Origin of the sequence: Enterobacter cloacae complex sp. 2015409 (assembly GCF_041365315.1) — a bacterium.
Classification (GTDB): Bacteria; Pseudomonadota; Gammaproteobacteria; order Enterobacterales; family Enterobacteriaceae; genus Enterobacter; species Enterobacter pseudoroggenkampii.
This window is the reverse complement of record NZ_JBFTVM010000006.1, coordinates 1-57149: the sequence shown is the minus strand read 5'-3', so window position 1 is coordinate 57149 and position 57149 is coordinate 1. Positions and strand designations below refer to the sequence as shown.

Below are 57149 nucleotides of genomic sequence, written 5' to 3'. Positions count from 1 at the left end.
AAGTTAATCACATGGCTGCCGTCGGCAACGGTGATGTCCGCCTGCTGGGCAGACGTGATAATACGCTCTTCCTTGAACAACCCTTCCGCACGTGCGGTGTCGAGGTCGCTGTTTAACTGTTTGTAAAAATCACCACGCATTGCAATTCTCCAGACTCGGCAAATTTCGGGACATATTACCCAAACCTATAGTTCATGACGAGATGACACGTCATCTCTTATCGTTTTTGCAGCATAAATCACGCGTACCCCTGCGCTGTGAAGGTGAATGGCTGAAGGGCAGCCATACTAATGATATGATAGAGACATTAGCGTCCGGGATTGTCCCCGGGCTCCACACTTCAAAGGTTACAGTTATGATCATCGTTACCGGCGGCGCAGGCTTTATCGGCAGTAATATTGTTAAGGCTCTCAATGACAAAGGCATCACCGACATCCTGGTGGTTGACAACCTGAAAGATGGCACTAAGTTCGTCAACCTGGTGGATCTGAACATCGCTGACTACATGGATAAAGAAGACTTCCTTATCCAGATTATGGCAGGCGAAGAGTTCGGTGAGATCGAAGCCATCTTCCACGAAGGTGCGTGTTCTTCCACCACCGAGTGGGATGGTAAGTACATGATGGACAACAACTATCAGTACTCTAAAGAGATCCTGCACTACTGCCTGGAGCGTGAGATTCCGTTCCTGTACGCCTCCTCCGCGGCAACCTACGGCGGCCGCACCTCGGACTTCATCGAATCCCGCGAATATGAGCAGCCGCTGAACGTCTACGGTTATTCTAAATTCCTGTTCGACGAGTACGTACGTCAGGTTCTGCCGGAAGCGAACTCGCAGATCGTTGGTTTCCGTTACTTCAACGTCTACGGACCGCGTGAAGGCCACAAAGGCAGCATGGCAAGCGTGGCGTTCCACCTGAACACCCAACTGAATAACGGTGAAAGTCCAAAACTGTTCGAAGGCAGCGACGGCTTTAAGCGCGACTTCGTTTACGTGGGCGACGTGGCGGCCGTAAACCTGTGGTTCTGGGAAAACGGCGTGTCCGGCATCTTCAACCTCGGTACTGGCCGTGCGGAATCCTTCCAGGCAGTGGCTGACGCCACGCTGGCGTATCACAAAAAAGGCAGCATCGAGTACATTCCGTTCCCGGAAAAACTGAAAGGCCGTTATCAGGCGTTCACGCAGGCCGATCTGACCAACCTGCGCGCCGCAGGCTACGACAAGCCGTTCAAGACCGTTGCCGAAGGCGTAACGGAATATATGGCCTGGCTGAACCGCGACGCGTAAGTATGAGAATTCTGGTGATCGGCCCGTCATGGGTGGGCGACATGATGATGTCGCAAAGTCTCTATCGCACGCTCAAGGCGCGTTATCCCCAGGCGATAATCGACGTGATGGCACCCGCATGGTGCCGTCCGCTGTTATCGCGTATGCCGGAAGTGAATGAAGCCATCCCGATGCCACTCGGTCACGGAGCGCTGGAAATCGGCGAACGCCGCAAGCTCGGTCATAGCCTGCGCGAGAAGCGCTACGATCGCGCGTATGTCCTGCCAAACTCCTTTAAATCCGCCCTGGTACCCTTCTTTGCGGGCATCCCACATCGCACCGGCTGGCGCGGTGAAATGCGCTACGGTCTGCTGAACGATGCGCGGGTGCTGGATAAAGAAGCCTGGCCGCTGATGGTGGAGCGCTATGTGGCGCTGGCCTATGACAAAGGCGTGATGCGCAGCGCGAAAGATCTGCCGCAGCCGCTGCTCTGGCCACAGCTTCAGGTTAACGACGGTGAAAAATCCCAGACCTGTAACGCGTTTGGTCTTTCGTCTGAACGCCCGATGATTGGCTTCTGCCCAGGCGCCGAGTTCGGCCCGGCAAAACGCTGGCCGCACTATCACTATGCGGAGCTGGCGAAACAGCTGATTGACGAAGGCTACCAGATTGTCCTGTTCGGTTCGGCAAAAGATCACGAGGCTGGCAACGAAATTCTCGCCACGCTGAGCAACGAGCAGCAGGCCTGGTGCCGCAATCTGGCAGGAGAAACGCAGCTTGAACAGGCTGTTATCCTGATTGCCGCCTGTAAAGCGGTGGTCACTAACGACTCTGGCCTGATGCACGTCGCCGCTGCGCTCAACCGCCCACTGGTGGCGCTGTATGGCCCAAGTAGCCCGGACTTCACGCCCCCGCTTTCTCATAAAGCGCGCGTCATCCGCCTGATCACCGGCTACCACAAAGTGCGCAAAGGCGATGCCGCAGAAGGCTACCATCAGAGCCTGATCGACATTACGCCAGCGCGCGTTCTCGAAGAGCTTAACGAGCTGCTGTTGAGCGAAGAAGGATAACGAATGCGGGTACTGATCGTTAAAACTTCTTCGATGGGCGATGTTCTGCATACGCTGCCGTCACTGACGGACGCCATGCGGGCCATTCCCGGTATTCGTTTTGACTGGGTGGTGGAGGAAGGCTTCGCGCAGATCCCCACCTGGCATGAAGCGGTTGACCGCGTGATCCCGGTGGCGATTCGCCGCTGGCGCAAAGCGTGGTTCTCCGCGCCGATTAAAGCCGAACGCAAAGCCTTCCGTGAGGCGGTGCAGGCACAGCGTTACGACGCCATCATCGACGCCCAGGGGCTGGTGAAAAGCGCCGCGCTGGTAACGCGTCTGGCACACGGCGTAAAGCACGGGATGGACTGGCACAGCGCCCGCGAACCGCTGGCGAGCCTATTTTATAACCGTCGTCATCACATCGCAAAGCAACAGCATGCGGTGGAACGTACCCGCGAGCTGTTTGCCAAAAGCCTGGGGTATGCGAAACCGGAAACCCAGGGCGACTATGCAATTTCCCGGCATTTCCTGCACGCCTCATCGCAGAAAAGCGACCCTTATTTGATTTTCCTTCACGCGACAACCCGCGATGACAAGCACTGGCCGGAAGCGTACTGGCGCGAACTGATCGGCCTGCTGGCAAGCGCGGGGCTGCGTATTAAACTCCCGTGGGGCGCACCGCACGAAGAGGCACGGGCCAAACGTCTGGCAGAAGGGTTTGATTACGTGGACGTTCTGCCACGCATGAAACTTGACGGCGTCGCTCAGGCGCTGGCAGGCGCTACGGCTGTGGTCTCCGTGGATACGGGCCTCAGCCACCTGACGGCGGCGCTGGACCGTCCTAACATCACGCTTTACGGCCCAACGGACCCGGGCCTGATCGGCGGCTATGGAAAAAATCAGTATATCTGCCGCCCGGAACACTCATCGCAGTTGAGCGATCTCAGCGCCGCTGCGGTATTTGCGCAATTAGAGCCTTTGCTGGCAGCAGAGAGAGCCTATGTCTGATTTTTTCTCAGCGGAGCGCCCGCCAAAGCGCGTGCTGATTATTAAGCTGCGTCACCACGGTGACGTTCTGCTTACCTCGCCGGTTTTTACCGTGCTGAAAAAGAACTGGCCGAACGTGGAGGTCGACGCGCTGGTCTATGACGACACGCAGGCGATGCTGACCAGCCACCCGCATATCGACCAGGTCCATACTATTGGGCGCAACTGGCGCAAAAAGGGGTGGTTTGAACAATTCCGCCTCTACCGCGCGCTGCTCAATACCCTGAAAGACCGTCAGTACGACGTGCTCATTAACCTGACCGAACACTGGCACGGCGCGCGTCTGGCGCGTCGCCTGAAACCGCGCGTCTCCGTCGGCTTTAAGCCGGATAAACGCGGGGGCCTGGCACGTCGTCGCTGGGTGAAGTCGTTCACCACGCTCTACCCGGCGATTCAGGACAACAGCCGCCATATGGTGGAAGTCAATCTGGATGCCCTGCGCCGAATCGGTATTCATCCCCAGTCCGACGAAGACAAGCATACGCTTTTTGTGCCTGGTGACGCGGCAGAAGCCTCTGTGGCCGAAAAACTGGCCGGGTTTGGGCTCAAGAGTAAATCCTATATCCTGGTTCACCCGACCTCGCGCTGGATGTTTAAGGCCTGGGATATCAAAAAGCTGGCAGCGACCATTGATAACCTGGCGGCGCGCGGCTTGCCAATTATCCTTTCCGCCGCACCGTCAAAAGAAGAGAAGGCCTACATGGACGAGCTGCGCGCTGCGCTCACCCAGCCGGTCTTTGATTTGAGCGGTCAGTTGAACCTGAAAGAACTGGGCGCGCTCATGAAGCACGCGCGGGTCTATTTCGGTGTGGACTCCATGCCGATGCACCTTGCAAGCGCCGTCGGTACCCCGACCGTCGCCATCTTTGGCCCTACCGGCGCCATCAAGTGGGCACCGTGGGGGGTGAACTATCGCGTAATCGTTGCCGGGTTTACCTGCCAGCCGTGCGGTAAAGCGGGCTGCGGAGACAGCGGTGTCTCAGACTGCATCACAGCCATCACCCCACAGCAGGTGCTGAGCGCCATCGACACGATGCTCCTGGAAAATCCTGCATGAAGCTGGCGATAGTCCGACAAACCTACAACCCCAACGGTGGTGCAGAGCGTTTCGTCTCGCGCGCGCTTAACGTGCTGTCGCAGGACACGTCCCTGGACGTGACGCTGATTGCCCGCCAGTGGGAAGACGCCACCGGCTGGAAAACGCTGACGGTCAATCCGCCGTTCCGTAACCGTATCGCCCGTGAATCCGGCTTTGCCACCGAAGCCGCTTCGCATTTTGCGCAGTTTGATATTGTGCAAAGTCACGAGCGCATACCGGGAGCGACCATTTTCCGGGCCGGGGACGGGGTTCACGCCGCCTGGCTTGAGCAATATGGCCGCATCCTCTCGCCACTGGCGCGCTGGGCGCAATCTCTGAGCCGCTATCACCGCTACATTCTGCAGGCTGAGACGCAGATGTTTACCCATCCGCAGCTGCGCAAGGTGATCTGTAATTCGAAGATGGTGCGCGATGATATTGCCCGTCGCTTCGGGCTGTCGGAAGACAAGCTGACGGTGATCTACAACGGCGTAGACACCGTTCAGTTTAGCCCTGAGGTCCGCGCCCTTTCGCAGCGTGATGCACTGGGCATTCCCCGTAACGCACCGGTACTGGCGTATGTTGGGTCAGGTTTCAGTCGTAAAGGTGTTGCCACCGCGCTACGCGCCATTGTGCCGCATTCTGACGTCTGGCTGCTAATTGCCGGACGCGATAAACATGCGCGGAAGTTTGAAAAACTGGCACAGGCTCTGGGGGTTTCCTCACGCGTGAAGTTCCTGGGACCCGTTGCCAACGTGCGCGAAGTCTATGGGACGGCTGATGCTCTGATCCTGCCGACGCTTTACGATCCCTTCCCGAACGTCTGCGTGGAAGCGCTGGCCTGCGGTCTGCCGCTGCTTACCAGCCACGGCTGCGGTGCGGCGGAGTGGATAAACGAGGGTAAAAACGGCTGGGTGCGTGATGCGCTGGACAGCGAAGGCTACCAGCAGGCCATATCTCAATGGCTGAAAGGCCGTGAACAGGGTGTCGATTACTCCGCTGCTGCGCGTGCAACTGCAGAGCCCTTCACCCTGGACAGAATGGCGAAAGAGCTGCAGGCACTTTATCGCGATCTGCTGCGCTGAGCCGCATCGGAGAAGACCTTCTCCATCGCGTCCAGCATACATTCGCGGGTAAAATGTGTACTCAGATAGTCATACCCCTGTTGCGCGAGCGTCTCGCGAAGGGCTGAGTCGTCAAAGAGTTTCATTATGGCATCGTGCAGTGCGTTTTCGTCGCGCTGCGCGATTAAAATGCCCGTCTGCCCGTTAATCACCGCATCTCCCGTTCCACCGGCGTCCGTCGCAATAGTTGCAATACGGGTGGCTAATGATTGCAGTACGCCCTGTGGAACACCTTCCATATCGTGCGAAGGACTCAGGGCAATATCAAAGGCCGGAAACCAGCGTTCCGGATCGGGTTGATGTCCCGCCATGACCACGCGCTGCTGTAATCCCAGCGCGGCGATTTCCTGTTCCAGCGTCGCCTTGTGCGGGCCTTCGCCGACAATCGCCAGCTTGATGTGTGGATTGTCAATTTTCGCCAGGGCGCGCAACAGTACGCTATGGCCTTTGTTCGGACGCAAATGCGACACCACGCCCAGCCAGAAATCGTCTCCGGACAGGCCACAATGCGCGCGGGCTTCGTGCTTATCTCTCGGGTGAAAACGCTGCGTATCGACACCGCTTGGCACCGAGGTACTCTGGGACATCGGCACGCCAATATTTGCCACCTGATGACGCAACGCCTCCCCCGTGGTCACGATATGTGCACAGGCCGTGCGGAACAGCCAGCGTGTCGTCCAGTTGTTGCGCGGTACGCCTGACGCATGACGGGTGCGGACCAGCGGCACAGGGTTGGCGAGCGTCAGATTCGCCAGCGCCACCAGCCATGTATCGGCAGAGTTGTGACTGTTGATAACGTCAATCGACTGACGGTTATCCTTCAGCCAGCGACGCAGCAACCGCAGATTTTTAAGGTTCTTGCGCTTCAACGGCATCGTGACAACCGTCAATCCGGCATTGCGCGCCAGCGCATGCAGCGGCGCGGTTTCCGGACAAAGGAGAGTAACCTGATGGCCACGCTGAATCATCCCAAGCGATTCGTTGATAATGCGCAGAGGCTGTCCGCCTTTGCCACCGTCTGCTTCAGTGTGAACAATATGCATACATTTCCTGTTAAGAATCTCGTCCGCGTGACGCTAATTTGCCGCCTGGCAGGATCTTTGTCCCTCCAGGCATATGTTTTTAGTATCCACCAGATATAATACAGCACGAATGGTATCACCATATTGGGTGGCCTGCCCTGAACACAACGGAGAAAGCATGTCCGACACACCTTTATTGAGCCTTGTAGTCGCCGTCTATAACGGTGAAAAATTCCTCAGCGCATTTTTCGACAGTATCAAAGCTCAACATCTGGACAGTCTGGAACTGGTCGTTGTGAACGACGGGTCAAGCGACAACTCCTCGGCCATCATTGCGCAGTACGCCGGAGAATTCCCGTTCTACAAGGTCATTGACCAGGCGAACCAGGGCGTCTCGGCGGCCCGTAATACGGGTCTGGCGCAAGCGACAGGCGAGTACGTCGCGTTCCCGGATATCGACGATGTCATTTATCCGGGCATGTATCCGCGACTGCTTGAAATGGCCAAAAATAACAATCTCGATGTGGCTACCTGCAACGGCACGTATATCTACGATGACGGCAGGCCGTCGAAGAAAATCTTCCCGTCCGACAAACTGCAATCTACAGACGTGCTGGATGGCCCAACGTGGCTACAGCGCGCGCTGGCGTCGCGTAAATTCCTGCACGTTACCTGGCTGAATATTTATCGCCACGCATTTATTAAAGAGCAGGGTTTCACCTTTGAGCATGGTCTGCGTCATCAGGATATCCCGTGGACCACTGAAGTGCTGCTTACTGCAAAACGCGTGCAGTACACTGACGAAACGTTCTACGACTACCTGATTCATTCCGCCTCCGTCTCGCACACGCCAGGAACGGATGACACGCGTATGCGTAACGCCCGTCACTACATGAAAATCCTGGAAATGCTGGATGTTATCAACCAGCGCTACCCGGAGGCCGTGCGCCGGGTGCCGGCCTGCAGGTGGCAAATTGCAAAAGAGGGGCTGGGCATTCTGCACGCTATTAACAACATCGGCGATCTCAGCAAAAAACGCGAAATCATCCGTGAACTGTTCGACCGCGGTATCTGGGCACTCATCTGGAAAAATGCCCGTGGACTGCGCCAGCACTGGCGGCTGGGTCGCCGTTATTTCCGTTTGAAACGGTATCTGGCATAAGAGATAGCTTTACCTGGCTTAAATGCTTAGAATTTGCCCGCCGAAACTAAAAAAACGGATAATCGCTTGGAATTGTTGTATACCGCTCTGCTCTACATCATTCAGCCACTGGTGTGGCTGAGGCTGTTGCTTCGTAGCCGTAAAGCGCCTGCGTATCGTAAACGCTGGGCTGAACGCTATGGCTTCTGCCGCAATAAAGTCGCTCCGGACGGTATTTTGCTGCATTCCGTTTCTGTCGGTGAAACACTGGCGGCAATCCCGCTGGTTCGCGCCCTGCGTCACCGCTACCCGTCGCTGCCAATTACCGTCACGACGATGACGCCAACCGGCTCGGAGCGCGCGTTATCCGCTTTTGGCAAAGACGTCCATCACGTCTATCTCCCTTACGATCTGCCCTGCGCCATGAATCGTTTCCTCAACACCGTGCGCCCGAAGCTGGTGATTGTGATGGAAACCGAACTGTGGCCGAACATGATTTCCGCCCTGCATGCCCGTAAAATTCCGCTGGTGATTGCCAACGCGCGCCTGTCAGAGCGCTCGGCGAAAGGCTACGGCAAGCTGGGTAAATTTATGCGCCGCCTGCTGAGCAAGATCACGCTGATCGCCGCGCAGAATGAAGAAGATGCGGCACGCTTTGTCTCTCTGGGCCTCAAACGCAACCAGCTCGCGGTGACGGGCAGCCTGAAGTTCGATATTTCTGTTACCCCTGAGCTCGCTGCCCGTGCGATCACGCTGCGTCGCCAGTGGGCCCCGCGTCGTCAGGTCTGGATTGCGACCAGTACCCATGACGGTGAAGAAGAGATCATCCTGCAGGCTCACCGCAAGCTGCTGGAAAGCTTCCCTGATTTACTGCTGATCCTCGTGCCCCGCCATCCGGAGCGTTTCAAAGATGCCCGTGAAATGGTGCAGAAAGGCGGTTTCAGCTTCACGTTGCGCAGCAGCGGTGAGATCCCGTCTGGCAGCACCCAGGTGGTGATTGGCGATACGATGGGCGAGCTGATGCTGCTGTACGGCATTGCTGACCTCGCGTTTGTCGGCGGCAGCCTGGTCGAGCGTGGCGGACATAACCCGCTGGAGCCAGCAGCCCACGCCATTCCGGTGCTGATGGGGCCGCACACGTTTAACTTTAAAGATATCTGCGCGAAATTACAGCAGGCCGATGGTTTAATTACCGTGACCGATGCAGATTCAGTAGTCAAAGAGGTATCGACCCTTCTGACTGACGAAGATTATCGCCTGTGGTACGGGCGCCATGCGGTCGAAGTGCTGCACCAGAACCAGGGCGCCCTGACCCGTCTGCTGCAGCTTCTGCAACCTTACCTGCCCCAGCGGAGCCATTAATGTCAACGCGTCTGTCGGTCGTGATGATCGCCAAAAACGCCGCCGACCTGCTTCCGGACTGCCTGGCCTCCGTTGCCTGGGCTGACGAGATAGTCATTCTTGACTCCGGAAGTACGGACAACACGGTGGACGTTGCCCGGGCAGCGGGTGCAAAAGTCTTTGTCGACGCTGACTGGCAAGGCTATGGCATCCAGCGCCAGCGCGCGCAGGGGTATGCCACCGGTGAGTATGTCCTGATGCTCGATACTGACGAGCGCATTACGCCAGAACTTCAGCAGGCCATTCAGGCGGTACTTTCCTCGCCCCAGCCTGGCGCCGTATACAGCATTGCCCGCCGCAACTACTTCCTTGGCCGTTTTATGCGCCACAGCGGCTGGTATCCTGACCGCGTGACGCGCCTCTACGAGCGCGAGCGCTATCAGTACAACGACAATCTCGTCCATGAATCACTGGCCTGCGACAACGCCCGGATAATCCCCCTGACGGGCGATTTGCTGCACCTGACCTGCCGCGATTTCGCCAGCTTCCAGCGTAAACAGCTCAACTATGCCACCGCATGGGCGCAGGAGCATCACCAGCGCGGCAAGAAGGCCTCGCTGACGGGTATCTTTACCCACACGCTGGGCGCGTTCCTGAAAACGCTGCTGCTGCGCGGCGGCGTACTGGACGGTAAGCAGGGCTGGTTACTCGCGGTAGTGAATGCCCAGTATACTTTCAACAAATACACCGAGCTGTGGGCGCTCTGCCGCGGCTACTCAGAGAAAACGTGAGCCATGAGCACAAAAGCGATTTATCCGGGTACCTTCGATCCGATCACCAACGGTCATCTTGATATCATCACCCGTGCGGCATGCATGTTCGACAAGGTGATCCTGGCCATAGCCGCCAGCCCCAGCAAAAAGCCGATGTTTGACCTCAACGAGCGCGTGCAGCTTGCCACCGATGCCATTTCGCACCTGCCGAACGTTGAGGTGGTCGGGTTTAGCGACCTGATGGCAAACTTCGCCCGCGCCCAGCAGGCGAATATTCTGATCCGTGGTTTACGCGCGGTGGCAGACTTCGAGTATGAGATGCAGCTGGCGCACATGAACCGCCACCTGATGCCGGAGCTGGAGAGCGTGTTCCTGATGCCCTCTAAAGAGTGGTCGTTTATCTCGTCCACGCTAGTGAAAGAGGTGGCGCGTCATCACGGGGACGTTACCCATTTCCTGCCGGTTAACGTCCACCAGGCGTTGATGGAAAAGCTAAAGTAACCCTATTTCTGGCACTGACGGCAGTAGAACGTGGCGCGCTGGGCGTGCTTCGTGGCAATAACTGGCGTGCCGCAGACTCTGCACGGTTCGCCCTTACGGCCATACACCTGAAGCTCCTGGGCAAAATAGCCCGGCTTGCCGTCACTCTGCAGGAAGTCCTTCAACGTTGTCCCGCCCTGCTCAATTGAGCGAAGTAATACGGCTTTAATTACCCGGACCAGCAGCTCACAATCCTCCGCCGACAGCGAAGAGGCCAGCCGATCTGGATGGATCCCGGCCGCAAACAGCGATTCGCTGGCATAAATATTCCCAACGCCGACCACCAGCTTGTTATCCATTAGCCAGGGCTTAATCGGGCTTTTCTTCTTCGCGCACTTCGCCTTGAGATATTCCGCGTTAAACGCGTCTGAAAGCGGCTCCGGGCCCAGATGCGCCAGCACGTTATGTCCTTCCAGCTCCTTCGTCCACAGCCACGCGCCAAAGCGCCGTGGGTCGGTGTAACGGAGCACTTTGCCGTTGCTCATCACCAGATCGACGTGGTCGTGCTTTTCAGCAGGCAGTTCTTCGGTAAGGATGCGCAGGCTCCCGGACATCCCCAGGTGGATAATAATCCAGCCGTCGGGCAGCTCCAGCAGCAGATATTTCGCGCGACGCTGCACGCTAAGGACGGGTTGATCGCTCAGGGCATGGATCTCATCGGACACCGGCCAGCGCAGACGTCCATTGCGGACCACCGCGTGAAGAATCTTCGCGCCGACCAGATGGGGCTCAATGCCGCGACGGCTGGTTTCTACCTCAGGTAATTCAGGCATGGTTCCTCCGTTGAGATACAGAATGCAAAAAACCCCGCAGTTGCGGGGTTTTTCGATACAAGGAGACTAAAATTATTTGATTTTAGCTTCTTTGTACAGTACGTGCTGGCGTACAACTGGATCGAACTTTTTCAGTTCCAGTTTTTCCGGCTTAGTACGTTTGTTCTTCGTGGTGGTGTAGAAGTGACCTGTACCAGCAGAAGAAACCAGCTTGATTTTCTCGCGAATACCTTTAGCCATGATTTATTTCCTCTTTAAGTACTTAGTACTTTTCGCCACGGGCACGCAGTTCGGACAGAACTGTATCGATGCCTTTCTTATCGATTACACGCATACCTTTAGCAGATACGCGCAGGGTGACAAAACGCTTCTCGCTCTCAACCCAGAAACGGTGAGAGTGCAGGTTCGGCAGGAAACGGCGTTTAGTCGCGTTCAGTGCGTGGGAACGGTTGTTACCGGTCACCGGACGCTTGCCAGTAACTTGGCAGACTCGGGACATGTCTATTCTCCAAAAATCAAATTAGCTCGAGCTTCGTATGGGGTATCGGCGCCTCGTCAGGCTTTACAGCCCGGTCATCGCATAGTTCTAAGTGAACTCTCGATTGCCAGGCCCAAATGCCAAACCCGAGATTCTCAAAGGTGGCGTAGTATACGCTGACTCGGCGGTGTGCTCAAGTCCCGAACAGACAAAGATCCCGATGGATCGCGAGAAATAGCCTAAATCCAGCCATGTTCTGCGAAAGAAATGTACTCACCGCGGCCAATTATCAGATGGTCCAGCACACGAATGTCCATGAATTGACAGCATTTGATAATGCGTTCGGTGATTTCTTTGTCCGCTCTGCTCGGTTCTGCACAGCCAGAGGGGTGATTATGCGCGAGGATCACGCCCGCTGCATTCACTTTTATCGCTTCCCGCACAATTTCACGCGGATGCACCTCAACGTGGCTCAACGTGCCCGCAAAGAGACAGCTATGTTTCAGCACCCGATTTCTGTTATCAACAAAGATCACCATAAAGATCTCGCGTTCAATATCGGTTAACTGGCTTTGCAGGAATTCGCGCGTCATCGCGGGCGTCAGGATCGGATCGTCCTTCTCCATGCGGACATTGTAAAAACGACGGGCAAGTTCGGCAATGGCCCGCAGCTGGGCATATTTCGCCACGCCGATCCCCTCAACGTGCGTAAACTGCGCCAGATCGGCGGTCAGTAAACCGTACAGCGAACCGAAACGTGCTATTAGCTCTTTTGCCAGCGTAAATACCGTTTTTCCGGGCGTTCCGGTACGTAAAAAGAGCGCCAGCAGTTCGTCATCTTTTAACAAGGTGACGTCGTAGCGCAGCAGTTTTTCACGCGGCAGCAGCTGCTCATCCTCTTCTTCCATGCTCTTTCTCCCTTTTTTAGCCGCATGCTGCCACACGCCAATCCGGCGCTCGACGGCCACGTTGCGTTCTTGCGTAGCGCCTCGCAAAGTGGTCGAAGGACAAAATCACCCCGCTTTGGGGATTGTGATAAAATGCCTGCTCTCTGGTGAAACCCAACAGGAAAGAATCATGATGAGCCTGGCCGGTAAAAAAATCGTTCTTGGCGTGAGCGGCGGCATTGCTGCCTACAAAGCGCCAGAGCTGGTGCGTCGTCTGCGCGAGCGCGGGGCAGATGTGCGGGTCGCGATAACCGAAGGCGGTAAAGCCTTTATCACTCCCCTGAGCCTGCAGGCCGTTTCAGGATACCCGGTATCTGACAGCCTGCTCGATCCGGCCGCCGAAGCCGCGATGGGCCATATTGAGCTGGGTAAATGGGCTGACCTGGTTATCCTTGCCCCCGCCACGGCTGATTTAATCGCCCGGGTGGCGGCCGGTATGGCAAACGATCTGGTCTCTACCATTTGTCTGGCCACGCCTGCCCCTGTTGCCGTCGTTCCTGCCATGAACCAGCAGATGTACCGTAACGCGGCCACCCAGCACAATCTGGAGACGCTGGCCTCACGCGGCCTGCTTATCTGGGGTCCGGACAGCGGCAGCCAGGCCTGCGGCGATGTTGGCCCGGGTCGCATGCTTGACCCGCTGACGATTGTTGATATGGCCGCAGCCCATTTTTCGCCTGTCAACGATCTGCAACATCTCAACATCATGATTACCGCGGGCCCCACGCGCGAGCCGCTGGATCCGGTGCGCTACATCACCAACCACAGCTCCGGTAAAATGGGCTTTGCGATTGCCGCCGCCGCTGCGAAGCGTGGCGCGAACGTCACGCTGGTGAGCGGCCCGGTCTCGCTGCCTACCCCTGCGTTTGTGAAGCGAATTGACGTTACTACCGCGCTGGAGATGGAAGCCGCCGTACAGGCTCATGCGCAAAGCCAGCAGATTTTTATCGGCTGTGCGGCCGTCGCAGACTATCGTGCCGAGACGATCGCCGAGGCTAAAATTAAAAAGCAAGGCGATGAATTAACACTAAAAATGGTAAAAAACCCGGACATTGTTGCCGGTGTCGCCGCACTAAAAAACCACCGTCCATACGTTGTTGGGTTTGCCGCAGAAACGAATAATGTGGAAGAATATGCCCGGCAAAAACGTACCCGCAAAAACCTCGATTTGATTTGCGCGAACGACGTATCGCTGGCCACACAAGGATTTAACAGCGACAGCAACGCACTGCACCTTTTCTGGCAGGATGGAGATAAAGTCTTACCGCTTGAGCGCAAGGAACTCCTGGGCCAACAATTACTCGACGAGATCGTTACCCGTTATGATGAAAAAAATCGACGTTAAGATTCTGGACCCGCGTGTTGGCGAGCAATTCCCGCTGCCAACCTATGCCACCTCCGGCTCTGCCGGTCTTGACCTGCGCGCCTGTCTCGATGACGCCGTAGAACTGGCTCCGGGTGCCACTACCCTGGTTCCAACTGGCCTGGCCATTCACATTGCTGACCCGTCGCTGGCGGCGGTGATCCTGCCGCGTTCTGGCCTGGGCCATAAGCACGGCGTTGTGCTGGGGAACCTGGTCGGCCTGATCGACTCCGACTACCAGGGTCAGCTGATGGTCTCCGTCTGGAACCGTGGTCAGGACAGCTTCACCATTGAACCGGGTGAGCGTATCGCACAGATGGTCTTTGTACCGGTGGTACAGGCAGAATTTAACCTGGTGGCAGACTTTGACGCCACCGACCGCGGCGAAGGCGGCTTCGGCCATTCCGGGCGCAAATAACGGCCCGACAGACACGTATCTCACAGCGTCATAATGCAATAACAAACCGCAAACGCCCGTTTGCGGTCGCTGTGTGGATGCCAGCCTGGCAAGTGCTTATTTTCAGGGGTATTTTGTAACATGGCAGAAAAACAAACCGCGAAAAGGAATCGTCGCGAAGAAATACTTCAATCTCTGGCTCTGATGCTTGAATCCAGCGATGGCAGTCAACGCATCACCACCGCTAAACTGGCCGCCTCTGTGGGCGTGTCTGAGGCGGCGCTGTACCGTCATTTTCCGAGCAAGACCCGGATGTTCGACAGCCTGATCGAGTTTATTGAAGACAGCCTGATCACGCGCATCAACCTGATTCTGAAAGACGAAAAAGACACCACCGCGCGTCTGCGTCTGATTGTGCTGTTAATACTGGGCTTCGGTGAACGCAATCCGGGCTTAACTCGTATCCTCACCGGCCATGCGTTGATGTTTGAGCAGGACAGACTGCAGGGCCGCATTAACCAGCTTTTCGAACGCATTGAAGCTCAGCTGCGCCAGGTACTGCGCGAAAAGAAAATGCGTGAAGGCGAAGGATACAGCATTGATGAAACGCTGCTGGCGAGCCAGATTCTGGCGTTTTGTGAAGGGATGCTCTCTCGCTTTGTGCGCAGCGAGTTCAAATACTGTCCAACGGACGATTTTGACGCCCGCTGGCCGTTAGTGGCTGCTCAGTTGCAGTAACACCGTTGCCGGGTGGCGGCTTCGCCTTATCGGGCCTACGAAATGCGCAGGTCCGGTAAGCGTAGCGCCACCGGGCAATTTAACTACACCCCGAACGCTTCCCGGTACGCACGTACCGCCGCCAGATGGTCCGCCATCTCAGGCTTCTCTTCCAGATACGCAATCAGGTCTTTCAGAGTGATAATCGACGTCACTTTGCAGCTGTAATCGCGCTCGACTTCCTGAATAGCGGAAATTTCCCCGCGACCACGTTCCTGACGATCCAGAGAAATCAGCACGCCAGCAAGCGTCGCACCGTTGGCCTGAATGATCTCCATTGATTCGCGGATCGCCGTACCCGCGGTGATCACGTCGTCCACCAGCATCACGCGGCCCTGCAGCGGGCTGCCAACCAGATTCCCGCCTTCACCGTGGGTTTTAGCCTCTTTGCGGTTAAAGCAGTACGGCACGTCACGGTCATGGTGTTCCGCCAGCGCCACCGCGGTGGTGGTCGCAATCGGAATGCCTTTATAGGCCGGGCCAAACAGCAGGTCAAAATCAATCCCGGAATCCACCAGCGCTTCGGCATAGAAACGGCCTAACAATGCCAGATCGCGCCCGGTATTAAACAGCCCGGCGTTGAAGAAATAGGGACTCTTACGCCCGGATTTCAGCGTAAATTCGCCAAACTTGAGTACCTGCTTGTTGAGCGCAAACTCAATAAACTGGCGCTGATACGATTTCATGGATTTGCTCCTTTGGTTTTTCTGTCTTACAGGCAAAAAAAAGGCGACTCATTGGTCGCCTTTAAAATCAATTTTCTAACGCCGCTTTCTGCGTCGTTACAATAGATTCGATTCCCCCTCGGGCCAACGCCAGCAGAGAGAGAAGTTCTTCGTGAGTGAACGGCTCGCCTTCCGCCGTACCCTGTACTTCAATGATGCGACCGTCTTCGGTCATCACCACGTTCATGTCGGTTTCGGCTGCGGAATCTTCAACGTATTCCAGATCGCAAAGCGCTTCGCCGTTAACGATACCGACTGAAACCGCCGCAACCATGCCTTTCATTGGGTTGGTTTTGAGCTTACCGGCCGCAACCAGCTTGTTCAGAGCGTCCGCCAGCGCCACGCAGGCACCGGTAATGGATGCGGTACGCGTACCGCCGTCTGCCTGAATCACGTCGCAATCGAGAGTGATGGTGAATTCGCCGAGGATTTTCAGGTCAACGGCGGCGCGAAGCGCGCGCGCGATCAGACGCTGAATCTCCATGGTACGACCGCCCTGCTTCCCCTTTGCCGCTTCACGGGCATTACGGGTATGGGTCGCACGCGGCAGCATGCCGTATTCTGCGGTGATCCAGCCCTGACCCTGACCTTTCAGGAAGCGCGGAACACCTTCTTCGATGGAGGCAGTGCACAGCACTTTAGTGTCACCAAACTCAACCAGCACGGAGCCTTCAGCGTGTTTTGTATAGTTACGGGTCAGGATGACGGGACGCACCTGGTTGGCGCTACGACCTGATGGACGCATGATGGATTCTCCGGCTTGAAACGAATGTGGCTGCGCATTATACGGATAAAGGACGCTTATTCCTATCCTGAGAAGCCCCCGAAAGCTATAATCCCCCCATCTCTCCTTTAAAAACGGGAATGTCTATGATCCGCAGTATGACCGCCTACGCCCGGCGTGAAATCAAGGGTAGCTGGGGTAGCGCCACATGGGAAATGCGCTCGGTAAACCAGCGTTACCTGGAAACGTATTTCCGTATGCCGGAGCAATTCCGCAGCCTTGAGCCTGTTGTACGCGAGCGTATTCGTACGCGTCTGACGCGCGGTAAAGTGGAATGTAACCTGCGCTTTGAGCCTGATGCCAGCGCACAGGGCGAGTTGATCCTCAACGAAAAACTGGCGAAACAGCTCGTGAATGCGGCGAACTGGGTCAAAATGCAGAGCGATGAAGGTGAAATCAATCCGGTTGATATTCTGCGCTGGCCTGGCGTCATGGCCGCCGGTGAGCAGGATCTGGATGCCATTGCCGCTGAAATCCTGGCAGCCCTCGACGGCACGCTCGACGACTTTATCGTTGCTCGTGAAACCGAAGGTCAGGCGCTGAAAGCGATGATTGAGCAGCGTCTTGAAGGTGTGAGCACCGAAGTGGCGAAAGTCCGCGCCCATATGCCGGAAGTGCTGCAGTGGCAGCGCGAACGCCTTGTCGCCAAACTGGAAGAAGCGGAAGTTCAGCTGGAAAACACCCGTCTGGAACAAGAGCTGGTGCTGATGGCGCAGCGTATCGATGTCGCTGAAGAGCTGGACCGTCTGGAAGCGCACGTTAAAGAGACCTACAACATTCTGAAGAAGAAGGAAGCGGTGGGCCGCCGTCTGGACTTTATGATGCAGGAGTTCAACCGTGAGTCGAACACCCTGGCGTCTAAGTCGATCAATGCTGACGTGACGAATTCAGCGATTGAGTTGAAAGTGCTGATTGAGCAAATGCGCGAGCAGATTCAGAACATCGAGTAATGCCTTTCGGGTGGTGTCGACGGCACCACCCATTATTATTTCTAATCCATATCAACATCCGTTTTTACGTTTTACCGCCTATCATCAAGCCTGCTCAAGATAAATTAATAAAATTTTTTAGGGCAACCTGACTCGCCTTAGAAAATCTCAATCGTGATCTTGCGCACAAATCGCTAACCTCCCCGCGTTCACACCGGAGGGTCTATGCTGCTTCACATCCTTTATCTCATTGGCATCACCGCAGAAGCCATGACCGGCGCGCTTGCCGCCGGACGTCGCCGTATGGACACCTTCGGCGTAATCATTATTGCTACCGCGACCGCGCTTGGCGGTGGTTCCGTGCGCGATATCCTGCTTGGCCATTACCCGCTCGGCTGGGTTAAACACCCTGAATACGTGATTATTGTGGCGACTGCTGCCGTGTTAACCACCATCGTGGCGCCCGTTATGCCCCATCTTCGCCGCCTGTTCCTGGTGCTTGATGCGCTGGGGCTGATCGTCTTTTCGATCATCGGTGCGCAAATCGCGCTCGATATGGGGGAAGGACCGGTTATCGCCACCATTGCCGCCGTGGTCACGGGCGTATTCGGCGGTGTGCTGCGCGATATGTTCTGCAAGCGCATTCCTCTGGTCTTTCAAAAAGAACTGTATGCCGGCATCTCCTTTGCGGCAGCGGTGCTTTATATCGCCCTGCAGCATTACGTTTCTAACCATGATGTGGTGGTCATCTCGACGCTACTGTTTGGCTTTACGGCCCGCATGCTGGCGCTGCGCCTGAAGCTCGGGCTGCCCGTTTTTCATTACAAACACAGCGCACACTAGTTTCAGAACCCGTTGATGTGCTGTTCAGCGAGCCATTTCGCCAGCACATCAATCTGAGGCGCGAGCATCCAGTTAACGATTTGTCGCGCTTTTTCCTCTCCCGTTCCCGGCAGGGCCTGCCAGTCCTTTGCGTTACGCCCGCTCATCTTCTGCCACGATATGTCTCCCATCGCCTTCAGCGAAGCCTGCGTCATTGGCACACCCAATGCCATGAGCCAGCGGATAAACGGCTTCTCGCGCACCAGATTAAATCGGTGCCAGAGCGCCAGCCCGCGTGCTGAGGAAAACCCCGGTGTTGACTGCAACTGCGCCTGAGTTAATAACAGCCATGAAAAGAGATGTTCAAAATGATGTGCCTGCCAGAGGGTACGCCAGCCTGACTCGCCTAATCCTTCAATATCAAGCACCTGCTTTGAACTGAGCCAGGTCAGCCGGGCAAAGAACTGCTCCATACACTCCGGCGAAGCATAGAAACAACTAAGCGCATGATAACGCGAGGCCGGAGGCTCTGGTTTATGTCTGTCCGTCCCGCGCCAGAGCACTTTATCAAACCGGGGGATACCCTGCCCGGCCAGGCTGATCTGTATCTGATCTCCCGGGGCAATATCCAGTCTCTGCCAGCGCCCAACCGAGCCCAGGCTCACCCGCTGCACCTGTTTATCATCCAGTTGCACGGGTTCCAGCGTTGCTACAACGGAAATTTTGCCCGTTCGCCCCACGGAAAAATGAATATGACTCACCTCAGCAACCTGGGCTGTAGGCGCATATTTCCACGCAACAACCCAGTTGCCTTCTCCCGGTAACCAATCTTCGCCCGCGGGTTCATCCTCCGAACGCACCACAATGCCATCCGTGGCAAAGGGTAATGCGGTCGCGTGCCAGGTCGCGCGCTGTTTCTCGACGCCATCAACAGATTCGGCGGGAAGCGTATACCGTGCCGACAGCGTAAAACCAGCCTGAGACAGTTCAGCTAAAGAGGTCTGCATATCTTTCGGTCCGTCCGGCCAGGCCCAGATGAATACGCCGATCTTGCTCAATAGCGAGTTATCCTTTTGCCGCATCATCGCCCCCGCCACCTTTGCACGAGCGTTCATTCCGCCCATCTGCTGCTGAATGTGGTTGTCGCGCAACCAGAAAAGCTCGCCCTGTAAGACGCTGTTCGCCAGCTTGCCGGTGAGCTTTTGCGGAACAGACGGGACTAAGCGCACCTTCCCGGTCCAGTCTTCCCCTTTCAGGCCATCACCGCGACTGATGGCCTGGGTTAACTTCCCGTCACGATAGACCAGCGTCACCGCCACACCGTCAACTTTCGGCTGCAGCCACAGATGCTGTCGGGCACGCATCCACTGTCTCAGTTCCTCTTTGCTGGCCACCTTATGCACGCCCGTGTGGGCAACAGGATGTTTTACGCTCCCCGTCAGCGCGGGGAGTTTCTCTTCTGAAGGCTCACTGCCAAAACAGCGCTGCCACTGCGTTAAACGCCCGTGAAGCTGGTCGTAAACCTCGTCGTTGATCTCGCTCACGCCCTGCTTCCAGTAAGCCTCATCCCAGCGTTTGATTTGCGCGCTTAACGACGCCATCTCTTTCTCTGCTTTTGCCTGCGACCACACCGGACACATCGCCGCGCCATAACCGCACCACAACAGCATTAACCCGCTTATCCATCGCCACATCGCTACCCCTCCTTTGCGTTGCAGGAGGTATACCCGGATGCCTGAAACAACGCTAACGGCAACGTTTCGCATTGCGAGACGCTATCCAGTATTTCTTTTGGTTGCTGAAAACCACAGATAAAACCTGAAAACGGCACGCAAAATTCAATAATCGAGGGGAAAAAGTGTGACAAAGGCTACGTCACACGGCGGTGACGTGTATAATAAGCCCGTATGTAGGACTTCTTCGTTAACACATACAAAAGACTCTCATGGCTCAAGGCACGCTTTATATTGTTTCTGCCCCTAGTGGCGCGGGTAAATCCAGCCTTATTCAGGCACTGTTAAAAACCCAACCGTTGTACGACACACAGGTTTCTGTTTCTCACACCACGCGCCAGCCGCGTCCGGGTGAAGTGCACGGTGAACACTATTTCTTTGTGGATCACGACGAATTCAGAGCGATGATCGGCAGAGACGCGTTTCTTGAACACGCTGAAGTATTTGGTAATTACTACGGTACTTCGCGTGAAACCATTGAGCAGGTTCTGGCCACGGGCGTGAATGTGTTCCTGGATATCGACTGGCAGGGCGCACAGCAAATTCGCAAGAAAATGCCTGACTCGCGCAGTATCTTTATTTTACCGCCATCGAAAGATGAGCTGGATCGCCGTCTGCGTGGCCGCGGTCAGGACAGCGAAGAAGTGATCGCAAAGCGTATGGAACAGGCTGTTGCAGAAATGAGCCATTACGCGGAATATGATTACCTTATTGTGAATGATGATTTTGATGCCGCATTGAGCGATCTCAAAACCATTCTTCGTGCAGAACGTCTGCGTATGAGCCGCCAGAAGCAGCGACATGACGCATTAATCACCAAACTGTTGGCAGACTGAACCCACTTTCAGTATCATGCCCAGTCATTTCTTCACCTGTGGAGCATTTTAAGTATGGCACGCGTAACTGTTCAGGACGCTGTAGAGAAAATTGGTAACCGTTTTGACCTGGTGCTGGTCGCCGCGCGTCGCGCTCGTCAGATGCAGGTAGGCGGTAAAGATCCGCTGGTACCGGAAGAAAACGATAAAACCACCGTTATTGCACTTCGCGAAATCGAAGAAGGTCTGATCAACAACCAGATCCTCGACGTGCGTGAGCGCCAGGAGCAGCAAGAGCAGGAAGCCGCAGAACTGCAGGCCGTAACCGCTATTGCTGAAGGTCGTCGTTAATTAAACCTGCGGGTCGCCCTTGTATCTGTTTGAAAGCCTGAATCAACTGATTCAAACCTACCTGCCTGAAGACCAGATTAAGCGTCTTCAGCAGGCGTATCTCGTTGCACGTGACGCTCACGAGGGCCAGACACGTTCAAGCGGTGAACCCTATATCACGCACCCGGTAGCGGTGGCCTGTATTCTGGCCGAGATGAAACTCGACTACGAAACGCTGATGGCCGCTCTACTGCACGACGTGATCGAAGATACCCCTGCCACTTACCAGGACATGGAACAGCTGTTTGGCAAAAGCGTTGCCGAACTGGTGGAAGGGGTCTCTAAGCTTGATAAGCTGAATTTCCGCGACAAGAAAGAGGCGCAAGCCGAAAACTTCCGCAAGATGATTATGGCGATGGTGCAGGATATCCGCGTCATTCTCATCAAACTCGCTGACCGTACCCACAACATGCGCACGCTGGGCTCACTTCGCCCGGATAAACGTCGCCGCATTGCCCGTGAAACCCTCGAAATCTACAGTCCGCTGGCGCACCGTTTAGGTATTCATCACATTAAAACCGAGCTGGAAGAGCTGGGTTTTGAAGCGTTGTACCCGAACCGCTATCGCGTGATTAAAGAGGTGGTGAAAGCCGCACGCGGTAACCGTAAAGAGATGATTCAAAAGATCCTCTCTGAAATCGAAGGGCGCTTACAGGAAGCGGGGATCCCGTGCCGCGTCAGCGGTCGCGAGAAACACCTGTACTCCATCTACTGCAAAATGGTGCTCAAAGAGCAGCGTTTTCACTCGATCATGGATATCTACGCCTTCCGCGTCATTGTCCATGACTCGGACACCTGTTATCGCGTGCTGGGGCAGATGCACAGCCTCTACAAACCGCGTCCGGGTCGCATGAAAGATTACATCGCCATTCCAAAAGCGAACGGCTATCAATCTTTGCACACCTCGATGATTGGTCCGCACGGTGTGCCTGTTGAGGTGCAGATCCGCACCGAAGACATGGACCAGATGGCAGAGATGGGGGTTGCCGCACACTGGGCGTATAAAGAGCACGGTGGCGAAAGCAGCACGACCGCACAAATCCGCGCCCAGCGCTGGATGCAGAGCCTGCTGGAGCTTCAGCAGAGTGCGGGCAGCTCGTTTGAATTTATCGAGAGCGTTAAATCCGATCTCTTCCCGGATGAGATTTACGTTTTCACCCCAGAAGGTCGCATTGTCGAACTGCCTGCGGGCGCAACGCCAGTCGACTTCGCTTACGCCGTGCATACCGATATCGGGCATGCCTGCGTCGGCGCGCGCGTCGACAGACAACCTTATCCACTGTCTCAGCCGCTCTCCAGCGGCCAGACGGTAGAAATTATTACCGCGCCGGGTGCACGTCCTAACGCGGCCTGGCTGAACTTTGTCGTGAGCTCCAAAGCACGCGCCAAAATTCGTCAGTTGCTGAAAAACCTCAAGCGTGATGATTCCGTCAGCCTGGGGCGTCGTCTGCTCAACCACGCGTTGGGCGGCAGCCGTAAGCTGGCTGAAATTCCGCAGGAGAACGTCCAGCGTGAGCTGGAGCGCATGAAGCTTACGTCGCTTGACGACTTGCTGGCAGAGATTGGCCTCGGCAACGCCATGAGCGTGGTGGTGGCGAAGAATCTGCAGCAAGGCGACACGACAGCGGTGCCGGCAACCACTCAAAGCCACGGACACCTGCCGATTAAAGGCGCGGACGGCGTGCTGATCACCTTCGCAAAATGCTGTCGTCCAATTCCTGGCGATCCGATTATTGCGCACGTCAGCCCGGGCAAAGGGCTGGTTATCCACCACGAATCCTGTCGTAACATTCGCGGCTATCAGAAAGAAGCCGAGAAGTTTATGGCGGTCGAGTGGGATAAAGAGACCGCGCAGGAATTTATCACCGAAATTAAGGTGGATATGTTCAACCACCAGGGTGCCCTGGCGAACCTGACGGCAGCGATCAACACGGCCTCTTCCAATATTCAGAGCCTGAATACGGAAGAGAAAGATGGCCGCGTGTATAGCGCCTTTATTCGTCTGACCGCTCGCGACCGTGTGCATCTGGCGAATATTATGCGCAAGATCCGCGTCATGCCGGACGTGATTAAAGTCACCCGAAACCGAAACTAGGTTTATGAATTCACAACGTTATGCACGTATCTGCGAAATGCTCGCCAGGCGTCAGCCTGACCTGACGGTCTGCATGGAGCAGGTGCATAAACCTCATAACGTCTCTGCTATCGTTCGTACCGCAGATGCCGTCGGTGTGCATGAAGTGCACGCCGTCTGGCCGGATGGCCGTATGCGCAATACGGTCTCGGCGGCGGCAGGCAGCAACAGCTGGGTATCTGTCAAAAATCATCACACCATTGGCGAAGCCGTATCGCACCTGAAAGGGCGCGGGATGCAGATCCTGGCCACTAACCTGTCCGCTAAAGCCGTAGATTTCCGCGAGATCGACTACACCCGCCCGACCTGCATTTTGATGGGTCAGGAGAAAACCGGGATCACCCAGGAAGCGCTGGATCTGGCGGATCGGGACATCATCATTCCGATGATCGGCATGGTCCAGTCTCTTAACGTCTCCGTGGCGTCCGCGCTCATTCTGTATGAAGCGCAGCGCCAGCGTCAGAACGCCGGGATGTACGAGCGCAGCAACAGCATGCTGCCGGAAGAGGAACAGCAGCGCCTGCTGTTTGAAGGTGGCTATCCGGTGCTGGCTCGCGTTGCGAAGCAGAAAAAATTGCCTTACCCCCACGTCAACGCGCAGGGCGAAATTGAAGCCGATGCCGAGTGGTGGGCCACCATGCAGTACGCCGGGTAAGCGATGAAAGGCCGCCTGCTGGATGCCATCCCGCTCAACAGCCTGACGGGCGTGGGCGCGGCGCAAAGCAATAAGCTGGCAAAAATTGGCCTGCACACCGTTCAGGATCTCCTGCTTCACCTCCCCCTGCGTTACGAAGACCGCACCCAGCTCTATAAGATTGGCGATCTCCTTCCCGCCATTTACGCCACCGTTGAAGGCGAAGTCCTGAACTGCAACATCACCTTCGGCGGACGCCGGATGATGACCTGCCAGATCAGCGACGGCACCGGCATTCTCACCATGCGTTTTTTCAACTTCAGCGCGGCGATGAAAAACAGCCTGGCGACGGGCCGAAGGGTGCTGGCCTATGGCGAAGCCAAACGCGGGAAATACGGCGCAGAGATGATCCACCCGGAGTACCGCGTGCAGGGCGATCTCAGCACGCCGGAGCTGCAGGAGACGCTCACCCCGGTTTACCCGACGACGGAAGGCATCAAGCAGGCGACGCTGCGTAAGCTCACCGATCAGGCGCTGGAGCTGCTGGATACCTGCGCCATTACCGAGCTGCTGCCGCCCGAGCTGGCGCAGGGTATGATGAGCCTGCCCGAGGCGCTGCGCACCCTGCACCGCCCGCCGCCAACGCTGCAGCTCAGCGACTTAGAAAGCGGCAAACACCCCGCCCAACGGCGTCTTATCCTTGAGGAATTACTGGCCCATAACCTGAGCATGCTGGCGCTCCGCGCAGGCGCGCAGCGTTTCCATGCCCAGCCATTAAGCCCGCGTGATGAGCTCAAAGATAAGCTGCTGGCCTCCTTGCCGTTTAAGCCCACCGGCGCACAGGCGCGCGTCACCGCCGAAATCGAACGCGATATGGCGCTCGACGTGCCGATGATGCGCCTGGTGCAGGGCGACGTGGGGTCCGGTAAAACGCTGGTCGCCGCCCTGGCGGCCCTGCGCGCGATCGCCCACGGTAAACAGGTGGCGCTCATGGCGCCGACCGAGCTGCTGGCCGAGCAGCACGCCAATAATTTCCGCGCCTGGTTTGCGCCGCTGGGGATTGAAGTGGGCTGGCTTGCCGGGAAGCAAAAAGGCAAAGCGCGCCTTGCGCAACAGGAGGCTATTGCCAGCGGGCAGGTGCAGATGATTGTCGGCACGCACGCCATCTTCCAGGAGCAGGTGCAGTTTAACGGCCTTGCGCTGGTGATTATCGACGAGCAGCACCGCTTCGGCGTGCACCAGCGTCTGGCATTATGGGAGAAAGGCCTGCAGCAGGGCTTCCACCCGCATCAGCTGATCATGACCGCTACGCCGATCCCGCGCACCCTGGCGATGACGGCCTACGCCGATCTGGATACCTCCACCATCGACGAACTGCCCCCGGGCCGTACGCCGGTCACAACGGTCGCCATTCCTGACACGCGCCGCAGCGATATCATTGACCGCGTGCGCAACGCCTGCACCCACGAAGGGCGCCAGGCCTACTGGGTCTGTACGCTGATTGAAGAGTCGGAACTGCTGGAAGCGCAGGCTGCCGAAGCCACGTGGGAAGAGCTTAAGCTGGCACTGCCGGAGCTGAACGTGGGCCTGGTTCATGGACGCATGAAGCCTGCCGAAAAACAGGCGGTGATGCAGTCGTTTAAGCAGGGCGAGCTGCATTTGCTGGTCGCCACGACGGTCATTGAAGTGGGTGTGGACGTCCCGAACTCCAGCCTGATGATTATCGAAAACCCGGAGCGCCTGGGCCTTGCCCAACTCCACCAGCTGCGCGGGCGCGTTGGCCGTGGCGCGGTAGCGTCCCACTGCGTCCTGCTCTACAAAGCCCCGCTCTCAAAAACAGCCCAGATGCGGTTGCAGGTGCTGCGCGACAGCAACGACGGTTTTGTGATTGCGCAAAAAGACCTGGAGATCCGCGGCCCTGGCGAGCTGCTGGGCACGCGTCAGACGGGGAACGCGGAATTCAAAGTGGCGGATTTGCTGCGCGATCAGGCCATGATCCCCGAGGTTCAGCGCCTGGCACGCCATATTCATGAACGCTACCCCGAACAGGCGGCAGCGTTAATTGAGCGCTGGATGCCGGAAACCGAACGCTATTCCAACGCCTGATTCAGGCAAACATCGGCAGCATCAGGTACAGCTTAATCACCAGCGCGTTGACGATATCAATAAAGAACGCCCCGACCATTGGGACCACCAGAAACGCCATGTGCGAAGGCCCGAAGCGTTCGGTGATCGCCTGCATGTTGGCGATAGCCGTTGGGGTAGCCCCCAGACCAAACCCGCAGTGACCCGCCGCCAGCACCGCCGCATCGTAGTTTTTACCCATCATGCGCCAGGTCACGAACATGGCATACAGCGCCATAAACAGCGCCTGTACCGCCAGAATCGCCACCATCGGCAGCGCCAGCGAGGCCAGCTCCCACAGCTTGAGGCTCATCAGCGCCATCGCCAGGAACAGTGACAGGCAGACGTTGCCGAGCACCGATACCGCCCGTTCAAACACGCGGTAGAAGCCCATCAGCGCCAGGCCGTTGCTCAGGATCACCCCGATAAACAGCACGCAGACAAACGTCGGCAGTTCAAACGCTGAGCCCGCCAGCCATTGCGCAACCACTTTGCCCACGGTCAGGCAGATGGCGATCGTCGCGATGGTTTCAATCAGCACCAGCGAGGTAATGCTGCGCCCGACGTCAGGCTTTTCAAACGCGGTCGGCACCAGCTCATCGTCCGGCCTGCCGTCCGGCGTGGTGGAGTGCTTCACCAGATAGCGCGCCACCGGGCCGCCAATCAGGCCACCCAGCACCAGACCAAAGGTCGCGCAGGCCATCGCCACTTCCGTCGCGTTTTCAAACCCGTAGCGCTCGATAAACAGCTTGCTCCACGCGGCCCCGGTACCGTGGCCGCCTGACAGGGTAATCGACCCCGCCAGCAGCCCCATCAGCGGATCCAGTCCCAGCAGCGACGCCATCCCGATACCAATGGCGTTTTGCATCAGCAGCAGCCCCACCACCACAATCAAAAATACACCGAGCACCTTACCGCCCGCCCGCAGGCTCGCCAGGTTGGCATTCAGGCCGATGGTGGCAAAGAAGGCCAGCATCAGCGGGTCTTTCAGGGACATATCAAAATCGATTTCCCAGCCCATGCTTTTTTTCAGCACCAGCAGGGCCAGCGCCACCAGCAGACCACCGGCGACAGGTTCAGGAATGGTGTATTTCTTCAGAAGGGGAACGCTATGTACCAGCTTACGACCAAGCAGTAAGACCAGCGTTGCGGCAACAAGGGTCGACAACGTATCGAGATGAATCATAGAAGGCTCCTGTTTTGCGCGTGTTCCATACACACGCGGCGTTATCCTGGGCCGGTTTGCGCTCTTCATGAGCTCCCGGCGCGAAAAAGTGTAATTTTTTTTCCCGATACGTTGTAGAAAACCTGCTCACAGCGGCAGATTTTCTTCCCTTTTTTTGCTGGCAATCGTTTGCTTTTACCAGGTGGTCAGATAAAATGCCCGCTTTTCCACCGTGGGATTGCCGCCGATGTCCGTTAACACCATAGAGTCGCCTGATGCGCAACCGATTGCGCAGAAGCAAAATAGCGAACTGATTTACCGCCTTGAAGACCGCCCGCCGCTGCCGCAAACGCTGTTCGCCGCCTGCCAGCATCTTCTGGCGATGTTTGTTGCGGTGATCACCCCGGCGCTGCTGATTTGCCAGGCGCTCGGTTTACCGGCGCAGGACACGCAGCACATTATCAGCATGTCTCTTTTTGCCTCCGGCGTGGCCTCGATTATTCAAATTAAAGCGTGGGGGCCGGTGGGGTCGGGATTATTGTCGATTCAGGGCACCAGCTTTAACTTCGTGGCACCGCTTATCATGGGCGGTACGGCGCTGAAAACCGGCGGTGCGGATGTCCCGACCATGATGGCGGCGCTGTTCGGCACGCTGATGCTGGCCAGCTGTACGGAGATGGTGATCTCCCGCGTTCTGCATCTGGCTCGCCGCGTTATCACCCCGCTGGTTTCCGGCGTCGTCGTGATGATTATCGGCCTGTCGCTGATTCAGGTGGGCCTTACCTCCATCGGCGGCGGCTATGCCGCAATGAGCGACCACACCTTCGGCGCGCCGAAAAACCTGCTGCTGGCGGGCGTCGTGCTGGCGATCATTATTCTGCTTAACCGTCAGCGTAACCCTTACCTGCGCGTGGCCTCGCTGGTGATCGCCATGGCGGCGGGTTACCTGCTGGCGTGGGCGCTGGGCATGCTGCCGGAGAACACCGCGCCGACCAACAGCGCGCTGATCACCGTTCCTACACCGCTGTACTACGGTCTGGGCATTGACTGGGGTCTGCTCCTGCCGCTGATGCTGGTCTTTATGATCACCTCGCTGGAGACCATCGGTGATATCACCGCCACCTCCGACGTCTCCGAGCAGCCGGTGTCCGGCCCGCTGTACATGAAGCGCCTGAAAGGCGGCGTGCTGGCGAATGGCCTGAACTCGTTTGTCTCTGCGGTCTTCAACACCTTCCCGAACTCCTGCTTCGGTCAGAACAACGGCGTGATCCAGCTGACCGGCGTGGCCAGCCGCTACGTTGGCTTCGTGGTGGCGCTGATGCTGATCGTCCTCGGCCTGTTCCCGGCGGTGAGCGGCTTTGTGCAGCACATCCCTGAGCCGGTGCTGGGCGGCGCAACGCTGGTGATGTTCGGGACTATCGCGGCCTCCGGCGTGCGTATTGTCTCCCGCGAGCCGCTGAACCGCCGCGCGATCATGATTATCGCCCTGTCGTTGGCCGTCGGTCTGGGCGTTTCCCAGCAGCCGCTGATCCTGCAGTTTGCACCTGACTGGGTGAAAAACCTGCTCTCTTCCGGCATTGCCGCAGGCGGTATCACCGCTATCGTGCTGAACCTCGTTTTCCCGCCTGAGAAAAATTGATTTCTCTCACGGCAGGCAGTCAATGCCTGCCGTGACATCTAATTACACCATTCCCGCCTTGAGGATTGCGCATAAATCGTGCATAACTCCCTTATGTGCGTTTTGCGGGATGGAAGACCATGAAATTTATTGGAAAGCTCCTCATCTATCTTCTGGTAGCCCTGCTCATTGTGATGCTGGCGCTCTACATTCTGCTCCAGACCCGCTGGGGCGCGTCTCAGGTCAGCAGCTGGGTGACGGTGAATACTGATTACGAACTCAGTTTCGACAAGATGAATCACCGCTTTTCGTCGCCTTCCCACATTATTCTGGAAAACGTCACCTTCGGTCGGGACGGAAAACCCGCCACCCTGGTCGCCAAAAAAGTCGATATTGGCCTGAGCAGCCGCCAGGTAACCGATCCGCTGCATATGGACACCATCACCCTGTTCGACGGCACGCTGAATCTCTCGCCGCAGACGGCGCCGCTGCCTTTCCAGGCGGATCGCCTGCAGCTGAACAACATGGCCTTTAACAGCCCGAATACCGAATGGGACCTGAGCGCGCAGAAGGTGACGGGCGGCGTCAGCCCATGGCAGCCGGAAGCCGGGAACGTGCTGGGGAACAACGCGCAGATTCAGATGAGCGCAGGCTCGCTGACCCTGAACGGCGTACCGGCCACCAACGTGCTGATCGAGGGCCAGCTTAACGGCAAGGAAGTGGTGCTGAACACGATTGGCGCCGATATGGCCCGCGGCTCACTCACCGGCTCCGCCCTGCGCAACGCCGACGGGAGCTGGATTATCGACACCATGCGTCTGAACGAAATCCGCCTGCAGAGCGATAAAACGCTGATGGCGTTCTTCGCGCCGCTGGCCACCATTCCCTCTCTGCAGATTGGTCGTCTGGACCTGACCGACGCCCGGCTTCAGGGCCCGGACTGGGCGGTGACCGATCTCGATTTAAGCCTGCGCAACCTGACTCTCAGCAAAGGCGACTGGCAGAGCCAGGAGGGCCGCCTGTCGATGAACGCCAGCGAGTTTATCTACGGCTCGCTGCATCTTTTCGACCCGATTCTGAATGCAGAGTTTTCCCCGCAGGGCATGGCGCTGCGTCAGTTCACTTCCCGCTGGGAGGGCGGCATGGTGCGCACCTCCGGTAACTGGCTGCGCGACGGTAAAGCGCTGGTGCTGGACGATGTCGCCATCGCCGGGCTGGAATACACCCTGCCGCAGAACTGGAAGACGCTGTGGATGGAGCCTCTGCCGGAATGGCTGAACAGCGTCACGCTGCAAAAATTCGGCCTGAGCCGCAACCTGGTGATCGACATCGATCCCGCCTTCCCGTGGCAGATCACCTCTCTGGACGGCTATGGTGCAAACCTGCAGCTGGTGAAAGATCGCCAGTGGGGCGTCTGGGGCGGCAGCGCAACCCTGAACGGCGCGGCGGCAACCTTTAACCGCGTGGACGTGCGCCGTCCGTCGCTGGCGCTGAATGCCAACGCCGCCACGGTGAATATTACCGACCTGAGCGCGTTTACCGAGAAAGGTATTCTGGAAGCAACGGCGACGGTTTCTCAGCTTCCGCAGCGGCAGACTACGGTGAGCCTGAACGGGCGCGGCGTGCCGCTCAACGTACTGCAGCAGTGGGGCTGGCCTGCGCTGCCGATTGCGGGCGACGGCAATATTCAGCTCACCGCCAGCGGCAGCGTGCAGGCCAATGCGCCACTGAAGCCAACGGTGAACGGCAAGCTGAGTGCAGTGAATATGGATAAACAGCAGGTGCAGCAGACGATGGCGGGCGGTGTAGTTTCAACACCGCCCTCACCCCAGCCCTCTCCCTGAAAGGGAGAGGGAGCAAACCATTCCCTCGCCCCTCTGGGGAGAGGGGAATTAAAGGTGAACCACCACCTCATTCCCCTCCGCTTGCATCAACACGCCCCACTCGCTGCCCGCGTGTGAGCCGCCTTTCACGCCATTCACCTTCTGCACGTTGCGCAAGCACACCGACCAGTTTTTCGCGTCTCCCGCGCCGGTAAAGGTCACGATATCGCCCTGACGCGATGCCTTCAGCGTAAACGCCACCGCGCCGTCCGCCGCAGGCACTTCGCTCACCGCCGTTGCGCCATCGTCCAGGTTAAACAGCTGGAAGGCCGTCCCCTCATTCCACGCGTAGTCCGGCTTCTGGTTGTTGCTGCCCAGCGCCAGCAGCGTGTTGTCGCGCACGTAGACCGGCAGGCTCATGAAATCGTGCTGCTGCTTATGCCAGCGGCTGCCCTGAATTTCGTCGTTGTGCCACAGGTGCGTCCAGCGGCCTTCCGGCAGATAGAACTGCACGTCGCCCGCCTCGGAGAACACGGGCGCGACCATCATTGCATCCCCCAGCATGTACTGACGATCGAGGTAATCGCACGCCGGATCGTCCGGGAACTCCAGCATCATCGCCCGCAGCATCGGCGTGCCGAACTCGCGGGCCAGCGCCGCCTGACGGTACAGGTACGGCATTAGTTGGCATTTCAGCTGCGTGAAGTGGCGCACCACGTCGCAGGACTCGTCATCGTAGGCCCACGGCACGCGGTAGGATTTACTGCCGTGCAGGCGGCTGTGGCTGGAGAACAGCCCGAACGCGCACCAGCGTTTGTAGACGTGCGCCGGGGCGGTGTTTTCGAACCCGCCAATATCGTGGCTCCAGAACCCGAAGCCGGACAGGCCAATCGACAGCCCGCCGCGCAGGCTCTCGGCCATGGATTCATAGTTGGCGTAGCAGTCGCCACCCCAGTGCACCGGGAACTGCTGCGCCCCGACGGACGCGGAGCGGGCGAACAGCACCGCTTCTTCTTCCCCCACCGTCTCTTTCAGCACGTTCCACACCAGCTCGTTATAGATGTAGGTGTAGTGGTTGTGCATCTTCTGCGGATCGGACCCGTCAAACCACTGCACGTCCGTCGGGATACGCTCGCCGAAGTCGGTCTTGAAGCAGTCGACGCCGATATCCACCAGGCCTTTCAGCCTGTCGGCATACCACCGGCACGCGTCCGGGTTGGTAAAGTCATAAATCGCCAGCCCCGGCTGCCATTTGTCCCACTGCCACAGGGAGCCGTCCGGGCGCTTGAGCAGGTAGCCCTTCGCTTTCAGCTCCTGGAAGATCGGGGATTTCTGGCCGATGTACGGGTTAATCCACACGCAGACCTTCAGCCCCTTCTCTTTCAGGCGGCGGATCATGCCTTCCGGATCCGGGAAGGTCACCGGGTCCCACTCGAAATCGCACCACTGGAAGGCCTTCATCCAGAAGCAGTCGAAGTGGAACACGTGCAGCGGCAGGTCGCGCTCGGCCATGCCGTCGATAAAGCTGTTCACCGTCGCTTCGTCGTAGTTGGTGGTGAACGAGGTGGTGAGCCACAGGCCGAACGACCAGGCAGGCGGCAGCGCCGGACGCCCGGTGAAACGGGTATAGCGGTTTAATACCTCTTTTGGCGTCGGGCCGTCGATCACGAAGTATTCGAGATATTCCCCTTCCACGCTGAACTGCACTTTGGAGACCTTCTCGGAGCCGACTTCAAACGAGACGTTCTCGGGATGATTCACCAGCACGCCGTAGCCGCGATTGGTCAGGTAGAACGGGATATTTTTGTAGGACTGCTCGGTGCTGGTGCCGCCGTCGCGGTTCCAGGTTTCGACCGTCTGGCCGTTGCGCACCAGCGCGGTAAAGCGCTCGCCGAGGCCGTAGACCGTTTCCCCCACGCCCAGATCCAGACGTTCGAACACGTAATTGCGGTCGGCGTTGGTATCCTGCACGTAGCCGTTGTTTTTCAGCTGGCTGCCGGTAATGCGCTGGCCGTTACGCAGGAAATCCAGCGCCCAGAACTCGCCTTTGGTGACGCGCACGCTGACGCTGCCGCTTTTCAGCTCGGCAAACTCGGCGTTGTTTTCAATCTCTACCTTCACGTCCTTCAGAACGTTCAGCGGATAGTGCGGGCCGTTGTTCAGCGCGCCCTGGAAATGCTCAATGCGCACCCCGACAATCCCTTCCTGCGGGGCAAACAGGCGCACCGTGAACATCAACGTGTCGAGCTGCCAGGTGCGTTCGCGCACGTCGCGCGGCGCCACGTACACCACCAGGTCATTGCCCTGCTGCTCCACGTCGAACACCTGAACCGGATACGTCACGTTCAGGCCCGGTTGAATAAGCCAGTTTCCATCACTGATTTTCATGCTTTCGTCCTCTTAGTTCTGCAATTCTTTGCTGACCGGCAGGGTTTCAAATTCCTGCTGATTGCGGCGCGCGCCCTGTGCCAGCTCGCCCAGGATTTTGGTCAGGAAGGGGGTTTTCAGCGTGTAGTAGCGTTTGGCGATGATGGCGCTCAGCACGTAGCAGACCGCCGGGGCCAGGGTAAACAGGCCGATAATGATGCTGATGGTCGCGCTGTTCTGGGTTTTGGCCGCCGCGTCGTAGCCGCCGCCTGCCAGCATCCAGCCGATCATCGCCCCGCCCAGCGCCAGACCCAGCTTCAGCACGAACAGCGTGCCCGCAAAGCTGATGCCGGTCAGGCGCTTGCCGTTGGTCCATTCACCGTAGTCGACGGTATCGGACATCATTACCCACTGGATCGGCGTCACCAGCTGGTGCAGCACGCCGATGACGAAGATAAAGGCGAACATCCCCACGGTGGCGTGCATCGGCACGAAGAACATCGCCACGCTGACCACCGCCAGCGCGGCGTTGGTCCACCAGAAGATGCTGACCTTGCACTTCCAGTCGGTGAGCGGTTTTGCCAGCGCGGAGCCAATGAGGTTGCCGACGCAGTAGGTGGTGAGGAAGGCGACGAACACCTCCGGCGAACCCATGATCCAGGTGCAGTAGTACATCATCGCGCCGCCGCGCACGCAGACGGCAAGGATGTTGAGGATGGTGAGCACACCGACGATGCGCCACTGGTCGTTTTGCCAGATATCGCGTAGGTCTTCCCGCATGGAGGTGGTGCTCGGCGGCACCTGGATGCGCTCTTTGGTGGTAAAGAAGCAGAACGCCAGCATCAGGAAAGCGACCACCGACAGCACGGCGATCCCGCCCTGGAAGCCGAACGCCTTATCGTCGCCGCCAATCAGGTTCACCAGTGGCATCATCAGCACCGTAGAGAGCATGCCGCCCGCCGTCGCCAGCACAAATCGCCAGGACTGCAGGGAGATACGCTGCGTCGGGTCATTGGTGATCACGCCGCCCAGCGCGCAGTAGGGGATGTTGACCACGGTATAGAGCAGGGTCAGCAGGGTGTAAGTAATGGCGGCATACACCATTTTGCCGTTGAGGCTCAGGTCCGGCGTGGTGTAAGCCAGCACGCAGACGATGCCGAACGGGATGGCACCAAACAAAATCCACGGACGGAACTTGCCCCAGCGGCTGCGGGTGCGGTCGGCGATCAGCCCCATGCACGGGTCGGAGATCGCATCCAGCGCGCGCGCCAGCAGGAACATGGTGCCGACAAACCCGGCGGGAATGCCGAAAATATCGGTGTAGAAAAACATCATGTACAACATAACGTTATCAAAAATGATGTGGCTGGCGGCGTCACCCATGCCGTAGCCAATCTTCTCTTTTACTGACAATACTTCGCTCATCTTTTTTTATCCTTCACGCTGTAGGGGGCGCTGAGACCGGTTACAGAGTTTTAAACCATTGTTTCAGGAGCGGGTATTGCGTTTTCTGATTAGCAGATTACGTTTCTTGTTTTTTGTGATCGCGGTAAATGTTGGGAAGCAGAAGGGCTAACATGAGGATTTTCTTAGGAATTACCTGAAACAGGGGTGTACAGGTCAAAAGAGAGGTGAAAAAAGTGGTGTGGGGTATGTGGTAAATGCCTGAAAGTAGCTATAATGCGCCCCGCCTCCATGTAGCAATCGAGGCGCGGAAGATCGTCATCTCCGGTGAGGTGGCTGGACTTCAAATCCAGTTGGGGACGCCAGCGTTCCCGGGCAGGTTCGACTCCTGTGATCTTCCGCCAAAATCATTCCTTTTTATACAAACTTTCTAGTACTGCCAATAAGTCCCTTAATCCACTGTTAAAATCATTTCTAAAATCTGCGTATTTTTTTGTTTTTAACAACTCAGGTATTTTGCAATCTTTCAAAAGTAAAGGAAGCACATGAATACAATTGTGTTGAATTTCATTCCAATATTTTGTTTGCCATTCTCTTTCTACCCATTTTGATGAAACCGTATTTTCAGAAAGAATAACAATTACAAAATCAGCTTCTTCTAGTCCGTCTGAAATTCGCTCGGGAATAATCCCCCCCACTTTTATGTCCCATTCATCCAACCAAGGAGCATACCCATTTGCTTCAAGGTCCATACATAACATCTTTGCAAACGGTTTATCTAATGATGAATGAGAGATGAAAATTTTTGCCCCGTTAGGTTTATTCATATAGCGCTGCTCCACAATTTGGTCCAGAAGAGTAGTTTCAATGTAATGTAATTCTGAAAAATAACTGCACAATTTCTTATATGATATTTTATTGTATGGAGAGCACAGTTTAGTGAGTTCAGCTTTACGATTTATTACGAGACAGGCAAACCAAACTCGAGCAGTTCCTGCAATTTAACGACCGGACGTTTTAGAAGGGGCAGGCAAGATCAGCAAGAAAGTGGCTGATGAAAAGGCGTGCTCAGAATACATTGAGTTTGAAAAAAAGCAGCGCCTGCTGAAAGAAGCCGAGGGTGAGAAAGATATCGTCGGCTTATTAAAATGGGATAAGCAGGCTAAGCGCTAATCCCGGTCCCCCGGCTCGCATCATCCACAAACAGCATTTCAATGCGGTTTCATCCATGCCTAAAAAGCCGTGAATAACGCCTGCGTCATCCAGGGCTGAGCGCGACGATTAACTCCGTGTAACTGCCGGTGGGCAGCAGGACAGGGCTGATATTCAGCCCTGTGACAGTTATTTTCAGCGACATCTTTCAGATATTACGCTCTGAGATCTCTGCTTTTATTAAGCTGTATAGCTTATCTGATAACTCATTAAGGGTATTGTTTTCAGCTTGCAGCATTTTGCCGTTATTTTGCAATATTAAGTCGTTAAAGGAACCAGCCCCTCTGAAAATAGACCTAATACCTAACACGACCTGGTCATAATCAGAATCCAGGTGCTCACGATAATAAATTAGTCTTTTTGACCAAACACCTTCATCACAAGAGACAAGTAATTCAATGATTTGATTAAGTAACGTATGTATTTCTGATTTCATTTCAATCCCCCAAAATTAACCGTCTCTACGCCTGGAATATTCCAAGGCGCAGGGATTACGACTTGCTCAGTACCTCCAGGGAAAATATCAGACTGGTAGCCCACCTCTCCGACATATACCTTCGATCCTGCAGGAATTTTTATCTCATAAAAACTATCGATCACAGATTCAGAACCGTCAGGCCATTTTGGTAACACAGCCTTATCGACACGCGTCTGTAGTACTCCTAAAGGTCGTTCATAACTGAAAAATCGACCCAACTCTGTGCCGCTTTGACCACCTCTAAAAATGTGGTGTCCTGGGACAATGTTATTTCCTTGTAAGCTCCGCCTGAGAATGTTTCGGCAAAGCGCTCATTTAATGGTCCGGGCTTTATCATCGAGTATTCACCCTCGACTTTTCCCAGAACATGGAGATTGTTAAGCTCACTCGCCGCCCCCAGTCTGCCAAGGCCAAGACCCGCAGCAACAGAAGCGCCAGCAATAACCAGCCCTTTATTGTCCATAACCTGATTGTAACCCGCTGGCGCATCGCCGCCGGGCGAACGTGATATCCCGGGCGTTTCAGTTGCCGGGACAGGAGATGGCTGAGCCGGGTATGAAGGAACAGCGGCAGATCATTGCGAAGGTCACCGGATGTCGTCAACACTCCCGAAATAGCATGCCCGGTTATGTCTTTTCTCAGCAGAACGAGCTTCCCAGATTTGATGTCGGCAAGAGTGTCACGGTATGCCATCCACGGATGCTGCCAGTGAAACGGTTGATAACGGCTGACAAACCGGGTGTAGCCCTGTGGTAAATTCCACTCCTGAATTATGCGGTTGGGCAGTGCAGTTTCTGCGAGATCTCCTGCCGCAGTGTCCGGATGGATAATGTGAGGAATGTCCTCAAGGTAGATGTCGTCCAGTGACATTGCCTGACTGTGATGAAGCATAGTGTCCCTTTTACGCTGCCGTTATACGCCCAATTATTGCGCATTCCAGGCAACAGGCAAAGACCCCTAATGCCCCGCGGTTGATTTACCACATACCCTGCCTGGGTTATGCCTGACCGGAGATGGACCAGAAAACGTCCGCTACGAGCGAGGAACTGAAGTTCGCAGTTACTCTCAAAGTCGATGAAGAAATTGCCAGCATTACTGTGTATTAATCAATGGGGAGCAGGTCAAGGGCGTTAAGCCTGTCCACCCAACCGCATATGCAACAACGGAAACGGATTCCCCTGCCCGTCCAGTTCCGAGCGTCCAACCTGCTCAAACCCCATATGACGATAAAACGCGACGCCCTGCGGGTTCTGCTCATTCACGTCCACTTCGTTCGCGCCGAACGCTGCGATGGCGTGGTTCAGCAGTAACTTCCCAACGCCCTTCCCCCGGCTCGCGTCATCAATAAACAGCATTTCAATACGGTTTTCATCCACGCCTAAAAAGCCGTGAATAACGCCTGTATCATCGCGGGCCATCACGACCTTGAGGTTAGGCAGATAGGCGTTAAGCAATAACGGGCGCAGCGCCGCAATATCGCTTTCCTGCAAAAAATGATGGGTGGCGCGGACGGAGGATTCCCAGATCGCGACCAGACGTTCGAAGTGTGAGGGGAGTGCGGTTTCTATTTTCATGGGGGGATCATGTTTGGAAAACCGAATTATTTCAAGCCACGCTTTGCGGTCTGTTCCCCCCTCACCCTAACCCTCTCCCTCAGGGAGAGGGAACTGACCGTGCGGTTTTTCATCCCCTACCCTAATCTCCATCACCGCGTACACCCCGTCCTTAGGCACGACCACGGTGACGTTTTCCACCGGCACGCCCGCCGCGAGGTGGATATCCTGCAGCTGCTGCAGCGTCCTCGGGTGAATATCCTCCCAGCCGATACCACGCAGCACAAAGTCAATGTGCGGGCTACTGGTGAGCATGTTCGACACAATCACCGCCCCGCCGGGCTTGACCAGCCGCAGCGCGCGCTGGAGGAAAGTCACCGCATCGGTATCGTTGAAGTATTCGAAGATCCCCAGCGCATCGACCAGTTCGGCCTGATGCTCGCCCAGCTCCAGCAGCAGGTCCTCGTTACGCACCAGCGTATGGAGCAGGTTGCGCCTGAGCAGCGTCAGCTGTTCACCCACCACAATGCCTTCCTGCGCCGCCATGGTTTCGGCCCAGCTGAGCGCCACCGGGTCTTTGTCCACCAGCGTGAGATAGACCTGCTGGCCGTCGAGCTTTGCTTCACGCAGCGCCTCCAGCACCGGAATGGCGGCACCGCTCGCGAGGCTGACCCAGTTGTTCTCGCTCTCATTGTGAATGTACTTATCCACCAGCGCGGCCAGCACCCTGGCGCGGGAACGCACGCCAACCGCATCGTTAGCGTGGATAAACCACTGGCGGCTGTCGCTGTCCATTTTAGTGCCGTCGGGCAGGCGATCTTCCAGCGGGTTTTGCACCACAAACAGCGCCAGCGCGGAGGGCACCAGCCGGGTGCGCCACGCGGTGAGCGCCGGGCGGTTGCGGAAGGCCTGTTCGGAATAGCGGTTCTGCGGGACAAGCACGGCCTGCCCGCCCTCGTCGTATTCCACCCTCGGCGGCCGGAGCGCTGGCTCGGCTTTCAGGGCGCGGTCAAGGGAGGCGATCTCACGGGCAGCATCGTCTTTCATCGGCCACTGGTCGCTGACGTCGGGAAATGACGCGCTGAAAATCGTCATATTTTCCGGCGCATCGCCGCGAAAAGGCTGCCAGTTCATGTCGACTTCCCTCCGTTAGGCTTTTAACGGAAGTCTATCCAGGCGGGCCAGTAATACCCTACGAAGAAAGCACGAAATAGGTCCATCAGTTCTGCGACGTGCGCCATGCCCCCGGCGTACAGCCGTACTCGGTCTGAAAATGACGAATAAAGTGGGCGCAGTCGCTAAACCGCATCCGTCGCGCAATATCCGTAACGCTTTGCTGAGAGTTTTTCAGCAGCCAGCAGGCATAGCACAGCCTGGCGCTGCGAATAAATTCCCGCGCCGTTTTGCCAAACTCGGCGTGAAACAGGCGGTTGAGCTGACGTTCGCTCAGCTTAACGTCCTGCGCGAGCCTGGCGGCGCTCAGCGGGTGCGTCAGATATTGTTCGACGATCGTCACCGCCCTGCGCAGCCGTGAATCAGGGATCATGGCGATATTCGCAGGCCGTGGCGTGGCGGCGTCATGCGGAGGAAGAGACAGACGCCGGGAGGTTATGGCCGCAATGTCGTCTCCCCCGTGGGCGCGGATCAGCGACGTTACCAGGGTGAGCGTTGAGATCCCACCCGGGCAGGTCAGCACATCACCTTCGTCGATAAAATCGAGGCCTTGCTCAGCATAAACCTGCGGGAACCGCCGCGTGAAAACGCCATGATGATGAGGATGAATCGAGGCGCGGCGCTCGTTGAGTAAGCCTTCCTCCGCCAGAATAAAGCTGCCGGTACCAATACCTATCAGAGGAGTGCTGTTGTGATGAGCATCCGTGAGGAACGCTCTGTCGCCACGGTGCCCCTGGTGAAGGTGCTCCAGGCCTCCACCAATCACCGCAATGTAGTCGAAGTCACCGGGCGGTGCATGGGCGGCATCGGGCCGTACGCTGATACCAGAGCTGCTTACAACCGGTAAGTCGGGGTAAATGCTTATCAGGGTGAGTTTAAAGCATATTTTCTGGCTACGCTTTTGGACGCTGGATGCAATGCGTAAGGCCTCTATTAATCCTGAATATGCGAAAAGCGAGAAATGGGGCCACAGGAGTAAACCCATATGCAGGGATTTATTCCGTGCAGGCGTCATTCTGACGCTATCATCAATTAAAGTTTTCATTAACTTGCCGAAGAATAATAATTACATTATCGCAACATTATTGCTGCTGTTATATTTTCCAAGATAGGTCCTGGCTGTTAAATCAAGCATAAATGATGCCCAGGAAAATTTAAAAACATTTCTCCCTGTCGCTATCCATTTTTTGACGTGTGGCACACATAGGTCGGCAGCGTTCCCAGAATAAATAAATAATTCTCATTCTGCTGTTTCTTAATGCGCATATAAATATTCTTATTCGGATAGATAAAAAATAAGGGTTCGTACTTCTCAAGCCAGCTGTCGCTGATGTTGTCGTCCGGAAATTTCATATTGCGTATGGATGTCAGATTATAGACGCTGTCTTTTCGCTCAATCTGAAAGAATACTTTGCGATTCAGGGTCTTCGTTGGGTCGCTTTTCACACGCCCGTTCATACTGAGTATTCCGCTGTTGCCTTCCACGGTGTAATTTAGCCACAGAGAAAGCGTTTCATCACGGTGATGCTGAATAAAGTTCACCTGACAGGAAAAGGGCTGGATGTAATGGCGATGCCAGAGGTAATACGCTGCCACGACAGCCCCCATCAACAGGCACAGACAGAGCGCAACTAGCGTTTGACGGTAGCGAATCATACTAGCGATCCTCTATAAAATAATCAGACATACAGCGGTTGGGTTCCGTCATCGGTCTGTCACAGCGAATGACCGACGCGCGAGGCAGCAGGATGTATCCGCTCACATATACCCAGGGATAGTTCGCGCACTGGTCCTTAAATGGGGTGGCATAGGCAAGGGCTTTATCCCGATCGCGTTGCGTTTCAATATCGTGAGCAAAATAGAGCTGGCACTCGCCCATCTTCATTGCGAAGCGATACCCATCCACAAAATAGCTGTCATGCAGCAGGCTATGGCTGATAACGCTCATGCCAGCCAGTACCAGCAATACCACCAGCGCACCCGGCAACCAGAAGCGGCGTGTAGAGAGGGCCGGGCCGACAGTCTCTTCGCAGACATCCGGAGCAGCGTGTTCTTCCTCTTCAGCCTGCGGCTGCGTCTCTTTAATGGTGATTTGCGTATCGCTTGCGAGCGTGAGTCCAATGCGCGGTATAGTGACAATCGGATCGGCTTCGAAACCCACCTTCTTCAGCCCTTTACGCAGAATAGAAATATTCTGGTAGTAGGTATTAGGCGAAACCAGCATCCCCCGGCGCTGCCAGACAATATCCATGCACTCCTGTTGAGTCACAATACTTCCGACTCTCTCAATTAATAACAACAAACAGCGGCCCGCCGGGGAATTTAATACCACCACCCGGTCAGGATTGTTGAGATCGCGTAATGTGCTGGCTGCTGGGTGAAACTCTACCAGGCCATTAATAATGTAATGCTTATGCATAGAATGGGCTAAATACCTCCGGTCAACGCCTGTTGCTCCAGTAGATTCCCTTCACGGTTAACCTGCGTATCCCTCGCCTGTGTAAGGATTAATGTGACGGATAAATGCGCAACTGTATATCCTGGCGCCTGGCGAAAAATCTTATTTTTCCTTTCTGTTTATCTGACTGGTCTGAAGTTTTCTTAACCGCCATTTAAGCCGTCTTGACACTGACAAAACTCGACAAAGGCGCCAGTTGAACGCTTTAGCCATTGCTGTCTGAATTATTCAGCGTGCTTAATTTGTTTTTTTAACAAAAAGCAGAGAGGACGCACTCTGAAGCCGGGTTTCGAAATTTCGTTCAATTCGAAAGCTGCCGTCTTAATTAACAATTTCAGCACAAAACTGTTAGTCACCGTCAGTAACAACCCACCTTGCATGACGTCCCCAGACTATTTCCTTACAAAACATTTATTAAAGCTAACTTTTCAATAAAAACTACCGGTATGATTATTTACAGGCAGATAAGCAAAAGCCGGTTCAGCGAGGAGAATTGACGCTACACCTAAACTGAACTTAAAACAAATTAAGATTAATTCAGGTTACCTCTTTTACGCCCTGGGTATAGTGGGCTCACACCGTGCAATGCTTAATTGCTTCGAAAATACAGGAATCGTTCTGCCAGACAGACGAGTCTCATTACAATTATAAATCGAGGGAATGACATGGCGAATAAGCTCAACAACACACGTCATTTAAATATCGCGCTATTGGGTGGGGATCACTTTGCGCGCCAGGGGATCGCTGCGTTATTAAAAAATATTACTCCGTCTATGCAGATTACAGCATCGATAGATAATTACGCGGAGATCGAAACGATACTCGCGGCCGCGCCGGTAGACGTGATTTTTTTATCCGGCACGGAGAAATATCATGCGGGATATGATTGCCTGAAATATATAAGGAAAATGAAAGTCCTCTCTCCCGGCGTGCTTATTTGTATGTATTCCACACCGGCGAATTCCTGGCTGTGGATACGCGGTGAAATAGACGCCTATATCTCGCTGCAGGAGCCACTTTATCACTGGCGAACCAGCGTATTAAAGCTGGTCGATAACCGTTATCGACCAAAAAAGAAACCCACGGCGTTATCGCTGACGCCGGGAGAATGGCGAGTATTGAAGGAACTGCGAAAAGGTCTGGATATGCGTTACATCGCCGAAACAGAGCAGCTTTCTTACCGTCGTGTCAGCGCGTTAAAAAGCTCAGCGATAAGAAAACTCGGGCTCAGGAACAAGACAGATTTGCTGGTCTTTTTAACCAGTTAGACCTGCTGCTTTCAGAGCAAATCTCGACATAACACCATAATGGAATCAGGACAATGAAAGCTCAATTCAATCATAAAACGCTGCTTGCGATCGCTATTGCGGCACTACTGCCAGCCGGAACGGCGCTGGCTGCCGGTACCAGCGGTGGCACGGTGAACTTTAACGGCAAAGTGGTGACTTCCGCCTGCGCCATCAGCGCGGGAAGCGCCAACATTGACGTGGACATGGGTGAAGTGCGTACCGCAACGCTGGCGGCTGCAGGTAGTGAAGCCAGCACGGCAAAAGCGTTTGCCATCACCCTGGAAGATTGTGAAATCGCCGACACCTCAGCCTCTACGGATGAGAACCCTATTGCCGCAACAACCGTGGCCGTCACCTTCACCGGTACGCCAGACGGTTCCGATGTTAATAGCTTGTCCGTCGGGGCAAACGGCAGCGCCAACTCTGCGCAAAACGTGGCTATTCGCCTTTATGACGAGCAAGGCAACGTGGTGAAGCTGGGTGAACCTGCTTCGGCCATCCCTCTGCGCAAGGGTGCCAACACCCTGAACTTCAGCGCGAAATATTACTCGCCGAAGGGTGGCGCCACTGCGGGTGATGCCAGCGCCGTCGCAACCTACACCGTGACCTATTCGTAATCTTTGGCCCCGGTCTGCGGGCCGGGCCTGTCTTAGCTTTCAGGAGAAACACTATGCGCGTAAACACATGGATTTGCCTGGCGGGCGCGTTATGTTCATCCGCCGTCTATGCCGGCGGCGTGGGGTTGGGCGCAACGCGAATGGTCTACTCCAGCGCCACCACTCAGGCCATGATGCAGGTGAGAAACACCCATCCCGACGCCACGTTCCTGATCCAGTCATGGATGGAGAATGAGAAAGGCGAACGCACCAACGACTTCGTGATCACGCCGCCGCTGTACGTCATGAAACCGGCCAGCGAAAGCGCGGTGAAAATTATGTTTAACGGTAAAGTCCTGCCAGAGGATCGGGAGACGCTCTACTGGATGACGGTCAAAGCCATCCCCCAGCAGGCTAAAAGCGGATCCGGGAATACGCTGCAGTTTGCGTCGGCTAACCGCATTAAGGTCTTTTATCGCCCGGAAGGACTCGCGCAAAGCGTGGGAGATTCGTGGAAACGCCTGACCGGCGCCTATCGCGCCGGCAAAGTGACGCTCAGCAACCCCACGCCGTACTACCTCACCACCATCAACGTGAAAATTGACGGTATGCCGGTGCAGCCGGTGATGGTACCCCCGAAAAGCAGCGTGACGCTGGCCGAAACCTTCAGCCATGCGGGCAGCATGAGTTATCAGACCATTAACGATTACGGGGCATGGACCCCCGCCACGCGCGCGTCGTTATCCCAATAATAAAAACAGTAAGGCGTGACCACGTGAAAATAAAAATCCTGTGCGCCACGGTGATCTCCCTGGTGATTCGGCAAGCCGTGGCTGCTGAAAGCGAACTGCAATTTAACCCCGCGTTCCTCAACGGCGAGAGCGCAAATAGCGCCGATCTCGCCTGGGTCAACGCCGGGAGCGCGTTGCCACCGGGCGATTACAACCTCAACGTGTATATCAATACCAACTACGCGTTCACAGGTAACGTCACGTTCCGCCTTTCTGAAGACAGTACGGGTGAAGCGCTGCCCTGCCTCACGCCTGAGCAATTCGACGCGCTGGGCATCGATAGTCATCAGGCGAAGGGCGGAGCGCTGCCGCTGGCGCAACGCTGCATCTTCTTAACGAAGGCGTTTGCGGATACGCAGTTTGATCTGGACCAGAAGACGCTCACCCTGAGCTTCACCGTACCGCAAAGTGCGATGCGCAATTTGCCGCGCGGGTATGTCAGCCCGGAAAGCTGGGAAGCGGGCATTCCTGCCGAGTGGCTGAATTACGTGGTCAACGGCTCGAACAATGAGTATCGCGGCGAGACGCGCACGCGGGAACAGCAGCTGTTTGCGAGCCTCAACAGCGGCGTCAATCTGGGCGCGTGGCGGCTGCGTGATTTCACCACGTGGACCAAAGACAGCAATGAGCTCACCCACGTGCAGACCTGGCTGCAGCGCGATATTCACGCCCTGCGCGCGCAGGTGTATGCCGGGGAAACGTACACCTCGGCGCAGGTCTTCGATTCCGTGGGCCTGCGCGGCATCGCCCTGAAAACCGATGACAACATGCTGCCCGCCAGCCTCAGCGGCTATGCGCCGGAAGTCCGGGGCATCGCGCGCAGCAACGCTACCGTAACGGTTCGCCAGAACGGCAACATCATCTATCAAACCTCCGTTCCACCAGGCGCGTTTGTGCTGAAAGATCTCTACCCGACCTCCTCGGGAGGCGATCTGGCGGTCACCATTCAGGAGAACGACGGCAGCAAAACGCAATACACGCTTCCCTTTGCCAGCGTGCCGAACCTGGTGCGTAACGGACAGGTGAAATATGCCCTCGGTGCCGGGAAATACCGTCCGACGGGCAATCAGGATGCGCCCTCGTTCGCGCAGGGTGAACTGTTTTACGGCTGGCAATATGGCCTGACGTTTTACGGTGGGGCGCAGTTTGCCGATCGCTATAACGGCCTGGCCTTCGGGTTTGGGCAGAACCTCGGCCGCTTTGGTGCCTACTCCATCGACCTGACCCACGCCCGCAGCCAGCTGGCGGACGATCGGCACTATACCGGTGATTCGGTGCGCCTGCGCTACAGCAAGCTGCTGAACGACATTGGCACGCGGGTGAACTTCTTCTCGCTGCGCTACTCCACGAAAGGGTTTTATACCCTCAGCGACACGACGTACAAAGGGATATCGGGCGGATCGCCAAAGCAGACTGTGGAAGACGATGGCACCGTCACCACCCATTACGACAACGTGTACAACCTGCGCATGTCGCGCAAGGCAAAAAACCAGCTGCTGCTGTCGCAGCCGATGGGACAATACGGCTCGCTGTCACTGTCGTGGGATCAGCAGACCTACTGGAACACGCCGAAAACCACGCAAAGCCTGCAGTTCGCGTGGAACGCCACGTTTCGCAACGTGTCGCTTGGGGTCAGCGCCCAGCGAAGCTCAAGCCTGTATGACGACAAGAAAGACAACATCCTGTCGATGTCAATTTCGGTCCCGCTTGGCAACCCGGCGCTGTCGACCCGCGCGCGCTTTACCACGACCCATGCGGACTCCACCGGTACAACCGCCAGCACGGGCGTGAGCGGCTACCTGCCGGGCCAGGAAAATCTGTTCTATAGCGTCAACCAGCGCTACAGCGCCCAGCAGCACTACGGCGGCGATGCCACCCTGCAGTACGAAGGCGCGCGCGGGAATTATAACCTCGGCTACAGCTACGCCAGCAACTCCCGCAACCTCAGCTACGGCATCAGCGGCGGTGCGGTCGTGCATGAAGATGGCCTGACGCTGAGCCAGCCACTTGGGAACACCAACATTCTGGTGAAAGCCCCGGGTGCCAGCAACGTCGCCGTGCTTAACCATAAGGGCATCAAAACGGACAGCCGTGGCTACGCGGTGATCCCGTACGCCACGCCGTACCGCGTTAACCAGGTCGCGCTGGACGTGACGACCGCTGGCAACGACGTGGAGCTGGAAAACGCCATCGCCAACAAAACGCCTACCGACGGTGCCCTGGTTCGCGCCACCTTCACCACGCATCAGGGAGCAAAAGCGATGTTTATCGTGCGTCACGGCAACGATGTGCTCCCCTTCGGCACGCTGGTCTCGCTCGATGATGATAAAACCAGCGGCATCGTCGGCGATGGCGGCGGCCTGTATCTGTCCGGTTTATCAGATAAGGGTAAGCTGAACGCCGTGTGGGGCCGCAACAGCGACCAGCGCTGCACCATTATCTATGCCTTAAACAAGCAGAACTATAACGCCCGCACCGGTCTCTACTCTCAGGAGGTGGTATGTCAGTAACGTTTCGGATCGGCTGCATCGCACTGATGGTTTTCGCTCTCCCCGTTCGCGGGTATGACGTGCTGGTTTCCGTCACCGGCAATTTGATCGGCAATACCTGCGTGGTGGCGCAGGGCTCCGAGGAGCAGAACGTGCCGCTGGGCACCATTGGCATCAAACAATTTACGCGCGCCGGGGCCGTCAGCAATATCAAAACGCCCTTTACGCTCAGGCTTGAAGCGTGCGGGCCGACCTTTGCTGGCGTAAAAATCCGCTTCAGCGGTACGCCGAATGATGCCAACCCGCAGTTGTTGAAGATTGCCGACGGTGGCGCTACCGGCGTGGCGGTACAGATCCTCGATAAAGAGAGCGTACTCATTCCCCTGAACACTAAGACCACCGCGTACGGAACGGCGGGAGACGACAGCGTACAGATGACCTTTTACGCGCAGCTGGTTGCCACCGCTACGCCGGTGAGCGCCGGTGATGTGTCTGCCCTCGCCACCTGGACAACGGAGTATCTATGATGCGTTTAGCGTTTCTTCTCTGCGGATTACTTTTCTGCGCCAGCGTGCAGGCGCTGGACTGGAAATCAGATATTACCCTCTCCCCTCAGCCAATGACCTACACCGGGCCAGCGGATTCCGTGGTGCCGGGCAGCATTATTGGCTCGACCTGGAGCGCCACCGCCAGCGTGCAGCAGGTGTTCTGGTGTGGGATTATTTTTACCTGCAACAAAAGCACGCTGCAGCCCAGCAGCAGCGCGATTTCAAGCGGTGCGACGGTCACCGTCGACGGCGCGAACTACACCATTTTTGAGACCGGCGTGCCGGGCGTGGGGTATATCATCGGGCTGAAGGATTTTAAGAGTACACAATATATCCCCCTGCAAACCGGTATCACGCAAAGCTACCCGGCAGAGGGCACCAGTGGGTATGCCCAGGATTTGGGCTGGTCGGCAAAGGTCACCTTTATTAAAACCGGTACGGCGCTGAAGTCCGGCGTCTATCAAATCCCGACCATCAACGCCGCAGTGTTAACCGCCTATAACAACGAGACGAAAACGGCGCAGGTCATCATCAGCCCGACCACCGTCACGGTAACCGCCAGCGGGTGTACGGTCGGCAGCAAAAACGCCAGCGTGGCGCTGGGCACTATTGATATTCGCACTCTGCCCACGGTGGGAAGCACGTCGCCATCGGGGACGTTTACCGTCAGCCTTACCTGCGACGCGAACGTAGCGGTTCACGCGGTAATGACCGATCAGACCACGCCGTCGAACACCTCGTCGGTGGTGACGCTGACCGGAGACTCCACGGCGTCCGGCGTTGGGGTGCAGTTTTTCTACAACGGCACCGGACCGTTGACGATGGGGCCGGACAGCTCGGCCGCGGGTACAACCGGCCAGTTCTTTATCCAGAGCACCGCGGCGGCGCAAACCCTGTCGTTACCGTTCCAGGCGCAGTACATCCGAACCGGCGAACTGGTCCCCGGCTCGGCCAACGCGCTGGCCAGCATTACGTTTTCCTACCAGTAGGGGCTACTGCTTCACCCACACCAGCTGGTCAACCCGGAAGCCCAGACTGCGCGCGGTTTTCAGGTAATCCTGCTTCACCGCATCCGGGATGGTCGGCGTGCGCGACAAAATCCACAGGTAGTCGCGGTTCGGGCCGCTGACCAGCGCGTACTGGTACTTATCGTCCAGCCTGATCACGTTATAGCCGCCGTAGAACGGGCCGAAGAAGGAGACCTTCAGCGCGGCCGTGGTCGGTTCACCGGTAAAGTACGCTTTCCCCTCGCTCTCATTCCATTTGTTCTTCACCGGATCGTAGCCCCGGTTGAGGACGCTGATGCCGCCGTCGCTGCGCTTGCCGTAGGTGGCGGTTACCTGCTCCAGCCCGCGTTCAAAGCGGTTTTCCAGACGGGCGACCTCGTACCATTTGCCGAGATAGCGGCTGGCGTCAAAACCAGAAATCGGCTGAACGCCCTTCGGCGGCGTGGGGGATTTACAGGCGACCAGCGTCAGCGCAATGGCAACACCGGTCACAACAGGCCATAGCTTCATGAGAATTCCTTTCATTTGCACGGTTGGACGTTAAGTGTAGTGCACCGTTTCGGCGCTTCATCCCGTTCGGGAAAATTCGTAGTATATTGAGAGTATTCCTCCACTCTGGACACGGACATGGCTTACTCCATCGGCGAATTCGCCCGACTCAGCGGCATCACCGCCACCACCCTGCGGGCGTGGCAGCGTCGCTATGGTTTACTCAAGCCACAGCGCACGGAAGGCGGCCATCGCCAGTACAGCGATGAGGACGTCCAGCAGGCGCTCAAAATCCTCGACTGGGTAAAAAAAGGCGTTCCGATTGGCCAGGTCAAACCGCTGCTGGAACGCCCGACGCCGGGACGGACCAACAACTGGCAAACCCTGCAGCAGAACATGCTGCAACGCCTGCAGGACGGCAAAGTCGAATCCCTGCGCCAGATGATTTACGACGCCGGACGCGAGTACCCAAGGCCGGAGCTGGTCGCGAACGTGCTGCGCCCGCTGCGCAGCCAGGTTTCGGCCAACGTCGCCGCCGCCATGACCCTGCGCGCGATCCTCGACGGCATCATCATCGCCTACACCTCGTTTTGCCTCGAAGGCGATAAAAAAGCGCCGGGCGATAATATTCTGCTCAGCGGCTGGCACCTCAACGACCCGTGCGAGATCTGGCTCGAAGCCCTAACGCGCACCGGACAGGGCCATCGGATCGACATCCTGCCGGTTCCGCCTGACGCGCTGGCACCGGAAATTTTCCCGGAGCGCAAATGGCTGCTGGTCACCAGCGGCAAACTCACCGCCGGGCGGAAAAAGCAGCTGGAGCAGTGGCAGCAGCAGGTATCGCTTGAAGTGATTATCCTCTAATCATTTTCTCCTGCGGGAATCTTCACGAAAAGTTGAATATTTTCCCGCGCCGCAGATGCTAACGTTTTCCAGTGACGAATAACCCCACAGGAAAACACCATGAAAAAAACTGCCCCTCTGCTGATGCTGGCCGCGATGGCCTTTACCCCTGCCGCCTTTAGCGCCGCTCCTGCTGGCACCCTGAGCGTACACATCCTCGACCAGCAAACCGGCACGCCTCCACCGGGCGTCACCGTCACGCTGGAAAAGCAGCAGCAGGACAAATGGACCCCGATCGCCAGCGGTAAAACAGACCAGGACGGACGCATCAAATCGCTCTATCCGCAGGACCAGGACATGCAGCCTGGCGTGTATAAAGTGACCTTCAAAACCGCAGAGTACTTCCACGGCAAAAAACTCGACTCCTTCTTCCCGGAGATCCCGGTGCTGTTTACCGTGACCCGCACCAACGAGAAGCTGCACATCCCGCTTCTGCTGAGCCAGTACGGTTACTCGACTTACAAGGGCAGCTAATACGCATTGATTCTAAAGGAATAAAAAAAATAGTTCCGCTAATACTTGGACAAATTAGTCATGTTGTGTAAGTTTTAATTATATGAACGGGAGGACGACACCATGACGACGAAACCAGTGCTGGGTATTAGCGGATGTTTGACCGGATCCGCCGTTCGCTTTGACGGCGGACACAAGCGTATGGGCTTCGTCATGGATGAGCTGGCCCAGTGGGTGAATTTCAGGCCCGTCTGCCCGGAAATGGCCATCGGCCTGCCGACCCCTCGCCCGGCGCTGCGTCTGATCGTGACGGAACACGGTGAAACACAGATGCGTTTTAGCCATGCACCTCACGAAGACGTTACGCAGAAAATGGCGGACTTTACGGCAGATTTTTTGCCGAAAATTGGCGATCTCGCTGGTTTTATCGTCTGTGCTAAATCCCCAAGCTGCGGCATGGAACGCGTGCGTCTGTATGATGAAAACGGCAACCGGGGCCGCAAGGAGGGTGTCGGGCTGTTCACCGCCGCCCTCCTTGAAACCTGGCCGTGGCTGCCCGTGGAAGAGGATGGACGCTTGCACGATCCGGTGCTGCGGGAAAATTTTGTCGAACGTGTTTTTGCCCTGCACGAACTGAACACGCTGCGTAAAAATGGCCTCACGCGCCGCGCGCTGCTGGACTTCCACAGCCGTTACAAACTCCAGCTGCTGGCGCACCATCAGGCGGGTTACCGTGAAATCGGCCCGTTCGTTGCCTCGCTGCACGAGTGGGAAGACCTGGACGCTTTCTTCGTGGCGTACCGGGAAAAGCTGATGACCATCCTGAAAAAACCCGCTTCGCGTAAGAATCACACCAACGTGCTGATGCATATTCAGGGGTATTTTCGTAACCAGCTGAACACCCGCCAGCGCGGCGAGCTGCGCGACGTGATCCTGCATTATCGCAACGGACAGTTGCCTATCCTCGCCCCGATCACGCTGCTGAAGCACTACCTGGCCGAATACCCCGACCGGTATCTGATGACGCAAAACTACTTTGATCCCTATCCTGATGATTTGGGTCTGCGTCTGGCAGTCAAGTGATGAAAAAAATGCGAAGGCCCCATTGACCCGTAGAGGCCCAAAGCAGTACCCCGTTTAGACGACATCCTCACTGTCGTCTCTTTTTTGCATTTCATCTCAAAGACTGTGATTATATACAGGCTTATTCTGCGAAAGGGGCCTGCATGTGATCAACACCCTGCACATTCAAAACTATCGATCCATCCGCGAGATGTCGCTGGAGCTGGAGCAGCTCAATATCGTCTTCGGGCCGAACGGGACCGGAAAATCAAATATCTACAAGGCGATACACCTGATGCACAGCGCCGCCCAGGGGCAGTTTTCCCAGGCGCTGGCGAACGAGGGCGGCATTCTGAAGGTGTTCTGGGCAGGTAAAACCCGTAGCGACCAGCTGCGGCGGATGAACCTCGCGGTGGAAACAGAGAGCTACGAATACGAGCTGCAGGTCGGGTTTGTGGAGAAGCTGCCCTACCCCTCGCAGTTTCAGCTCGACCCGGTGATCAAAGAGGAGTCCATCTGGCTGAGCGGCCAGCACCGTCGACCTTCGTCACAGCTGATGAAGCGTAAGAACCAGGCGGTGTTTCTGAACAACGTGCATCACGAGAAGGTGACCCACAGCGGCACGCTGTACGAGAACGAATCGGTATTCGGACAGCTCGGCGAACCACACCTTTACCCGGAAGTGTCGCAGATGCGCGAGTCCCTGCGTAACTGGCGCTTTTATCATGAGTTTTCTGTATCAATCGGCTCGGCGATGCGGGCCCCGCAGGTCGGTTTCCGCTCCCCGGTGCTGGCCAGCGACGGCGCTAACCTGGCGGCCGCGTTTCAGACCATTGTCGAGATTGGCGACGAGCTGCTGCTGATGCGCATCCTTGACCAGGCCTTCCCCGGCTGCGTGTTTTACAGCGACAACACCGGCGGACGTTTTCGCATGATGATGCAGCGCGAGGGGCTGAGCAGACCGCTGGAACCGGCGGAGTTCTCCGACGGCACACTGCGCTTTCTGTGCCTGGCGGTAGCGCTGTTAAGCCCCCGCCCACCGGCATTTATCGCGTTGAACGAACCGGAAAACAGCCTGCACCCGCAGATGCTGCCCGCCCTGGCGAGCTTAATCGCCGAGGCCAGCCGCTACTCGCAGATCTGGCTCACCAGCCACTCGCCGGAGTTGGCGACGTTGATTGAGAAGCAGAGGTCGTTTTCGCTGTATCAGCTGTCAATGGTTGAGGGGGAGACGAGGGTGGAGAGGCTGGGGTAGCTCTATATCCTCATCTCTTACTCACCGGGGTGGATTCTTTTCTTTCGACATAAAGCATTGTATTCCTCCAATGATTACCCCACCACTAATGGAAAGGTTAACGGCTTCAACAAGATCACTCATTGGAAAATCAAATTGCCCGATGAAAAAATAGGTAACAAAGGCTATCAGCAAACGGCCGCACAAAAGCGTGGCAAAAATGCCAGCGATCCAAACAGCTACCAGCAATAGGAATAATTTTATCCTCGTAGTAAACATTATTTTTTCTCGCTTAATTTGTTTTGTATAGCCTCAGTGGCAGCCTGTCCTTTGCTTCCGAAATATTCAGAACTCAATGACTCCAGAACCGTTCCTGTAAATTTCGGAATCACATATTGCGGGAGCATTTCTTGTACTTTCTCATAACCCTTGCCTGTTAATACCCCTCCCGCTGTTCCTATTCCTGCACCAATGGTGGGAGCAAGCGGATCTTTCCCTTGCAACATTGCCGCCGCATACGCACCAACCATGCTTGTACCTTCGGTAAACCAGAATCCACGCCCTTGCGTTAATCCACTAATCCCTTATGCCATTTTTCTTTTCTTCATAATCCTGCAAGTATTTTTCAATAGGGTATGCGGTTCCAAGTTCATGTACCTCACCAGTATCCTTATCGATTATAAATGGAGAATTGCCTATAAGCTGAGCAGAGAAATCTCCTGTTTCAAGATATGCTCTGGATTGAAAATAAAAAAACCATCCTTCTGAAAAACGACCTTGTAGTGTAATAACAACGGGCACCTCTGTTTTTTCTAAATATTCGGTCGCCTTATTAACAGCTTCATCAAAAGTAATCATTAGTTTGTCCGCAAAAGTTGGAATGATTTGAACTGGCTGAGATCAGCTGATTTACCCGTTTGTCCATCAAGGAATCGGACTGTACCATTTTGATTCACAACATTAAATACATGCCCTGGCTGCCCTGGGCCATATGAACCAAAAACGATACCTCTTGAACCAGAACCTGCATCTGTCATTTGTTGTGTAATGCTTTCAGATGAAGGGGCATATTTAAATTTAGTACCATATTGGTTTTCCAAAACAGATAAAGGCACTCCATTATTATGATTAATCGGTAAGGCTGACGCAGGGTTACCACTTAATGTAGCATCTGTAGCAATCGAGCAGTTTACACAATTGTGTGTTCGCCCAGATTCAGGGTACCCTGGATTCACATTCTTAATTGATCCTGCTGTCTCTTCACTTACTCCAGAACCTTTCATCCCATAAAGAGCACCGCCGACAGCCGCTGCGCCGTGTACAAACGTCATCGAATCATACAGCGTTGAAGCCGTTTCCGGACTCACTCCCCAGTTCTGAGCTATACTCTGAATATCTGCATCGCGCTTGGCTTTCGCATCTGCGGTAGCATATTGCCATTGCTGCCCGGCGATTTTATCCGCACCTTCCTTGTACACACTGCCCATTGTGCCGACATACTGCCCGTCCATTTGCTCATCATAGCTCTTGCCCATAGCAGCAAGTTCCTGGCGCATACCCTGACAGGCTGATGACGACAGACGATTACAGGCTTTATTCAGTGCCGCGTCGAACGCTTTATCTTTCGCATCGAGATCTGCAATCAGCTTTTCAGCCTTGGCTTTTTCGTTCGCATCTTTGATGTATGGCAGTGACCACTTCGCATCCTGACGCTTTTTCTCATCCGGGGCGCTGAGACTATTATTCTCAACCGTCGTTTTGCCCGCCTGAGCCGCCGCTACCGCGTTCGCGCTGCTGTCTCCGACAAGCCCACCAGCCAGGCCAGAAGCCAGTGTCGCCAGCGCAGATACCGCCTGTTTTTCTTCCTCGCTCAGTTCGCTGACCTGTTTGCCAAAACCGTCAACCGCAATCTTACCAGCCAGCTCACCCACCGCTGCACCGGCTGCAGCGGACGCCGCATCTCTGCCGGAAGCGGCTGCAAGTGCGGCGTTGACAACCGCATGGGCCAGCACGCGCCCCTTAAGATCCTTCTCCGGGATGGCATTCGCGATGGCATTGGCGATATACGGCGCGGCACCGCCCGCAATCGCAGCTTTAATATCACCACCTGCCAGCGCCTGAATGGCCGCCGTTGCTGCCGTGATGGCGCGCTGGGTGCTCTGCCCCGTTCCCATGCCAGACTGGTTAAACGCTTCGTTATAGAAGGTCTGGTACATCTGGTCATGAATCGCCTGATCGGTAACCTCTTTACCGTCTTTTTTCAGCTGGCTGATGGCGGCGTTACGCGCATCGCTGCCCGCGGTTTTCATCTTCTCGTTGGCCGCTTCCGTGGCCGCAATTTTGCCGTTGGTGCGCGCAATATCCGCAACCTGATTGCCGATCTCGCCAATCATTTGCGCGGTTTGCAGGCGTTTCTGCTCTTTCTCTTTGTTAAAGATCGGGTCGATGCTGCCGTTGGCATGGTCAGTGTCACGGCTGAGCGTGCTGACGTCCTGCTTCTGGTTAGCCTGGTCGCGAACAATGATAGCACCGTCGGCTACCGCTGATTGCGTGGTCCCTTCAGCATGGCCGCTGCCGCCCATTCCTGCCAGCATTGTGCTGGCCATGTTGCTAACCAGATTACCCGCAACCCCGGCGCCGCTGCTGAAGCCGACACCCTGATGTTCAACCTTATACTCCGCCTTATTGTTGATGTCCGTAAAGCCCAGCGTACCGGTCTCAAGGCGGTTTTTGTCTGCATCAGCACGGCTGGCAATCACCGCACCGTCCAGCTGCGTATGGTTGCCAACGTTAATATCAAAGCCGCCTTTGCCAGCGAAGAGCCCGGTCTGCTCCTGGACCGAGTCGTAGTTGCTCTTCATCTTGTCGCGGCTGATGCTAAAGCTGCCGCTACCGCTGCCCGCTCCCCAGGTGTAGCTTGCACCCGCATTCATACTCTGCTGTTTGCTGTTGTATTTGTCGCTATCCTGCAGGCTGCTGAGGGTCAGGTCGCGCCCGACATCCGCCGTGACCTTATCGCCGTTGACCTGCGCGCCTTTAAGCACCGTATCGCGGCCGCTGGTCAGGTTGACGTTCTGTCCGGCATCCAGCGTCGTTTCGTTCCAGGAGGTTCCATTGCCTTTTTCGCTGCCTCTGGCGGCGTTTACGCTGGCAGAGACGGTGATGCCCGCGCCATTCGGACCGGCGGTAATACCGATCCCGATTGAGCCACCCTTGCTGGAGTTACTGCCCGTCAGTTTGTTGGTGTCGGCTGCACTCGTCAGGTTGATATCCTGAGCCGCATTGAGCGTCAGATCCTTGCCAGCCTTCAGCTGACTGCCCGCCACGGTAATATCACCGCTGTTGGCAGCGTTGCCCTGACCTGTCGCCGTGATGGCGAGGTTACCCCCGGCATTCAGCGTGCTGCCGGTCGTTTTGTCCTGCTCCGAGTGTGAGGTGGATTTAGAGGACTGTCCGCCAATGGAGGCCATCACGCCGAACGCGCCATTGTTGGTGGGATCGCTGCCGTTAGCCGCTTCAGCGAGACGGTTGGCCTGCACGGCCTGAACACCCGACAGTGCCGCTTTGGTCGCCTGAAGTGCGGCGAGACGGCCATCGCTCTGGTCTTTCACCGCCATTGCCGTGCTGGCCGCAGTGTTCACCGCGTCACCCACTGCGCCGGAGAGGGCAATCGTCAGGCCACTGCTTTTCTGCTTGAAGGTTTGATCACTGGTGAGCCTGTCGTGGCCCGGCTCGATCGTCACGCTGTCTCCGGTGAGCGCCATATTTTTGCCAGCCACCAGATCCGCGCCGCCGACATGCAGCTGATTACCGGCGGCAATATCAACGCTCCCCCCCGTCGAGCCCACCGTACTGAAACTCTGGCTCTGGGTGGTGCCCTTCTCACGGAGATCCTGGGTACTTTTGCTGCTGCCGATGGTGAAACCAATCCCGCCCGAGCCCATCAGGCCGGATTTTTTCTCTTCCTTAAAGCGCCAGGAGGTATCGCTGTTCGTCGCTGCCACAATATCGACGTTGTTGCCCGCCTTAAGCTTCACGTCGCCGTCGCCCGCCACGGCGGATCCCTTCACCAGCAGGTTATTGCCCGCCACCACCTGCACGTTATCGCCGCTCAGCAATGAGCCGGATTCACGCGTCGCGCTGTTCTCCTCGATGGTGTGGGTGGTTTTCTTGCTCAGGAACCCTTTTTTGGTTTTGGTCTGCTCTTTGTAGTGATAATCGCTTTCGGTTGCGGTATTGAGATTGACGTCGCGGCCCGCCGCCACGCCGATATCACCCTTCGCCGTTACCTGCGCAGCTTCGGTGGTGACATCGCGCCCGGCGAGGATTTGGGTATTCGCCCCGCTGGCGATCTCGGTTCCCTGCTGGCGTACCGATTCGTTGATGACGGTTTTCTTGCCTGACTTATAGCTATCGCCCTGCGTGGTCTCTTCCGCCGCCAGATTCACGTCGCGACCCGCCTGCAGCCCGACGCTTTTCTCCGCTGCCAGCGCGGCGGCCTGAGCGTTGATATCCTGCCCGGCCTTCAGCACGAGGTTATCGCCTGCGGAAATCGTGGTGCGGTCGAGCCCGGTGCTGTGGGACTCGCTTTTCCCTTTACGGCTGCTTTCGCTGGTCTGTGCCGCGTTCAGATTGAGATCGTTGCCCGCACTCAGCCCCGCGCTGCCGCCCGCCTTCAGGTCGCTGGCGGTCACGTCAAGGTTGTGCCCGGCGTTCACCAGCAGGTTGCCGCCCGCGGTGACGTTACTGCCCTGATACGTGACGGACGAACGGCTGGTTTTCGCCCGGCTGGAGCTGAATGCGTCGTTGATCTGATTCGCGTTGACG

General features: G+C 56.3%; 54 protein-coding genes, 1 tRNA gene and 3 pseudogenes (1 of these 58 running past the window's edge). 33 read left to right on the top strand and 25 right to left on the bottom strand.

Annotated features, from left to right (window positions below):
• Positions 1 to 140 carry the 5' end (the start) of a glycine C-acetyltransferase gene (gene kbl, locus ACDO57_RS20500; RefSeq protein WP_032661893.1) on the bottom strand. Its footprint begins 1057 nt before the window's first position, so 140 of the gene's 1197 nt are visible here — the first part of the coding sequence; the start codon lies at positions 138 to 140; its stop codon lies off the left edge, out of view.
• Between the two features lie 215 nt (positions 141 to 355).
• On the opposite strand from kbl, the gene rfaD reads away from it, so the two are divergent.
• The 5 genes from rfaD to ACDO57_RS20475 are packed head-to-tail and all read left to right on the top strand — an operon-like array spanning position 356 to position 5529.
• Positions 356 to 1288 carry an ADP-glyceromanno-heptose 6-epimerase gene (gene rfaD, locus ACDO57_RS20495; RefSeq protein WP_024906618.1) on the top strand — a complete coding sequence of 311 codons (933 nt, stop codon included), beginning with the start codon at positions 356 to 358 and terminating at the stop codon, positions 1286 to 1288.
• Positions 1289 to 1290: 2 nt separating this feature from the next.
• Positions 1291 to 2337, top strand: coding sequence for an ADP-heptose--LPS heptosyltransferase RfaF (gene rfaF / locus ACDO57_RS20490; protein WP_032650733.1), 1047 nt, complete (start codon positions 1291 to 1293; stop codon positions 2335 to 2337).
• Between the two features lie 3 nt (positions 2338 to 2340).
• Entirely contained in the window at positions 2341 to 3327 is a 987-nt protein-coding gene (gene rfaC / locus ACDO57_RS20485) for a lipopolysaccharide heptosyltransferase RfaC (RefSeq protein WP_024906620.1), read from the top strand.
• A complete protein-coding gene (gene rfaQ, locus ACDO57_RS20480) occupies positions 3320 to 4423 on the top strand; it encodes a putative lipopolysaccharide heptosyltransferase III (protein WP_148770330.1) in 1104 nt (367 codons plus the stop codon). The genes rfaC and rfaQ overlap by 8 nt, the downstream gene beginning before the upstream one ends.
• Entirely contained in the window at positions 4420 to 5529 is a 1110-nt protein-coding gene (locus ACDO57_RS20475; RefSeq protein WP_090420366.1) for a glycosyltransferase family 4 protein, read from the top strand. Before rfaQ ends, ACDO57_RS20475 begins: the two co-directional genes overlap by 4 nt.
• On the opposite strand, the gene ACDO57_RS20470 is transcribed toward ACDO57_RS20475, so the two are convergent.
• Positions 5508 to 6611 carry a glycosyltransferase family 4 protein gene (locus tag ACDO57_RS20470; RefSeq protein ID WP_370884521.1) on the bottom strand — a complete coding sequence of 368 codons (1104 nt, stop codon included), beginning with the start codon at positions 6609 to 6611 and terminating at the stop codon, positions 5508 to 5510. The genes ACDO57_RS20475 and ACDO57_RS20470 overlap by 22 nt on opposite strands.
• A gap of 157 nt (positions 6612 to 6768) precedes the next feature.
• On the opposite strand from ACDO57_RS20470, the gene ACDO57_RS20465 reads away from it, so the two are divergent.
• The 4 genes from ACDO57_RS20465 to coaD all read left to right on the top strand — a co-directional run bounded on the left by ACDO57_RS20465 (position 6769) and on the right by coaD (position 10346).
• On the top strand, positions 6769 to 7752 hold the full coding sequence (locus ACDO57_RS20465) for a glycosyltransferase (protein ID WP_024906624.1): 984 nt from the start codon (positions 6769 to 6771) through the stop codon (positions 7750 to 7752).
• A 66-nt stretch (positions 7753 to 7818) separates the two neighbouring features.
• Positions 7819 to 9093: a lipid IV(A) 3-deoxy-D-manno-octulosonic acid transferase gene (gene waaA / locus ACDO57_RS20460; RefSeq protein ID WP_024906625.1), complete on the top strand. Its 1275-nt coding sequence runs from the start codon at positions 7819 to 7821 to the stop codon at positions 9091 to 9093.
• Positions 9093 to 9863, top strand: a complete 771-nt coding sequence (locus tag ACDO57_RS20455) for a glycosyltransferase family 2 protein (protein WP_370884520.1) — start codon at positions 9093 to 9095, stop codon at positions 9861 to 9863. The genes waaA and ACDO57_RS20455 overlap by 1 nt, the downstream gene beginning before the upstream one ends.
• Positions 9864 to 9866: 3 nt before the next feature.
• The gene (gene coaD / locus ACDO57_RS20450; RefSeq protein WP_024906627.1) at positions 9867 to 10346 is read left to right on the top strand and encodes a pantetheine-phosphate adenylyltransferase; all 480 of its coding nucleotides are present in this window, start codon (positions 9867 to 9869) and stop codon (positions 10344 to 10346) included.
• Between the two features lie 2 nt (positions 10347 to 10348).
• Here the strand turns inward: coaD and mutM are convergent, their stop codons facing one another.
• From mutM to radC, 4 genes are all read right to left on the bottom strand, one after another.
• Positions 10349 to 11158 carry a bifunctional DNA-formamidopyrimidine glycosylase/DNA-(apurinic or apyrimidinic site) lyase gene (gene mutM, locus ACDO57_RS20445; protein ID WP_370884519.1) on the bottom strand — a complete coding sequence of 270 codons (810 nt, stop codon included), beginning with the start codon at positions 11156 to 11158 and terminating at the stop codon, positions 10349 to 10351.
• Positions 11159 to 11230: 72 nt separating this feature from the next.
• Positions 11231 to 11398: a 50S ribosomal protein L33 gene (gene rpmG / locus ACDO57_RS20440; protein ID WP_003024094.1), complete on the bottom strand. Its 168-nt coding sequence runs from the start codon at positions 11396 to 11398 to the stop codon at positions 11231 to 11233.
• A 22-nt stretch (positions 11399 to 11420) separates the two neighbouring features.
• The gene (gene rpmB / locus ACDO57_RS20435) at positions 11421 to 11657 is read right to left on the bottom strand and encodes a 50S ribosomal protein L28 (protein WP_002436699.1); all 237 of its coding nucleotides are present in this window, start codon (positions 11655 to 11657) and stop codon (positions 11421 to 11423) included.
• 218 nt (positions 11658 to 11875) lie between these two features.
• On the bottom strand, positions 11876 to 12544 hold the full coding sequence (gene radC, locus ACDO57_RS20430; RefSeq protein WP_024906628.1) for a DNA repair protein RadC: 669 nt from the start codon (positions 12542 to 12544) through the stop codon (positions 11876 to 11878).
• A 172-nt stretch (positions 12545 to 12716) separates the two neighbouring features.
• On the opposite strand from radC, the gene coaBC reads away from it, so the two are divergent.
• The 3 genes from coaBC (at position 12717) to slmA (ending at position 15081) form a co-directional block, all read left to right on the top strand.
• Entirely contained in the window at positions 12717 to 13928 is a 1212-nt protein-coding gene (gene coaBC / locus ACDO57_RS20425; protein WP_370884546.1) for a bifunctional phosphopantothenoylcysteine decarboxylase/phosphopantothenate--cysteine ligase CoaBC, read from the top strand.
• Complete coding sequence (gene dut, locus ACDO57_RS20420; RefSeq protein ID WP_008502691.1) at positions 13906 to 14364, top strand: dUTP diphosphatase; 459 nt, start codon at positions 13906 to 13908, stop codon at positions 14362 to 14364. The genes coaBC and dut overlap by 23 nt, the downstream gene beginning before the upstream one ends.
• A gap of 120 nt (positions 14365 to 14484) precedes the next feature.
• The gene (gene slmA, locus ACDO57_RS20415; RefSeq protein ID WP_024906630.1) at positions 14485 to 15081 is read left to right on the top strand and encodes a nucleoid occlusion factor SlmA; all 597 of its coding nucleotides are present in this window, start codon (positions 14485 to 14487) and stop codon (positions 15079 to 15081) included.
• Between the two features lie 83 nt (positions 15082 to 15164).
• Here slmA and pyrE read toward each other — a convergent pair whose 3' ends face one another.
• Complete coding sequence (pyrE, locus tag ACDO57_RS20410; RefSeq protein WP_024906631.1) at positions 15165 to 15806, bottom strand: orotate phosphoribosyltransferase; 642 nt, start codon at positions 15804 to 15806, stop codon at positions 15165 to 15167.
• 67 nt (positions 15807 to 15873) lie between these two features.
• Entirely contained in the window at positions 15874 to 16590 is a 717-nt protein-coding gene (gene rph / locus ACDO57_RS20405; RefSeq protein WP_024906632.1) for a ribonuclease PH, read from the bottom strand.
• Between the two features lie 125 nt (positions 16591 to 16715).
• On the opposite strand from rph, the gene ACDO57_RS20400 reads away from it, so the two are divergent.
• Positions 16716 to 17579 carry a YicC/YloC family endoribonuclease gene (locus ACDO57_RS20400; protein ID WP_032650708.1) on the top strand — a complete coding sequence of 288 codons (864 nt, stop codon included), beginning with the start codon at positions 16716 to 16718 and terminating at the stop codon, positions 17577 to 17579.
• A gap of 204 nt (positions 17580 to 17783) precedes the next feature.
• Positions 17784 to 18401, top strand: a complete 618-nt coding sequence (locus ACDO57_RS20395) for a trimeric intracellular cation channel family protein (protein ID WP_023334014.1) — start codon at positions 17784 to 17786, stop codon at positions 18399 to 18401.
• A gap of 2 nt (positions 18402 to 18403) precedes the next feature.
• Here ACDO57_RS20395 and ligB read toward each other — a convergent pair whose 3' ends face one another.
• Entirely contained in the window at positions 18404 to 20074 is a 1671-nt protein-coding gene (gene ligB, locus ACDO57_RS20390; RefSeq protein ID WP_370884518.1) for an NAD-dependent DNA ligase LigB, read from the bottom strand.
• Between the two features lie 251 nt (positions 20075 to 20325).
• Between ligB and gmk the strand changes: the two genes are divergently transcribed.
• Genes gmk through recG form a run of 5 tightly spaced genes read left to right on the top strand, consistent with a single transcriptional unit; the run spans position 20326 to position 26192 of the window.
• On the top strand, positions 20326 to 20949 hold the full coding sequence (gene gmk, locus ACDO57_RS20385; RefSeq protein WP_008502674.1) for a guanylate kinase: 624 nt from the start codon (positions 20326 to 20328) through the stop codon (positions 20947 to 20949).
• A gap of 54 nt (positions 20950 to 21003) precedes the next feature.
• Positions 21004 to 21279 carry a DNA-directed RNA polymerase subunit omega gene (gene rpoZ / locus ACDO57_RS20380; RefSeq protein WP_000135058.1) on the top strand — a complete coding sequence of 92 codons (276 nt, stop codon included), beginning with the start codon at positions 21004 to 21006 and terminating at the stop codon, positions 21277 to 21279.
• 19 nt (positions 21280 to 21298) lie between these two features.
• Entirely contained in the window at positions 21299 to 23413 is a 2115-nt protein-coding gene (gene spoT / locus ACDO57_RS20375; protein ID WP_024906643.1) for a bifunctional GTP diphosphokinase/guanosine-3',5'-bis pyrophosphate 3'-pyrophosphohydrolase, read from the top strand.
• Positions 23414 to 23417: 4 nt separating this feature from the next.
• Positions 23418 to 24107, top strand: coding sequence for a tRNA (guanosine(18)-2'-O)-methyltransferase TrmH (gene trmH, locus ACDO57_RS20370; RefSeq protein WP_024906644.1), 690 nt, complete (start codon positions 23418 to 23420; stop codon positions 24105 to 24107).
• A 3-nt stretch (positions 24108 to 24110) separates the two neighbouring features.
• A complete protein-coding gene (gene recG, locus ACDO57_RS20365; protein ID WP_148770320.1) occupies positions 24111 to 26192 on the top strand; it encodes an ATP-dependent DNA helicase RecG in 2082 nt (693 codons plus the stop codon).
• Between the two features lies 1 nt (position 26193).
• On the opposite strand, the gene gltS is transcribed toward recG, so the two are convergent.
• Complete coding sequence (gltS, locus tag ACDO57_RS20360; protein WP_024906646.1) at positions 26194 to 27396, bottom strand: sodium/glutamate symporter; 1203 nt, start codon at positions 27394 to 27396, stop codon at positions 26194 to 26196.
• Positions 27397 to 27622: 226 nt separating this feature from the next.
• Here gltS and xanP point away from each other — a divergent pair, with 226 nt between their 5' ends.
• Together xanP and ACDO57_RS20350 are read left to right on the top strand one after the other, a co-directional pair.
• Positions 27623 to 29014, top strand: a complete 1392-nt coding sequence (gene xanP, locus ACDO57_RS20355; RefSeq protein WP_014881972.1) for a xanthine/proton symporter XanP — start codon at positions 27623 to 27625, stop codon at positions 29012 to 29014.
• Positions 29015 to 29133: 119 nt separating this feature from the next.
• Positions 29134 to 30837, top strand: coding sequence for an AsmA family protein (locus ACDO57_RS20350; RefSeq protein ID WP_370884517.1), 1704 nt, complete (start codon positions 29134 to 29136; stop codon positions 30835 to 30837).
• A 48-nt stretch (positions 30838 to 30885) separates the two neighbouring features.
• On the opposite strand, the gene yicI is transcribed toward ACDO57_RS20350, so the two are convergent.
• On the bottom strand, positions 30886 to 33204 hold the full coding sequence (gene yicI / locus ACDO57_RS20345; protein WP_370884516.1) for an alpha-xylosidase: 2319 nt from the start codon (positions 33202 to 33204) through the stop codon (positions 30886 to 30888).
• Between the two features lie 12 nt (positions 33205 to 33216).
• Complete coding sequence (locus ACDO57_RS20340; RefSeq protein ID WP_370884515.1) at positions 33217 to 34608, bottom strand: glycoside-pentoside-hexuronide family transporter; 1392 nt, start codon at positions 34606 to 34608, stop codon at positions 33217 to 33219.
• A gap of 288 nt (positions 34609 to 34896) precedes the next feature.
• Between ACDO57_RS20340 and ACDO57_RS20335 the strand changes: the two genes are divergently transcribed.
• A tRNA-Sec gene (locus ACDO57_RS20335) sits at positions 34897 to 34991 on the top strand.
• Positions 34992 to 34994: 3 nt separating this feature from the next.
• On the opposite strand, the gene ACDO57_RS20330 is transcribed toward ACDO57_RS20335, so the two are convergent.
• Positions 34995 to 35414: a toll/interleukin-1 receptor domain-containing protein gene (locus ACDO57_RS20330; protein WP_370884514.1), complete on the bottom strand. Its 420-nt coding sequence runs from the start codon at positions 35412 to 35414 to the stop codon at positions 34995 to 34997.
• 134 nt (positions 35415 to 35548) lie between these two features.
• Here ACDO57_RS20330 and rhuM point away from each other — a divergent pair.
• A pseudogene (gene rhuM, locus ACDO57_RS20325) lies at positions 35549 to 35760 on the top strand (RhuM family protein); the annotation flags it as partial.
• Here rhuM and ACDO57_RS20320 read toward each other — a convergent pair.
• The 8 genes and pseudogenes from ACDO57_RS20320 to ACDO57_RS20285 form a co-directional block, all read right to left on the bottom strand.
• Positions 35759 to 35856 (bottom strand): annotated as a pseudogene (locus ACDO57_RS20320) (GNAT family N-acetyltransferase); the annotation flags it as partial. The pseudogenes rhuM and ACDO57_RS20320 sit on opposite strands and share 2 nt — an antisense overlap.
• A gap of 91 nt (positions 35857 to 35947) precedes the next feature.
• The gene (locus tag ACDO57_RS20315; RefSeq protein ID WP_248166109.1) at positions 35948 to 36235 is read right to left on the bottom strand and encodes a hypothetical protein; all 288 of its coding nucleotides are present in this window, start codon (positions 36233 to 36235) and stop codon (positions 35948 to 35950) included.
• Between the two features lie 439 nt (positions 36236 to 36674).
• A pseudogene (locus tag ACDO57_RS20310) lies at positions 36675 to 36773 on the bottom strand (type VI secretion system tube protein Hcp); the annotation flags it as partial.
• 634 nt (positions 36774 to 37407) lie between these two features.
• On the bottom strand, positions 37408 to 37851 hold the full coding sequence (locus ACDO57_RS20305; protein WP_370884513.1) for an acetyltransferase: 444 nt from the start codon (positions 37849 to 37851) through the stop codon (positions 37408 to 37410).
• A 66-nt stretch (positions 37852 to 37917) separates the two neighbouring features.
• Positions 37918 to 38964 carry a class I SAM-dependent methyltransferase gene (locus ACDO57_RS20300; protein ID WP_032650683.1) on the bottom strand — a complete coding sequence of 349 codons (1047 nt, stop codon included), beginning with the start codon at positions 38962 to 38964 and terminating at the stop codon, positions 37918 to 37920.
• An 85-nt stretch (positions 38965 to 39049) separates the two neighbouring features.
• Entirely contained in the window at positions 39050 to 40048 is a 999-nt protein-coding gene (locus ACDO57_RS20295; protein ID WP_370884512.1) for a GlxA family transcriptional regulator, read from the bottom strand.
• 131 nt (positions 40049 to 40179) lie between these two features.
• Complete coding sequence (locus ACDO57_RS20290) at positions 40180 to 40659, bottom strand: hypothetical protein (protein ID WP_061716230.1); 480 nt, start codon at positions 40657 to 40659, stop codon at positions 40180 to 40182.
• 1 nt (position 40660) lies between these two features.
• A complete protein-coding gene (locus ACDO57_RS20285; RefSeq protein WP_370884511.1) occupies positions 40661 to 41422 on the bottom strand; it encodes a transcriptional regulator in 762 nt (253 codons plus the stop codon).
• A 704-nt stretch (positions 41423 to 42126) separates the two neighbouring features.
• Here ACDO57_RS20285 and ACDO57_RS20280 point away from each other — a divergent pair.
• From ACDO57_RS20280 to ACDO57_RS20255, 6 genes are read left to right on the top strand one after another with little or no spacing between them, the layout of a single operon-like run.
• On the top strand, positions 42127 to 42729 hold the full coding sequence (locus ACDO57_RS20280; protein WP_061716232.1) for a LuxR C-terminal-related transcriptional regulator: 603 nt from the start codon (positions 42127 to 42129) through the stop codon (positions 42727 to 42729).
• A gap of 53 nt (positions 42730 to 42782) precedes the next feature.
• Positions 42783 to 43367 carry a fimbrial protein gene (locus ACDO57_RS20275; RefSeq protein WP_061716233.1) on the top strand — a complete coding sequence of 195 codons (585 nt, stop codon included), beginning with the start codon at positions 42783 to 42785 and terminating at the stop codon, positions 43365 to 43367.
• Positions 43368 to 43420: 53 nt separating this feature from the next.
• Positions 43421 to 44098, top strand: coding sequence for a molecular chaperone (locus ACDO57_RS20270; RefSeq protein ID WP_370884510.1), 678 nt, complete (start codon positions 43421 to 43423; stop codon positions 44096 to 44098).
• Positions 44099 to 44121: 23 nt separating this feature from the next.
• Positions 44122 to 46647, top strand: a complete 2526-nt coding sequence (locus tag ACDO57_RS20265) for a fimbria/pilus outer membrane usher protein (protein WP_370884509.1) — start codon at positions 44122 to 44124, stop codon at positions 46645 to 46647.
• On the top strand, positions 46638 to 47153 hold the full coding sequence (locus tag ACDO57_RS20260; protein ID WP_370884508.1) for a fimbrial protein: 516 nt from the start codon (positions 46638 to 46640) through the stop codon (positions 47151 to 47153). Before ACDO57_RS20265 ends, ACDO57_RS20260 begins: the two co-directional genes overlap by 10 nt.
• A complete protein-coding gene (locus ACDO57_RS20255; protein ID WP_061716276.1) occupies positions 47153 to 48163 on the top strand; it encodes a fimbrial protein in 1011 nt (336 codons plus the stop codon). Before ACDO57_RS20260 ends, ACDO57_RS20255 begins: the two co-directional genes overlap by 1 nt.
• Before the next feature lie 3 nt (positions 48164 to 48166).
• On the opposite strand, the gene ACDO57_RS20250 is transcribed toward ACDO57_RS20255, so the two are convergent.
• Positions 48167 to 48691 (bottom strand): lipocalin family protein, encoded by a 525-nt coding sequence (locus tag ACDO57_RS20250; protein ID WP_370884507.1) that lies wholly within the window; start codon positions 48689 to 48691, stop codon positions 48167 to 48169.
• A 117-nt stretch (positions 48692 to 48808) separates the two neighbouring features.
• Between ACDO57_RS20250 and ACDO57_RS20245 the strand changes: the two genes are divergently transcribed.
• The 4 genes from ACDO57_RS20245 (at position 48809) to ACDO57_RS20230 (ending at position 52343) form a co-directional block, all read left to right on the top strand.
• Positions 48809 to 49534: a MerR family transcriptional regulator gene (locus ACDO57_RS20245; RefSeq protein ID WP_061716237.1), complete on the top strand. Its 726-nt coding sequence runs from the start codon at positions 48809 to 48811 to the stop codon at positions 49532 to 49534.
• A gap of 99 nt (positions 49535 to 49633) precedes the next feature.
• A complete protein-coding gene (gene uraH, locus ACDO57_RS20240) occupies positions 49634 to 50047 on the top strand; it encodes a hydroxyisourate hydrolase (RefSeq protein WP_045907932.1) in 414 nt (137 codons plus the stop codon).
• Positions 50048 to 50149: 102 nt separating this feature from the next.
• Positions 50150 to 51109: a DUF523 and DUF1722 domain-containing protein gene (locus ACDO57_RS20235; RefSeq protein WP_048030819.1), complete on the top strand. Its 960-nt coding sequence runs from the start codon at positions 50150 to 50152 to the stop codon at positions 51107 to 51109.
• A gap of 145 nt (positions 51110 to 51254) precedes the next feature.
• Entirely contained in the window at positions 51255 to 52343 is a 1089-nt protein-coding gene (locus tag ACDO57_RS20230; RefSeq protein ID WP_045907934.1) for an AAA family ATPase, read from the top strand.
• 257 nt (positions 52344 to 52600) lie between these two features.
• On the opposite strand, the gene ACDO57_RS20225 is transcribed toward ACDO57_RS20230, so the two are convergent.
• The 3 genes from ACDO57_RS20225 to ACDO57_RS20215 all read right to left on the bottom strand — a co-directional run.
• On the bottom strand, positions 52601 to 52852 hold the full coding sequence (locus tag ACDO57_RS20225) for a hypothetical protein (protein ID WP_048992773.1): 252 nt from the start codon (positions 52850 to 52852) through the stop codon (positions 52601 to 52603).
• Between the two features lie 46 nt (positions 52853 to 52898).
• The gene (locus ACDO57_RS20220) at positions 52899 to 53180 is read right to left on the bottom strand and encodes a YrhB domain-containing protein (protein ID WP_267217692.1); all 282 of its coding nucleotides are present in this window, start codon (positions 53178 to 53180) and stop codon (positions 52899 to 52901) included.
• Positions 53180 to 57149: hemagglutinin repeat-containing protein (locus tag ACDO57_RS20215; protein WP_370884506.1), on the bottom strand; the 3970-nt coding region annotated here is incomplete at its 5' end. The genes ACDO57_RS20215 and ACDO57_RS20220, both read right to left, overlap by 1 nt.

Coding starts and splice junctions, on each gene's coding strand:
- rfaD (WP_024906618.1), top strand. CDS start 356: ATGATCATCGTTACCGGCGGCGCAGGCTTTATCGGCAGTAATATTGTT.
- rfaF (WP_032650733.1), top strand. CDS start 1,291: ATGAGAATTCTGGTGATCGGCCCGTCATGGGTGGGCGACATGATGATG.
- rfaC (WP_024906620.1), top strand. CDS start 2,341: ATGCGGGTACTGATCGTTAAAACTTCTTCGATGGGCGATGTTCTGCAT.
- rfaQ (WP_148770330.1), top strand. CDS start 3,320: ATGTCTGATTTTTTCTCAGCGGAGCGCCCGCCAAAGCGCGTGCTGATT.
- ACDO57_RS20475 (WP_090420366.1), top strand. CDS start 4,420: ATGAAGCTGGCGATAGTCCGACAAACCTACAACCCCAACGGTGGTGCA.
- ACDO57_RS20470 (WP_370884521.1), bottom strand. CDS start 6,611: ATGCATATTGTTCACACTGAAGCAGACGGTGGCAAAGGCGGACAGCCT.
- ACDO57_RS20465 (WP_024906624.1), top strand. CDS start 6,769: ATGTCCGACACACCTTTATTGAGCCTTGTAGTCGCCGTCTATAACGGT.
- ACDO57_RS20455 (WP_370884520.1), top strand. CDS start 9,093: ATGTCAACGCGTCTGTCGGTCGTGATGATCGCCAAAAACGCCGCCGAC.
- coaD (WP_024906627.1), top strand. CDS start 9,867: ATGAGCACAAAAGCGATTTATCCGGGTACCTTCGATCCGATCACCAAC.
- mutM (WP_370884519.1), bottom strand. CDS start 11,158: ATGCCTGAATTACCTGAGGTAGAAACCAGCCGTCGCGGCATTGAGCCC.
- rpmG (WP_003024094.1), bottom strand. CDS start 11,398: ATGGCTAAAGGTATTCGCGAGAAAATCAAGCTGGTTTCTTCTGCTGGT.
- rpmB (WP_002436699.1), bottom strand. CDS start 11,657: ATGTCCCGAGTCTGCCAAGTTACTGGCAAGCGTCCGGTGACCGGTAAC.
- radC (WP_024906628.1), bottom strand. CDS start 12,544: ATGGAAGAAGAGGATGAGCAGCTGCTGCCGCGTGAAAAACTGCTGCGC.
- coaBC (WP_370884546.1), top strand. CDS start 12,717: ATGAGCCTGGCCGGTAAAAAAATCGTTCTTGGCGTGAGCGGCGGCATT.
- dut (WP_008502691.1), top strand. CDS start 13,906: ATGATGAAAAAAATCGACGTTAAGATTCTGGACCCGCGTGTTGGCGAG.
- slmA (WP_024906630.1), top strand. CDS start 14,485: ATGGCAGAAAAACAAACCGCGAAAAGGAATCGTCGCGAAGAAATACTT.
- pyrE (WP_024906631.1), bottom strand. CDS start 15,806: ATGAAATCGTATCAGCGCCAGTTTATTGAGTTTGCGCTCAACAAGCAG.
- rph (WP_024906632.1), bottom strand. CDS start 16,590: ATGCGTCCATCAGGTCGTAGCGCCAACCAGGTGCGTCCCGTCATCCTG.
- ACDO57_RS20400 (WP_032650708.1), top strand. CDS start 16,716: ATGATCCGCAGTATGACCGCCTACGCCCGGCGTGAAATCAAGGGTAGC.
- ACDO57_RS20395 (WP_023334014.1), top strand. CDS start 17,784: ATGCTGCTTCACATCCTTTATCTCATTGGCATCACCGCAGAAGCCATG.
- ligB (WP_370884518.1), bottom strand. CDS start 20,074: ATGTGGCGATGGATAAGCGGGTTAATGCTGTTGTGGTGCGGTTATGGC.
- gmk (WP_008502674.1), top strand. CDS start 20,326: ATGGCTCAAGGCACGCTTTATATTGTTTCTGCCCCTAGTGGCGCGGGT.
- rpoZ (WP_000135058.1), top strand. CDS start 21,004: ATGGCACGCGTAACTGTTCAGGACGCTGTAGAGAAAATTGGTAACCGT.
- trmH (WP_024906644.1), top strand. CDS start 23,418: ATGAATTCACAACGTTATGCACGTATCTGCGAAATGCTCGCCAGGCGT.
- recG (WP_148770320.1), top strand. CDS start 24,111: ATGAAAGGCCGCCTGCTGGATGCCATCCCGCTCAACAGCCTGACGGGC.
- gltS (WP_024906646.1), bottom strand. CDS start 27,396: ATGATTCATCTCGATACGTTGTCGACCCTTGTTGCCGCAACGCTGGTC.
- xanP (WP_014881972.1), top strand. CDS start 27,623: ATGTCCGTTAACACCATAGAGTCGCCTGATGCGCAACCGATTGCGCAG.
- ACDO57_RS20350 (WP_370884517.1), top strand. CDS start 29,134: ATGAAATTTATTGGAAAGCTCCTCATCTATCTTCTGGTAGCCCTGCTC.
- yicI (WP_370884516.1), bottom strand. CDS start 33,204: ATGAAAATCAGTGATGGAAACTGGCTTATTCAACCGGGCCTGAACGTG.
- ACDO57_RS20340 (WP_370884515.1), bottom strand. CDS start 34,608: ATGAGCGAAGTATTGTCAGTAAAAGAGAAGATTGGCTACGGCATGGGT.
- ACDO57_RS20330 (WP_370884514.1), bottom strand. CDS start 35,414: ATGAATAAACCTAACGGGGCAAAAATTTTCATCTCTCATTCATCATTA.
- ACDO57_RS20315 (WP_248166109.1), bottom strand. CDS start 36,235: ATGAAATCAGAAATACATACGTTACTTAATCAAATCATTGAATTACTT.
- ACDO57_RS20305 (WP_370884513.1), bottom strand. CDS start 37,851: ATGAAAATAGAAACCGCACTCCCCTCACACTTCGAACGTCTGGTCGCG.
- ACDO57_RS20300 (WP_032650683.1), bottom strand. CDS start 38,964: ATGAACTGGCAGCCTTTTCGCGGCGATGCGCCGGAAAATATGACGATT.
- ACDO57_RS20295 (WP_370884512.1), bottom strand. CDS start 40,048: ATGAAAACTTTAATTGATGATAGCGTCAGAATGACGCCTGCACGGAAT.
- ACDO57_RS20290 (WP_061716230.1), bottom strand. CDS start 40,659: ATGATTCGCTACCGTCAAACGCTAGTTGCGCTCTGTCTGTGCCTGTTG.
- ACDO57_RS20285 (WP_370884511.1), bottom strand. CDS start 41,422: ATGCATAAGCATTACATTATTAATGGCCTGGTAGAGTTTCACCCAGCA.
- ACDO57_RS20280 (WP_061716232.1), top strand. CDS start 42,127: ATGGCGAATAAGCTCAACAACACACGTCATTTAAATATCGCGCTATTG.
- ACDO57_RS20275 (WP_061716233.1), top strand. CDS start 42,783: ATGAAAGCTCAATTCAATCATAAAACGCTGCTTGCGATCGCTATTGCG.
- ACDO57_RS20270 (WP_370884510.1), top strand. CDS start 43,421: ATGCGCGTAAACACATGGATTTGCCTGGCGGGCGCGTTATGTTCATCC.
- ACDO57_RS20260 (WP_370884508.1), top strand. CDS start 46,638: ATGTCAGTAACGTTTCGGATCGGCTGCATCGCACTGATGGTTTTCGCT.
- ACDO57_RS20255 (WP_061716276.1), top strand. CDS start 47,153: ATGCGTTTAGCGTTTCTTCTCTGCGGATTACTTTTCTGCGCCAGCGTG.
- ACDO57_RS20250 (WP_370884507.1), bottom strand. CDS start 48,691: ATGAAGCTATGGCCTGTTGTGACCGGTGTTGCCATTGCGCTGACGCTG.
- ACDO57_RS20245 (WP_061716237.1), top strand. CDS start 48,809: ATGGCTTACTCCATCGGCGAATTCGCCCGACTCAGCGGCATCACCGCC.
- uraH (WP_045907932.1), top strand. CDS start 49,634: ATGAAAAAAACTGCCCCTCTGCTGATGCTGGCCGCGATGGCCTTTACC.
- ACDO57_RS20235 (WP_048030819.1), top strand. CDS start 50,150: ATGACGACGAAACCAGTGCTGGGTATTAGCGGATGTTTGACCGGATCC.
- ACDO57_RS20225 (WP_048992773.1), bottom strand. CDS start 52,852: ATGGTTGGTGCGTATGCGGCGGCAATGTTGCAAGGGAAAGATCCGCTT.
- ACDO57_RS20220 (WP_267217692.1), bottom strand. CDS start 53,180: ATGATTACTTTTGATGAAGCTGTTAATAAGGCGACCGAATATTTAGAA.